We start from the raw sequence: 57,286 nt of genomic DNA on the forward strand, positions 1-57,286 counted from the left end.
TTCCGTCGCCGGCGCTGCATATTCAAACGACGTAGGTGATCGGCGGATCATTCATCATAAGACACTGTGGAGGCTGGAAGAAAAATGAATTGTGGCGAAGAAAAGAGCAGTTGCGACGCGGCCGGTGGGCAGGCAGACGATGAGAAACTCAAGATGTTTACGGAGGACGAGGCGCTTGTCCGTCGCCTCTCCAGGATTAAACACAAGATCCTGGTTCTGTCGGGAAAAGGCGGCGTGGGGAAAAGCACCGTTGCGGTGAATCTCGCCGAGGCCCTGGCCATGACAGGCTGGAAGACGGGCCTTCTGGACGTCGATTTTCACGGCCCCAGCGTTCCCACACTCCTGCACCTGAGGGGGGAACTTTTCAAAGCGGCGGAAGGAGGCGGGATGCTGCCCGTGGAAAGCAGCTATGGAATTAAAGTGGTTTCCCTCGGCTTTGCCCTCGGCAATTCGGATGAGGCGGTTATCTGGCGAGGCCCGATGAAAATGGGTGTCATTAAGCAACTCCTGACGGATGTGCAGTGGGGTGAACTGGACTATCTGATCGTCGATTTTCCGCCGGGAACGGGGGATGAACCCCTTTCCGTGGCGCAGCTCATTCCTGAAAGCGACGGCGCCGTGATCGTCACGACGCCCCAGGATCTCTCACTTCAGGACGTGCGGAAGTCCATCAATTTCTGCCGTCAGCTCAAGATTCCCGTTCTGGGGGTAATCGAAAACATGAGCGGGCTTCTGTGTCCGCACTGCGGGAAGATGATTGAGGTCTTCAAGAGCGGCGGCGGGGAAGCCATGGCTAAGAAGATGGGCGTGCCCTTCCTCGGCCGAATTCCGATTGATCCGCAGATCGTCGGGGGAGGCGATGAGGGAAAGCCCTTTGTTTATCATCACCGTGAGACCGGCTATGCCCAGGACTTCATCCGGGCGATCCAACCCGTTTTGCAGTTGCAGAAGCAAAGCAAACCCGAGACAGACCGAATTGCTCGGATGCCTCAATCTATCAAGGAGAAAGAAATGAAAACACTGAAAATCGCGATTCCCGTGGCGGCCGGGTCTCTGTGCCAGCATTTCGGCCATTGTGAGCAGTTCGCCCTGCTCGATGTGGATGCGGACAACAAAACCATCGTGAAAACGACTATGGTTGTCCCGCCGCCTCATGAACCGGGGCTTTTGCCCAAATGGCTACAGGAACAGGGGGCCGAGATCATCATCGCCGGCGGTATGGGATCGCAGGCGCAGAAATTGTTTGTCGGCCAGGGTATTAAGGTGGTTACCGGCGCCTTGTCAGAGGTCCCGGAAAAAGTGGTGAACGACTACCTGAACGGTGATCTGACCACCGGAGCCAATGCCTGCGATCACTGACAAGGAAGGCAGTCGGTATCCCATAGGCCTGGTTTCCCGAAGGATGTTTGGGCCGACGGGGCGGCTGCGGCGACAAACAAGCAGGCAGGAGGAAGCGATGGTGGATTATTGGAGCGGGAAGACCCCCTGCTGGGATTTTCTGGGGTGCACGGAGCAGATACATCTGCACTGCGCGGCCTATCGGCACCGGGAGCTGCCCTGCTGGGAGGTTGCCGGTACCCAGTGCCGGAAAATCCTCGATTTCGAGTGGGAATGTCGGGATTGCAAGGTGTTCAAGTTGTACAACCCTGGCGGTAAGAGGCTCTAAGATAATGCATTCAATGCAGAAAGTAGAGGTGTGTTCATGAGTAGAGGGAAAGGCGCCTTGCGCCATCCTGTTGGAAGGTCGTTGTATCTCTTGATGATTCTGCCGCTGGGACTCCTGCTTTTTTCCACGTCGGCCTTTTCCAAAATTGAAGAAAAAAGCCAATGCATCGCCTGCCACACGAATGCACGGAAACTTCTCGAAATTACGAGAATCATACGGCAAACCACTCCGAAGCCCCAAAAATCCCTGCTGACGAAAGGCGAGGGGTGAGGTGGCGCGTTGGCTCCGTTGGAGCCAAATGAAAAGATCTTTGTAGACGTCGATTTCCTGAACGACGATCCCCATGGAGGACTTGCCTGTACTTCATGCCATGGGGGCGATGCCTCTGACTCCGATTGGAAGACAGCGCACAAAGGGGTTGTAAGAGACCCTTCCTCTGCAAAACCCGATCTTGCCTGCGGAAAGTGCCATCAGGAGATTGCCTCGGCGGCCTCCAAGAGCCTTCATGTCACGCTGGCGCCCTACCGGGAGGTCCTGCGCGCCCGGATGGGCGCCCCAAGCCAGACCACCCTGACCAAGGTGAATGAGGCCTTCGACAACCACTGTTCCAGTTGCCATTCCAGTTGCGGGCAATGCCACATTAGCCGTCCCGATTCGGTTGAAGGCGGGTTCGTCAGCGGGCACTTTTTCAAAAAACGGCCGGACATGGAGGCCAACTGTACGGCCTGCCACGGCAGCAGGGTTCAAAATGAATATATGGGCAAAAACGAAGGTTTCCCTGCCGATATCCATTACACGAAGCTGAACATGAACTGCAACAAATGCCACGTTGCAAAGGAGATGCATGCCGCGGAGAGCCATGCAGCGAGTCGTTATCTGACCGATACGCATCAGAAATGCGAGAGCTGCCACAAGGAGACCGTTCTTGAAAAATCTTCCGAGATGCACGGCACGCACCTGAAGAAAGTGGCCTGCCAGGTTTGCCATTCCGTGGCCTACAAGAATTGCTACGGCTGTCATGTCGGAAAGGATCCGCAGGGCGTTCCCTACTATCAGGTCGACAAAACAGAGATGGGTTTCAAGATCGGGAAGAACATGCTGCAATCCAAGGATCGTCCCTATGCGTTCGCGCTCGTGCGGCACGTGCCGGCCAGTCCGAATCTCTTTGATGAGTATGTGAAAAATGCCTTTCCGGATTTTAACCGGGTGCCGACGTACAAGATGGCCACGCCGCACAACATACAGCGGAAGACCCCCCAAACGGTCTCCTGCAACCATTGCCATGGGAACAGAAAGGCCTTTTTGACAAAGGATGATGTCGCTCCCGAGGAACGGGAAGCGAATGCAAAGGTGGTGGTCGGTGATGATGAGATTCCACCGAAACAATAGGCAGCGACTGGTTGGAATCCTGCTTCCTCAGAAGCCGGATGGTCCGTGAATCGTTCAATAAAAAACCGAAGGAGGAAAGTGTTATGAAGAAGAGTTGGCGTATGTGGTCGAGGATGTTCATCGTTGCCGCCCTGGTGGTGTTCACAGGCTGTGCGACAACGCAATCCGTTCCGTTGACCTCCGCACAAATGGTAACGAATGCGAAAGCGGTGGTTCCTGAACTCACCATTGCCCAAACGAAAACGAACATCGACAAGGGTTTGTACAAAGTCATTCTGGATGTTCGCGACGCCAACGAATTTCGCGCCGGACATGTTCCCGGTGCGATCAATATCTCCAGGGGTTTGCTGGAATTTCAGATCACTGGAAAAGTTGCTGACAAATCCACCCCGATTTTGGTCTATTGCAAAACCGGTGGACGCGGGGCGCTCGCCGGTCAGACCCTTCAGGGTATGGGCTATACGAATGTTAGCAATATGGATGGCGGCTGGGTCGGATGGGAAAAGGCGGGCTATCCGGTAGAATGATTTTCTGATCCGTCTGCGATGCAGGCCATGGCTGCGTTGCGCAATTTTTCCGGGGTCAAGGCTGGGGTAAAGGTAACCCCAGCCGCCCCTGTGTCAAAAATCCGAATGTGCCATCGCCGGTGCAATTGCCATCACCCTGCGATTGGGGTATAGTCGCCCGCAGGGACCCGGTCGCACCGGCGATGAGCGGGACCCAATAACCATGCAAAGGGGAACGGTCAGGTATGTCGGAAAAACAGTTGGTATTTAAAGTATCCGATGTCAAAGGAAAAATCGCGCACGGCGCGCCGCCACGGTCAGGATTCTGATCGATGAGATCGGCTGCGGGGCGAAGAACTTCTCGCTTCTGGTCAACACGATGCGGACCGGGCTGCACTGCAACGTCACCGGCACCGGCCACGCCACCAGGAGGAGCATTGCATGTTCGGCCTTTCGGGAAGCGGCGGCATATCGGTGGACATGGTCAAGCACACTGTCGAACCCAACACGGCCGTGTTTATCCCCGCGGGCGCGATGCACTATGTCTGGGCCAACGAAGGGGAGGACTTTACCTATATTATCGTCTATTAGACAGAGGCAATTGCAAAACCATTTGTCATTACCGAAAGCGAAGCTTAATGTTCATAATGTCCCGCTCAGAATCGTTGCGGGAATGACAAGAATGGGGAGTTTTGCAATTACCGCTTAAGTTAGGTAAATTACGGAATCATCCTTCAAACCGAAGTCAATAATCTGATATTGAAGCGGGAACTTACGACTTGTAAATAAAAAATTGATTATTATCAACCGCATGTAAGTGGAGGCCTGAGAAACTGCGGTCGTTACGCTGACGATGGAGATTGCCCGGGGCCAGCCAAAGGGCCTGTCCACAAATAACCTGGGCAAGATTGCGCTCAGATTTGGGTTGGATTTGGTTGCGGCGATTGAACAAAACCGCAGACATAGCAGCGCTACGTTGAGGATTTTGTGATTGAGCCACAGCCAAAGATGGCCCAAAGATGAGATGCAAGATGTTCAGGTTATTTGTGGACAGGCACAAAGACGGGGGCACTGTCACTCGAGCGCCACAACGGCGTCCACCGTCAACTCGTACTCCTCGTTCTCGTTGAGGTCGTGCACACGGACCTTCTCGACCTCAAACTCGCCGAGGACCGCGAGCAACTGGGACTCGTAGAGAACCTTGACATCCGATCGCTTGAGAGGCGCCCGGAAGTCGTCTTTGGCCTCAGGCTTCTTGTAGGGACTCATGAATACTACGCGCCCAGTGTGCTCCGTTAGAGCGAGCGCGAGCTTGACTGACCTCTCGCCGCGATCGAGAACAAGTACACGGCGGTCTTTAAGCTCGTCAGGGTTGGGTTCCTGCCGATAGACGCCCTTGCCCACAAGGGCGTCGAACCCTTCCACGATTGTCGGCGGCAGCTCGCACGACTGCCTGACCGTGCCGGGCGCGGGCGCCTCCGGCTTCTCACCGCGCCGGCCCTCGCGCCATGACTTGATGGCCTCGTGAAGCGCATCGGCAGCCAGGTTGGAGCAATGCATCTTGATAGGGGGGAGTCCGTCGAGCGCGTCCGCCACGTTGCCGCGCGAAACCTGCATCGCCTCATCGAGGGTCATTCCCCGGACGAGTTCCGTGGTCATGCTCGACGTGGCCACAGCCGAGCCGCAGCCGAAAGTCTGAAACTTGATGTCTGCAATGCGGTCATCCTTAACTCGGATGTACATGTACATCAGGTCGCCGCATACGGGATTGCCCACCTTCCCCACCGCAACGTCGGGACCCTCCAGAGTGCCAACATTGCGGGGATTGCGGAAGTGGTCGAGCGTTTTTTCTGAGTACTGTGTTGACTTCATTTTAGTTTCCCCCCTTGAGCTTCTTATCCATATCGTAGAGCGGCGAAAGCGCCCGCAACCTCCCGACGACGCCCGGCAGCGTCTCGAGCACGCGCTCGACATCCTCGGGCTTGCTCCAGCGCCCGAAGGTAAACTCGAGCGAACCGTGCGCCTCCTCGTGCAACAGCCCGCAGGAGAGCAGCGTGTGCGAAGGTTCCAGCGTCTTGGAAGAGCAGGCCGAGCCTGTTGAGACGGAAACGCCCTTGTCCTTGAGGGACAGGAGCAGCGACTCGCCCTCGACCGCCTCGAACCGGAAGTGGGCGTTATTGGGCAACCTCTCCGTCGGGTGCCCGTTTAAGTAAGAATCCGGAATGGCCGCGAGCACTTCCTTGATAAGTCTGTCACGGAGCGGCAGCATCCGCGCCACGTCGTCGGCCATCTCGCGTGTCATGATATCCGCGGCCTCGGCCATCCCCACGATGGCGGGCATGTTCTCGCCGCCCGAGCGAAGGCCGCGCTCCTGGCCGCCGCCGATGATGACGGGCGCAACATTCACACCCTTGCGAATATAGAGCGCGCCCATACCCTTGGGGCCGTAGATGTCGTTGGAGGAAAGCGTCAGCAGATCGACGCCAACCTCGCGCATATCGATCGGCACAAGGCCCTCGGCCGCGACCGCATCCACATGCAGCGCGATGCCTGATCCCTTGAGCATGGCGGCAATTTCCCCGATGGGCTGGATGGTGCCGATCTCGCTGCTTGCCCACCCCACGGAGACCAGCAAAGTCTCATCCTTGAGGCGCGCCCGAAGCTTCGCCGGGCTCACGCGCCCAAACTGGTCAACCGGGACCCGGGTAACCTTGAAACCCTGTTTCTCAAGTGCCTTGGCAAGGTTGTGCACGGAGATGTGTTCTACCTCGGCGATAACTACGTGGTCGCCCTTGCGGCGGTTGCGGGCGGCATAACCCAAAAGCGCGAGGTTATTTGATTCGGTCGCGCCCCCCGTGAAGATAATCTCGTCCTTCTCGGCGCCAATGAACCGGGCAACGCACTCGCGTGAGCGCTCGAGCGCCTCCGTCGCCTCATCTCCATCCAGGTGCAGCGAATTCGGGTTCCCGAACCGCTCGGTGAACCACGGCAGCATGGCCTGGACGACCCGGGGGTCAACAGGCTTCGAGGACTGGTAGTCCAGATAAACGTATGCCGGCATTAAACTTTTCTCCCTATCACTCCGAAGCGGCTTAGAACCACATGACACCCGTAGGGGCGGTTCGAGAACCCCCCTACTTAGAACCACATGGCGGCATCCGCATCCAGCGCCAGATCGTTCAGCGTCCCCGCCCCCACAACCTTTGCGCCCTGGATGAGTTCAACCTTGTCCCAGCCGAGCATCTGCTTGGAGGCCTCGCATACAAGGACTTCGACGCCCATCTGCATCGTCTTGTCGAGCATCTCCTTCACTGTGGGGAACGACCCCATCTTGATGGCCTCGGCAGCGCCTGGCCTCATTATCTTTATCCCCATGCCAAGATAGTAAACCTTGGCCTTCAAGCCCATCGCCACCGCGGTCTGGGCCAGCACCAGGGGCGAGTACTGCCGCTCGGGCGCATCCGTTGTCTGCACATACAGAATAAATTTTTCGTCAGCCATCTCTTTTCGCTCCTTATATTCAATCTGAAAACCGCTCAAAGGTCACTTCAAGCGTTTTATGAGAAAGCGCATATGGTCGTCATACTTTTCGAAACTTACGACCTCGTGGCCCGTGCGCTTGGCAAACCGCTTGAGATCCTCTTCTGCCGCGGGGTCGTCGGTGACGACCTCCAGCACCTGCCCCACATCGATCTGGTCGATGTTGGTCCGTGTCTGCAAGAGCGGCTCCGGGCAATAGAGTCCTATGCAATCCAATGTCTGATCAGGTTTGATATCGTTCGCCACTCCCCTGTCCTCCCCAAATGCTAATTTTATAACGCCTTGCTTTTACTATGGTTAGAATATAGGGACGCTGTTTTTGCTTGTCAAGGTATATTTTAAGCTGAATACTTTCCACTTGCGTTCGAAATAAATGTTCAATATGGGTTCGTCGTGAAGCTGATGAGACCAACCCTGGGGATTTACAGAATCTATCCAGTGGTGGATTTCCTTCTGGCAGTCTTCTGCGTAGGAATGGCGTCCGACAATCCCCAGAGCGAATTCTATGGTGTCCATCTGCCGCGAGTTCTTGCTGTGCAGTCCCAGTCCTATGTAGGTGATCCCGGCATAGGGCCGGTCGTCCGGGATCAGTTCGCTTTGCTCCTTGTCCGCCGGCGTGTAGATGTTCTGTCCCAGGGAGACGGAAACCGAGCGCTGCTCCCCCTCATCGTTCACGAAAGGCAGGCCTTCAATGAAGCGGCGCATCCACAAGGGCAGACCGGCCATCTCCCGGTAATTTGCAAGATCCTGGGAAATCCAGGAGAGCTTCGTCCCATGCGTGTAATAACGGTCGTTGTTGTCGAAACTAAAAAGGTCGTTTTCCAGATAGAGGGTCAGGGTGTCCGATCGCCCGGCCTCTCCTTCTCCGGCAAGCGCCGGCCTTGGCGGAAAACAGATGAGGAAAAGGACAGCCGTCAGAATAAACTTCTGTTTTATTTTCCAAAAATCTTTCATGGCAAATCAGATGAATCCTCGGTGTTTTTTCGGGGTGAACCGGGGATGGCAAGATCGTTATTTTTTCCCTCCCGATCGGTCTTCTTCTTTTTTAACCAGCGAGGCAAAGGTTATTATTGTAGAACCATGCCTGCTTCTTATCTTATCCATAGCCCTGTCTATCAGATCGTTTTTATAGCTCTTTGGCTTTTCTTCAACTTGATCAAAAAGCGACAACTGCACCGAAGGGCATTCTTCATTAAATCCCGAGAGGCTGATTCCGATTAATCTTACCGGGCGGCGACTGCTCCAGTTTTGCTCAAGCAGGCGGCACCCTGCCTGGTATATTTCCCTGGTGGCGTAAGTTGCAGAAACGGCTGTCTGCCTGCTAACGACATTAAAATCAGAATACTTCAACGTAATCTGGATTGTCCGACCCTTTTTGTCATGTTTCCTCGCATCCCGGCCCACATCGTCAGCAAGGTTCATCAGAACAAGTTTTGCCTGTTCAATGTCGGAAATATCTTCCGGCAATGTTGTTGAGCGGCCGATTGACTTCATCTCATCGGCCTGACGAGGGAGAACAGGAGAATTGTCAATCCCCTGGGCGTGCAGATATATATCCTTGCCAACTTTTCCTAAAGCTTTGACGAGGAGGTTCATATCAGCCCCCGCAACCGCGCCTATCGTTCGCATTCCCACCCTGTTCAACTTCTCGGCGGTTTTACTGCCCACGCCGTACATCTCTTTTACCGGAAGCGGCCAGAGCTTTGTGGGGATATCGTTCTCCCATATTTCCGTGATTCCCAAGGGCTTTTTCATTTCGGCCGCCATTTTTGCAAGAAACTTGTTTTCAGCGATGCCGATTGAGCACCACAGCCCGAGTCGGTCCTTGATTTCCGCCATTATCCGGCGAGCGGCCTCCAAAGGTTCGCCAAAAAGTCCCTCGCACCCGGTCATATCAAGCCATCCCTCATCGATGCTGTTCTGCTCCATAACCGGCGTATAATTCAACAGCAGGCTCATGACCTCGTTTGATTTTTCCTCATAGAAATGGTGATCGGGAGGCGTCAGCATGATTTTCGGACAAAGCTTCAGGGCCTCGTGCAGCACCATGGCCGTCTTGACGCCACATGCCCTTGCTTCATAGTTCGCCGCCAGAATGATCCCCCTGCGTTTTTCCGGATCGCCGGCCACAGCAGCGGGGTTGCCAACGAGCGAAGGATTCCTCGTCATTTCGCAACTTATGAAAAATGCATTCATATCGACAAGAAAGATAACTCTGCGCGTGTTACACCTCTTGCAGCAAATTTATGAGTTAGATCATGAACGAGGGACAAGGAAACCAACCACGAAGTTTATGGGAAACTAAAGCAGGAAATCATCTCTGGCAAGAATGAACAGGCGCTGTATATAGGTGCAAAATCAAATGCTGCCCTCGCCAATGGCCCTGTACCTTCAATAATATCGCTGCCAATTTGATATTGGGAAGGATCGCCTTTAGCTGCTTCCTGCGCCCACGGCGGACATTGGGACTACCGCAAAATTATTCAAAAAGCTTAGTGCTTAAGTATTTTTCGCCCCTGTCGGGAAAGAGGGTAACAATATTTATTTTTTTGCCTGGTGAGCGCTTAACTTTTTTAGCCACCTCCAATGTAGCCACCATTGCCGCGCCGCTGGACATGCCGACAAAGATGCCTTCCTGCTTGATTATTTCCCGCGCCATCGCAAAGGCCGCCTCGGTTTCAACCTGGATTATCTGATCGAGTTTTGCTTTGTCGTAGATTGCCGGGACAATCGCCTCCTCCATATTTTTCAAGCCCTGGATATAATGGCCGAGCGTCGGCTCGGCGCTGACAATCTTCACGCCCGGACTGCAGAATTTTCGCAATCCCGCGCCAACGCCCATCAACGTCCCGGATGTGCCGATTGACGCCACAAAATAATCAACCTGCCCGTCTAACTGATCATGAATCTCCTGGGCGGTGGTTTCGTAGTGGGCGGCCTTGTTGTACTCATTGGAAAACTGATCCGGCATGAAATATTTTTTGGGATATTGTTTAACCAATTCCCGTGCTTTTAAAATGGCGCCGTCGGTGCCCTTCTTCCCCGGCGTCAATGTTATTGTCGCCCCGAAGGCCGCAATCATCTTGCGCCGCTCCACCGAAACCGCATCGCTCATCACAATTTCCACCTGATAGCCCTTGATGGCGCCGATCATGGCAATGGCAATTCCCGTGTTGCCGCTGGTTGGTTCAATAATGATTTTCTCCTTTGTCAACTCGCCGCTTTTTTCCGCCTGTTCAATCATCCGTAAGGCGATCCGGTCTTTAACGCTGCCGCCGGGGTTTACTCCTTCTATCTTAGCATAAATATTTACACTTTTAGGATTGGGATTTAATCTGTTGATGGTAACAAGCGGCGTCTTGCCAATGGTTTCCAGAATATTTTTATGCATAATTTATCTAACCCTTTGTAATTTTGAGGGACAGCCCATAAACCTCCGGCAAATGACCGGCACATCCGGATAAATTACCCAATAAATCAGTGCTAAGGGCCACCCCCTCACAAGCTCGCAGCCTCTCGCGTAACTGTTAAACAATATAAAATTAGATAACACCAGTCAATCTTATTTTTTCCCCCAAGCATTAAATCATTACATAGCGGGCCCCGATGATCAAGCTCACCCTCTTCCATAAGGTTGATAATATGGCGAATCCCGGCGTTGATAAGCCCCTCCATTTTGGCGCTCTTTTGAGCAGGATATTTGGATTCGGTGAAGAAACGTGCCAGAAGTTGGCCGGGAATGACCCAGTCGCTGTGATCTAAGGGGATACTGATTAATGCCATCTCCTCATTGAGGGTTCTCTCCTCGTTTCTAATGAATCCATTGAAAGTTAAGGGGTGTTGTTGTCCATTTTGAAAGAGATTTACTGTATTGCAGTAAATGGCCTTCAGGCGTAACTTCAAGATAGACTCTGGCGCCTCCGAATACCTGGCACATCCCGGCGTCCACATCAATAAGCTTCAATCCCTGCGCTGTCTTCACCCCGTTCTTCCTTGTCGGCGTATGGCCGAATATCTGAGTAATTACAGATGCTTCCGTAGAGTGGCTAATAGACGAAAAGTCGCACCAGAATATGCCTCCCGCCGGATCAGGTCCTCCCCGGTCGGCGCCAACATGAAAGATCGGGTGTCGATTGAGATCGTTCTTCTCTACGGCCTCCTTGAAAATTCTGTTGATATGATCCGACAGCAGGAAAAGATTAATTTCCCTGGTCTTTAATTTCGGTCTTGCAGCGTTCATTTCATCCACAAGAAATTCTCTTATGGCCGATCTCAGGCCAGCATGAGTATAAAGTCTCTCGCCATCGGTATATGAGGCCCTAACATCGCCTCTTGCAATTTCCTCCTTCAGTTCACCCGCCAGGGACCCTGGATCGTTGAAATTTGCGTAATAAAAAATGTCTTGAACAAGCATAAGTTCATGATTGCCGCAGAGGCGTATAACCTCACCTTTGGCATCGGTGGCTTCTTTTTGGAGTTTCCTTAACAAATCAACGGCTTCTATAGAGTAAGGCCCTCGGTCTATCACATCGCCCGTTTGTATTAAAATGTCATCGCCGCCGCTCCAATTGGCTTTGCTGTCAATCAGTCCCGCATTTCTAAGAATTCCCCTGAATCCCTCCAGCTCTCCGTGTACATCTCCAATGACAATACGCCTTTTTTGCTTTGCTGATTCCATTCTAAACACCTTATTCCTGATACTACATAGCATTGGCCCTCATGGTGCGGTATCAACCTCCTTCTGAAACCGGGGTCACCCCCGCCCCATGCTAAAGATTTGATAATCTGTAGAAAATGTACCAGAGAATCACAGCGTTGACAACAGCATTCTACTCCCATTTCTGAAAATCATCGACCACTCCGATTTAGCTAAGTGGCAACAATATCCAGCTTTTCGATGCCAACATTCCCTTGACACACAAAGCCCTTCTACGTATACTCAAGACGCCTAAAAGCAAATTCTTATGCGTCAATATTTGCTTAGGAAGGTGTGGGCTTGGCAAGGAACGATAAGGCGTTTTTGATTTACGGAAGCGGTTGCGGCGGTTTTCCCCATTTCCGCCCTAAATTGGGGCGGTAAACGATCTTTGAGAAAGGAGCGCTGTATGCAACAAACTGCGGAGACAAGAATCCAGGACACCACAGCGAACCCGGCACCTCTCGGTCTTATTTCCTTTGGCATGACCACGGTACTCCTAAATTTCCACAACGCCGGCTTTTACGACCTTAACACGATGATTCTGGCAATGGGGGTCTTCTACGGCGGGGTCGCCCAAGTCATCGCCGGGATTATGGAGTGGAAGAAAAATAACACCTTCGGCGCGACGGCTTTTTGTTCATTCGGCCTGTTCTGGCTCACACTGGTTGCCCTGCTGGTCTTCCCCACGATGGGCTGGGGCAAGGCGGCGGAACCGGGTGCGATGGTGGCCTACCTGACGGTATGGGGGATTTTCACGTTCGTGATGTTCTTCGCCACTTTGAAACTCAATCGGGGATTGCAGTTCATTTTCCTATCGCTTACGATCCTATTCTGGCTGCTGGCATTGGGCGATGCCACCGGCATGGTGGGCATTACACGGCTTGCAGGATGGGAAGGATTAATCTGCGGCGCTTCCGCAATCTACACCGGCCTTGCCCAAGTGCTCAATGAGTACTATGGAAAAGTGGTCTGGCCCATCGGTCCCGTGAACAAGTAAGGTCATCCGAAAAATCCGGTTTTAAATCGGTGCAGATCGCGGGGATTATTGTTTCCCACTTTTCCCCAAGAGGGGTGCTGATATTGAGCGCCCGGTTCTGTTTGGGGCCGGAAAGTCGTTCGCCATCAAGAAGTAAAACCGGTTTATCCGCAAGGTTTATGACCCTCAATTCCGGCACTTTTCTACCTTCGGTTACTTCCGTAACGGTGGGAAGTTGGAATTATATCGTCTCCAATGTTTTTACCGGGAATGGGAAGAGGGATTTTAAAAAAACGGGAGTCCGAGATGGATTACATCAAGATCAGATTTGTCGATAACCAGGAGGGCGCCGAGCATAACCTCTTCAGAACAGTCGAAGAGATGCTCAACCATGCCCAGCCGAGATTCGCATTTTCCAAGCAAAGGTGGCGGCCCCACGTGGACATCTATGAAACCAGCGAAGAGATAGTTGTCATCGCCGAAATCGCCGGCATTCAAAGCGAGGGTATCGATTTGGAGATATCCCCCCGCTCTCTCAAGATATCGGGAAAGCGAAGCTTAATGTTCACAAAGCGAAGCTTAATGCTTATTAATCGCGAGACTCTCCCGGAAAAGGACAGCGGCTGTTACTGCCTTGCCGAAATACCCTCCGGCCATTTCGACCGGACCGTTGCCCTGCCCGCTCCGATCGACGCGTCAACGACCCAAACAGTTTACAAAGACGGCCTTCTGAAAATCAGCCTGAAAAAAAGATCCCCAGCGGCAGACAGCAAGATAACCGTAACAGTTCAGGGGGAGAGGCCGTAGAACGGCCGTCTGCTGCCTGAACAACCTGAACAGTAAAGAGAGGCGCCAATGTCCCAAAAACAACCGGAGGAGTTAAAGATCGCCGGCATCCCGGAGATACTTCCCATATTGCCCATGTCCGGCGTCTTTGTTTTTCCGAAAATGCTCATCCCGCTGGAGATCGCCGGGGATTCGGCAACCAGTCTGATCGATGAGGCGATGACCGGCAGCCGGATGATCGGCATGATCATGGTTAGAAAAACGGACGAGAATCTCGAACTTCCCAACAAAAAAGAATATTTTTACGATACGGGAACGAGTGTCTCCATACTCAAGATGGCCAAGACCGCCGACAGCAAGACCCAGCTCCTACTGCAGGGAGTCGGCCGGTTCCGTCTGACCGAAATGCTGGAGGGCAAACCGTATCTGCACGGACGCATCGAGGTCCTCGAAGATTCGGGAACCAAAGACCTCGAGGTCGAGGCCCTGATGGTTAATCTCGTCAGCCTCTTTGACCGGATCGTTAAACTGTCGCCCCTGCTGCCCCAGGAGTTCGGAACAATGGCGAAAGCGATTGCCGAGCCGGGCGTTCTTGCCGACGTAATCGCCTCCGTCATCAATGTTTCCATCGAGGAAAAACAAAAGATACTCGACATTCTGGATGTAAAGGGGAGGCTGCGCGAAGTAACGCGGTTAGTCAACCACCAAGTGGAGATCCTTGAGCTGGGCAACAAGATCCAGAACGAGGTAAAGGGCGACATGGACAAAAGCCAGCGGGAGTATTTCCTCCGCCAGCAGTTGGGCGCCATCCGCAAGGAACTCGGAGAAACCGACGACGAGAAGGTCGAGGTTGAAGAATATCGAGCCAAAATAGAAAAAAAGCACCTTCCGGAAGAGGCGAAAAAGGAGGCGGAGCGCGAACTCGCCCGCCTGACCCGGATGCACCCCTCCTCGGCGGAATACACGGTATCGGCTACATATCTGGACTGGATCACCGAGCTTCCCTGGAATGAGCACACCGAAGACAACAGCGACATCAAGGCCTCCCGACGGATTCTCGACGAGGACCATTACGGGCTGGAAAAGGCGAAAAAGAGAATAATCGAGTACCTTGCCGTCCGCAAGCTGAAGCCGGATACGAAAGGGCCGATTCTTTGCTTCGCCGGTCCCCCCGGAACAGGAAAGACGTCTCTTGGTCATTCCATAGGCCGCGCCCTGGGCCGCAAATTCATCCGCATCTCCCTCGGCGGCATGCATGACGAGGCGGAGATACGCGGCCACCGGCGCACCTATGTGGGGGCGCTTCCCGGTCGGGTCATTCAGGGAATCAGGCAGGCGCAGTCCAATAACCCCGTCTTCATGCTCGACGAGATCGACAAGGTCGGAAATGACTTCCGAGGCGATCCCTCCTCCGCGCTGCTGGAGGTTCTTGACCCGGAGCAGAACTTTTCCTTCACCGATCACTACCTGAACGTCCCTTTCGATTTGTCGCATGTGATGTTCATCGCAACGGCCAATATGCTGGAGACGATCCCGCCGGCCCTGCGCGACCGCTTGGAGGTTATCGAACTGCCCGGCTATACGATAGACGAAAAAATAAGAATCGCCGAGCGCTACCTGATCCCGCGGCAGAGGGAGGCCAATGGTTTGCAACCGGAACAGATCCGGATCACGAGAGGCGCGGTAACCAACATTATAACCGGCTATACGCGGGAAGCGGGGCTCAGGAATGTGGAAAGGGAGATCGCCGCCATCTGCCGGGGCGTGGCCAGCCGGATTGCCGAGGGCAAAACGGAAAAGACAACCGTTACGGCGGGCGATCTGCACAAATTCCTCGGCCCGGTGCGAATAAACGGAGAGGCCGCACTGCGGACAGCTAAACCGGGGGTCGTCATGGGGCTCGCTTGGACACCCTCCGGCGGGGATGTGCTCTTCGTGGAGGCAACGGCAATGAAGGGCAAGGGCGGACTGACCCTGACCGGACAATTGGGCGACGTGATGAAGGAATCAGCAACCGCGGCGCTGAGTTTTATCCGCTCCAACGCAGAGGCGATCGGGGTCTCGGATAATTACTTTTCCGAGAGGGATATCCATATCCATGTCCCCTCCGGGGCTACCCCAAAAGACGGGCCCTCTGCCGGGGTTACAATGATGACGGCCCTGACCTCACTGGCAACGGATCGCCCCGTCAAAAAAAATCTCGCGATGACCGGAGAAATCACCCTCCGGGGAACCGTTCTGCCGATTGGAGGGATTAAGGAAAAGGTTCTTGCCGCCCACCGGGCCGGCGTAAAGACCATCATCATGCCCAAATGGAACAGGAAGGATTTGGAGGATATTCCCGCCAAGGTGCGCCGGGATATAACCTTTCATTTCGTGGACGACATGCTGGAGGTTCTACGCATCGCCCTGGAAAAGGCGCCTGAAAAATCCGGCAAGTAGGGGCAATTCATGAATTGCCCCTACTTGATGTCCATAACATGGAGGGAAAGCGAATGGGGATTGTAATCCCGTATCACATCATCCTGGCCTCGGCCTCGCCTCGCCGCATAGAGCTGCTGAAGCTTGCGGGGCTCTCTTTTGACGTCATCCCCGCCGATATCGAAGAGGCCCCCCGCCCGGAAGAGGCGCCGGATCAGCATGTATTGCGGCTCGCCGCCGAAAAGGCCCTGTTTGTCGCTGCCGAAAAGCCGGATTGTCTCGTTATCGGCGCCGATACGATCGTCTTTCTCGACGGGGAAATTCTCGGAAAACCTGCCAACCGGGAAGAGGCGCAAAAAACCCTTGCCAAATTAAGCGGCCAAACTCACGAGGTGTTCACCGGCTTTTTCATAGCGCAGATTGATCGGGGGATAAGGATTTTCGAGGCAGTGCGTTCAGCGGTAACCTTCCGGGAAATAACCCCGGACGAGATCTCCTGGTACGCAGGCACGCCGGAGCCGTATGACAAGGCCGGCGCCTACGCCGCCCAGGGAATAAGCGCCTCGTTCATCAGGAAAATAAACGGTTCCTATACAAATGTTATCGGGTTGCCCCTGTGTGAGGTTGTCGAAAAGCTGAAAACGGTCGGGGCAATTGATTTTTCACAGGACAGTTGAACGGATCGTAAGGTTTTCATGGAAAAACAGCGATGAGCGTCAAGGAAAATATCAGGCAGATCAGGGCGGTAATTGCGGATGCGGCGACGAGAAGCGGCCGCTCCCCCTCCTCGGTACGCCTGATGGCGGTAACGAAAATGGTCGATGACGAGGGGATTATCGAAGCAATCAAGGCCGGCGTTGATATAATCGGCGAAAACTACCTTCAGGAGGCAAAACGCAAAATCGCCTCCCTTGGCAAGTCGTTGGAATGGCACATGATCGGGCATCTGCAGACGAACAAGGCCCGTTTCGCGACAGGCCTCTTCGAGATGATTCATTCGGTTGACCGGATAGAGCTGGCCCGTGAGCTCAACCGGCGCACCGCAGTGGCCGGTTTGACCATGAAGATACTGATCGAGGTGAACGTCGCCGGAGAGGCGACAAAAAGCGGGGCGCCCTTCGCGCAGGCGAGCACCCTCGTCCACGCCGTCGCTGCCCTGCCCAATCTTTCGATCCAGGGACTTATGGCAATGCCCCCCTATTGCGACGATCCGGAGGAGGCAAGACCATTTTTCCGCAAACTTCGCGGATTGCGAGAGGAAATAGAAGCAGAGAAAATACCCCGGGTGGAAATGAAGGAGCTCTCCATGGGAATGAGCGGTGATTACGCCGTCGCGATCGAGGAAGGAGCAACGATCGTGCGGCTCGGCCGGGCTATCTTTGGGGAACGTCCCCCACGACAACCAAAATAAGGAGAATGAGAAATGAATAAAAAAGCTTTCTACACAATCAGTTATGGCATTTACATAGTCGCTTCCGGGAAGGACGGGAAATTCAACGGCCAGATCGCCAATACCGTTTTTCAGGTCACCTCGGAGCCCGCCACCATTGCGGTAAGCATCAATAAGCAAAATTACACCCACGAGCTAATCACTGCCAGCGGCAAATTCACCGTTTCGGCGCTTGACGAGGAAGCGCCAATGACAATGATCGGTCGTTTCGGCTTCAAGTCCGGCAAAGAGATAGATAAATTTGAGGGCATCGGGATAAAAACCGGTGCAACCGGCATCCCTATCGTCACCGAACATGCCGTTGCCTTTATTGAGGCCGAGGTAATAGGCTCAATGGACTGCGGCACCCACACTATTTTTCTCGGCAATGTGATCGAGTCAGATGTACTCAATAGCGCGGCGCCGATGACCTACGCCTATTACCAGAAAATCAAGGGTGGCAAGGCCCCCAAAACCGCGCCCACCTATCAGGCGCCCTGACCGTGCAACCGGCAATGCTTAACAGAGATGACTTTCTGGAATTGACTTTCGGGAAAATAGCCGGCGGGAAGATTAATTTCTTGACATGAACGGATTAGACAGATATTTTGCGGGCATGGGTGATTACCCTAACACCTATAATTAGTTGACCACGCTATCGCTACGTTGACCTTCCCCGATTACGGGGGGTAAAGGGGTGTAGCGGTTGGTCTTAATTTTAATGGGCAACAAGAGGAGAATTGCATGTTGATTCGCTGTTGGGGCGCCAGAGGTTCCGTACCTGTTTCGGGAAGTGATTATGTCCGGTATGGAGGAGACACCGCCTGCATTGAGGTGAGGACAAAGCAGGGCAGCATCGTCATCATCGACGCCGGAACGGGCATCAGGAGGCTGGGAAATCTCCTGCTGTCCGAAAAGAAGCATACTTACACGATGATTTTTACCCACGTCCACTGGGATCACATCATTGGTTTTCCTTTTTTCAAACCAATTTTCCAAAGGAAAGTAAAGATCTCCATCTTAGGTTGTCCTTTTCAAATCCCCGCCTTCCGGGAGACTCTTGCCACAATTATGAATGAGCCATATTTCCCAGTAAATATCGAAAATATAAAGGCAAAAGTAGATTTTACCAATTTTTGTCGAGGAAAAATCCAGATAGACGGCATGACTATAACCGCCATCCCGCTGAGCCATCCCAATGGCGGTTTGGGATTCCGTTTCGAGGAAGATGGCCGCTCTTTTGTCTATCTCACGGACAACGAACTCGGCTATCATCATCCGGGAGGTATGAAATACGCTGATTACGCAGCCTTTTCCAAAGATGCGGACATCCTCGTCCACGATGCCGAATACCTCCCCGCGGAATACGCGACAACAAGGAAGTGGGGACATTCCACTTATACGGACGCAGTGAGACTCGCGCTTGATGCCGGGGCGGCCAGTCTGGGTTTGTTCCATCACAACCAGGACAGAAAAGACGACGATGTGGACATGATTGTCGAAGATTGCCAAAAAATGGTTGATGGAAAGAATATTCGCTGCTTCGCGGTGAACCAGTATATGGAGATTAGTCTGGCAAAAGAAGATAAAAGGATCAGCTCTTGAGGGCGGATGGAAACTTTGGAACTTTGCCAGCTCCGATAGTCGATTTCCATACCCATCTTTTCCCGGACCGCCTTTCCGACGCAATTCGCCGTCAGTTTGTTGTGGATTACGGCTGGAGCGTCCTGCATGACCTGTACTGGCGCGAAACCGTTGAGTATCTCTGGGAGCATGGCGTCGGCCCAATCATTTATTCCAACTACGCCCACAAAAAGGGCGTTGCCCGCGGTCTGAACGACTGGAATGTAAATATCCTCGAAAAAGTGGATGATGTTTACTGCTTCGCCGCCTGCCACCCGGAAGATGACGACGGATTGGCAATGGCCGCTGAGCTGCTGTCCCATCCGCGGATAATCGGGTTCAAGCTCCAACTGCTCGTGCAGCGCTTCTTCCCCGATGATGAGCGCCTCTTCCCGCTGTATGAGCTGGTCATGGAAAGGAAAAAACGCCTGCTTTTCCACGTCGGAACCGGCCCGGTCGGCAACGAGTTTGTCGGCATTGCCCCTTTCCGGAGGCTGCTGGCCCGTTATCCGGAGCTGCCGGCGAATATCGCCCACATGGGGGGGCTCGAATACGCTCAATTCGGGGCGCTCTTAGACGACCACCCGGCTCTTTATCTGGATACAGCCTTCTCTTTTCTGGCCGGGGCCGGGTTAATGTTTGATCTCGGCAATGATTTTCTTGAAACCCATAAGGAGCGGATTCTCTACGGCTCGGATTTCCCGAATGTGATTCTGCCGCGGGAGGAAGAGATCAACACGCTTTTGGGCCGGGGCCTTTCCCAGAAATTCTACAACGCTGTTTTCCGGGACAACGGCCTCGCCCTTCTCCAACAAACAGGTTCATGATGCTGGGATTCTGGAGGATTTAACGGTTGAGCGAATACTAATATTCTCTTCTATTTCTGGCAGTTCGGGCAAAACCACGTTCCCCGCCCGCCCAGCTTTATCCGCTCGATTTTGCCGTCGCAACGGTTGCAGGCAGCGCCTTCACGCGAATAAACTTCGAGATTTTCCTGGTTTTTGCCGCTTTTCCCGAAAAGGTCGCGCCAATCGGAAACAGTTGTCCCCCGACACTCGACGGCCCGGCTGAGAATCACCTTGGCCTCCCTTTTCACCTTTCCCCATTCCCGGAGCGTCACACCGCTTGCCGGCCGACGAGGGTCAATCCCCGCGGCGAACAGAATCTCGCAGGCGTAGATGTTGCCGATTCCCGCGATTGCGCGTTGATCCATCAAGAATGATTTTACCGGCATCTGCCGTTTTCTGGATATTTCCCACAAGGTGCGTGCCGGGATTCCCTTGAGAGGGTCATTGGCAAGCGCTGGCGCCTTCTCCTCCGGCCGCACACAAAAGGTCCCAAAACGGCGTGGATCAATCAAAAGTAACGTCCCTTTGGTAAAATAAATGGCCAGGCGGGAGTGCGCTGGGAAAGGGGGAGAAACCTGTTCCGGCAGATAGAGGAGCCGGCCTGTCATCCGCAGGTGCAGTGTCGCCGTCAGGCCTCCGTCCAGGTTCAGATCAATAAACTTCCCCCGTCTTTTGACTGAAAGAAACTTCCGCCCCGACAGCTCCGGCTCTTTTCCCAGCAGTGAATCAAGAATCTCGATCCGGAGGATTTTTTCCCCCGTTACAACCTGGTCAAGCTGACGGCAGAGGGTCTCCACCTCGGGCAGTTCCGGCATTTTCAATCCTTATAAAAGCGGGGCGGTTCCGGACGCGACAAAGCGCGTCCCTGCAATAAGGGCGGTTCGCGAACCGCCCCAACTTCGTTTTCATCCTTCTTTTTGACGACTAACCGTCATAAGGGTTTAATAATTATAACTGCTAATTAAAAGTGCTGACGCAATTTGCTCGGCAGAAAGGGCATACAGGGCATCAAGGAAATTGAGCTGGAGGCTGCCCGGTCCCTGCGAGCGGGAAGCAGCAAGCTCGCCGGCGATCCCCATTACCGACATTGCCTCAGCGGCGGCAAGAAAGGGGTCGGAAGATACCGCGGCAAAGGCCCCGCAGAGGGCGCTTGCCGTACAGCCGAGGCCCGTTACCCGCGCCATCAGCAGCGGATGGCCATTTTTAGTCATGATCACGCCGGCTGGACCAATGGTGTAATCCGTCGCCCCGCTGATGCAGACGACGGAACCGGACTGCTGATGCAGCTCGCGGCCGATCGCCACGGCTTCTTCGGAGGAGGCGCTGCTGTCCACGCCCTTCGTCTTGCTATCGGCATCCAAAAGCGCCATGATTTCCGATGCGTTTCCGCGGATGATCGTCGGGGGAACGGTTTTGATAAGTTCACGCGCCGTCTTGGTACGGTATGAGGTCGCCCCGGCGCCAGCTGGGTCAAGAACGATCGGAATTCCTTTTTTGCGCGCCGCCTCGGCCGCCTTGAACATCGAGGCTACCCATCCTTCACTCAAGGTGCCGATGTTGACGACCAAGGCAGAGGCAATCCCGACCATCTCCTCCATTTCTTGCCCGGCATGGGCCATGATCGGCGAGGCGCCGATGGCAAGCAGGGCGTTGGCCGTATTGTTCATCACTACGTAGTTCGTTATGTTGTGAACCACCGGCCCTTTTTCCCTGATTGCCTGCACCGCTGCCCATATTGAAGAAGGCGTCATAATTCAAGATACTCCTGAACGATATGGGGAACACACCATAAATCAACTCTCAAAATATGCTCCGAAATTTCCCATATAAAAAGGGCTTCCCGAGGGAAGCCCTTACTTTTGGTGAGCCCTGTCGGGATCGAACCGACAACCTACTGATTAAGAGTTATCCCATCTAAGCCCAATAAGGGCTAAATAGCTGAATTTTCACTGTAGTATCATTGGCTCTCTAGTGCCTAATAGGGTCTGGAGAGCCTATTTTTTTGTCTTTTCACCCACTAAAATCACCCACAGGAGTTTGGGTAGGTAATGTTTTCCACACAGTTTACCGTATCCGCTGGTTTCATTGGCCCAACATTTGAAACACCTGGGATAAAAGGAATTTTTGGTTTTTCTTTTATTGTTCCTATTATCTCGCTTATATCTGTTTTAGTTTTATTCCATCCTATTAAAAAGAAAACTCCCATAATAATCCCAAGAATACCAGAAATTAAATTTAAATTAATCGATAAAGTTGTTTGATAACTAGTTTGTTTTGATATTTCTGAAATTGCATTGATTAAGCATGGTATACCTACAGCGAACGAACCAATAAAAAAATCCTTCCAATTACTTTGACAGGCGGTTTGTAAGTTTTCCAATTCACTGGGTGTTAGGGAATAATCAACTCTTTCAGGGTCATAGTGAATATAGTTACTATTCTGCATGTCCATTTTCTCCTTATTCCTTGGGTAATAAACCCAGGACACCAAGAGCAAAAATTCTAACATTCCCACAATTATTACATATTAATGCCGCAACGGGTATCTGAGGCGTGGGTATTCTTAAAGAGCCGGATAAATCGGTAATGGGCAATGATACAGGCTGGTCTGCCACGGCCCAATTGTTTTTACTGCATAACTCGCAAACAACATTAATTTTTTTATTTCCAAGTGCTTCAATTACTTTTTGCTGGTAGTCGCCTGGTAATCCCATTTTATCACCCTCCCCAAAAGCTATCCACACCCAACACTTGACAAGTTTTATACACCTGTTATTATTAAGATACAATAAATTTTAATTATAAAAATATGTGTTCTCACAACAAAATCAAAAAAGTAGGAGAAAGGCTAAGACCCTTCATGGGAGGTTGGAGAATTTTTGAAGTTTGGAAATGCCCCGCCTGCGGATTTGAAGAAATAAGGCAAACCAATTTTATGCAGTACAGCAGAAACAAATATGATAGTCAAGCGAGATTTGAAATTAAGTAAGTATAATCAGCCGTCCTTTGACAACTAATCAGTAGCTCTTCCCCGAAAAACTCACCCACAATATTCACCCACAAACCAAAAAGGGGCTAGCTTTAGATAAGCTAACCCCCTGAAATTTGGTGAGCCCTGTCGGGATCGAACCGACAACCTACTGATTAAGAGTCAGTTGCTCTACCAGCTGAGCTAAGGGCCCTGATTCTATACTGTTCTGGTGCGCCCGGTAGGATTCGAACCTACGACCAACAGATTCGAAGTCTGCGACTCTATCCAGCTGAGCTACGGGCGCATGATTTTGCTGTTTCTATCTCTGCCCGGCGCCATAACTGGGGTGAGTGAAGGGATTTGAACCCTCGGCCTCCGGGGCCACAACCCGGCACTCTAACCAGCTGAGCTACACCCACCATCCATATATGGTGCGCCTGGAGGGATTCGAACTCTCGACCCACGGATTAGAAGTCCGTTGCTCTATCCAGCTGAGCTACAGGCGCATTCCTTTTCCAAGCCTGCGTTCAGTATCTCTTCACAGAACGTGGACTTCTAAACTCTTTAACTTTTTTTGTCAAGCTCAAAATAAAATTTTATGGAATAAAAATATTGACGGGCAGCGCTATAAGCGGCTATTATACCGGCAAATCTGAAGAGTTTGTTATTGGTCTCCATGAATTTGAAAACATTGATTAATTCATTATAATTAAGCGGCAGGAGGGAAAAGTGGCTCGCACGGTAATCGCTGGGAACTGGAAGATGAACAAAACCATTGGCGAAGCGGTTGCCTTTGCCGCTGATTTATGCAAAGCGCTCGCAGATAAACCTGATTTGCCCGAAATAATCATCGCCCCGCCCTTCACCGCCCTTCAAGCCGTTTCCGCCGTAATCAGCGGATCATCTATATCCCTGGCCGCGCAGAATATCCACGAGGCGGATAAGGGCGCGTTCACAGGCGAGATATCCGGCGGGATGCTTCGGGAAGCCGGCTGCCGCTTCGTAATCATCGGCCACTCGGAAAGGCGAATCCTCTTCGGCGAGGAAAATGAGCGCCTCAACAAAAAGCTCGTTGCCGCCCTCGGGGCCGGTCTAAACCCAATATTCTGCATAGGGGAATCCCTCCAGAATCGAGAAGAAAACCGCATGGAAGAGGTTATCGGAGAGCAACTGAAAGAAGGGTTGAATAATCTTGACGACAATGATATAAGGCGCATCCTTATCGCCTATGAACCGGTCTGGGCGATTGGAACGGGGAAAACGGCTGCCCCGTCGCAGGCCCAGGAAATGCACCGGTTTATCAGGAATTGGATAGCCGGAAGGCACTCAAAAGAACTTTCGGAAGAGACCGTCATCCTGTACGGAGGCAGCGTCACACCCCAGAACGTCGCCCTGCTCATGTCCCAGCCAGACATTAACGGGGCGCTTGTCGGCGGGGCGAGTCTGGATGTAGAATCTTTTGTGCGGATTGTAGAATATAAATCAAATCAAGGGGTATAAAAAAGTGCATACACTGATCACCATTTTACACATCATCATTTGCCTAATTCTGATTCTCGTCGTTCTTCTTCAGGCAGGAAAAGGCGCCAGCATGGGCGCTGTTTTCGGAGGTTCAAGCCAGACAGTCTTCGGAAGCAGCGGACCGGGGGGCTTCCTCAGCCGGATGACGACAGTCGTCGCGGTTGTCTTTATGCTGACCTCTTTTGGCCTCTCCTACATGGCCTCGCACAAGGGCTCGTCGCTGATGGAAGGCGCGGTAAAGCCGGCCACCCAACAAGCCGCGCCAGCGCCCAAAACGGCTGCTCAGTTTCCAACAGCCGCCCCGACTGCGCCGGGACAACCAGCCGCTCCGCTGAGCTCCAAATAGTGAAAACGCGGAGGGCCATCTCCTGATCATAAGGATATGAAACAAGGACATGGTCAGGAAAAGCCTCCCCGGACGGTTCTTTTTATATTGACAAACTTTTTTGAAACAGGTAATGACACGCTCCGCCGCGATGCGTTGGTAACAGCCCTTGCATGGCGCTTCACGGTTCGCTGCCGAAGTGGTGGAATCTGGTAGACACGCTATCTTGAGGGGGTAGTGGACACAATCCGTCCGGGTTCAAGTCCCGGCTTCGGCACCATAAAAAGAAAACAGCGACAAAGGGTGGTTAGAGATGCGATCTGACCACCCTTTGTCTATTGGAGCAGTTTTGAATTGCTTTTCAGCAAAGCTCCCGCCCCGGTCTGTCAGGAATGATTTATTCGGGAATGACAAATGGTTTTGCAATTGCCTCATGTGAAATTAATCACACCTTGCTGTTTTTTCACTTGACAGAACATCCCTGTACGCTAATAGTGATCATCAAAGTTTTGAGAGAAGCGAGTGTTGCTTATTTTGTCTTCAGCACGCAGGTGAGAAGAAGATAAACTAAGGAGATGCTTATGAAATGGTATAAAATGGCTGCGCTGATCTTGGGCATGCTGATTACAGCAACGACTACGGCCGTAGCCGGAGATTTTGACTGGCTCAGGGATCTTAATATTCAGGCGCAGGCTGATTCATCAGGATTCAGGGCAAGGCTTGCCACCCGCTTCCAGATCGGCGATGCCCAGATCAGCGCAGTGCTGGGGAATATCACGGATCCGGCAGACGCATACATGGTGTTCAGGCTGGGAGAGTTGTCCCATAATTCGCCGGAAAGAGTAGTAGATGTGTACAAGGCCAACAAGAAAAAAGACTGGGGCGTCATCGCCCAGCAGTTGGGGATCAAGCCCGGCTCCTCTGAATTTCACGCCTTGAAGCAGGGTCATGATCTCGACCGTGGCTCAGACAAGGGCAAGAAAGACTCGCAGGGTAAGAATAAAGTTAACGACAGGGATAAGGGAAAGGGAAAAAACAAATGATCGCGACAGTGATCGATTGGAGGATAATATGAACAAATTTTTTATTGCCATTGTTTTGGGCGCTTTATTGTCTGTTTCCTGCGCTGCAACCATCGGACCTCATGGCGCCAGCGTCTCGATCGCCCCGGCTCTTCCCGTAACGGTGGAGTTGGTGGAGCCATACTACGTTTATGGCGGCTATCACTATTATTACAATAATGCCCGGTGGTACTACTCCCGTTCGCAGAGTGGTCCCTGGATTGATCTACCCAGGGACCGTTATCCAAAAGAGGTGAGAAGAAGGGGTAACGATCGCGATCGCGGAGATCAGGGCAGAGGGCGGAAGACCGGACATGATCGCGATTAGTCTTCAACGGTTGAAATAAGCGAAGTTTGCAAAAAAATCAGAGAATTTCTTACCGGACTGGCCGTTGAGTGGCTGGTCCGGATTGTTGAAATATTCCCTTGACTTCTCAACTCATTTTAGTTCAAAGTCGTTCCCGCAATGATCCCTTGACTTTAATCGTATTGCAGCGTCTGTATTATCGATGGCCAAATACACGGTAAATTGAAAGCCCCACGATCTTAATTTTCCGGGAAAAAGGAGCGCGTAAAAACATGGCCGATGACAGCATTGATTCCAAAGTATATCGGAAACTGCAGCAAAAACTGGATAAACTGCCGATTGCTTTCCCTGCCACTGAATCCGGCGTGGAAATTCGGATATTAAAGCATCTGTTCACCCCCGAACAGGCGCAAATCGCCCTATCAATGAGTTTTATTCCCGAACCGACAGCCGTTATTCAAAAGCGCCTCAAGAAAAAATACCCCGTTTTTCCCGAGCTGGAAAAAATTTTAGATCAAATGTCCGATCAGGGCAGTATTAGCCGCAGCATCACCAAAAACGGGCTGAAAATATTCAGCATTACGATGCTGGCGATCGGCATGTTTGAATTTCAGGTGGCCCATCTGAAAAAAGAATTCTATGAGGATTTCAAGCAATACATAGATGAAAAATTCCGCGATGCCCTCTTGAATCCCAAATTTACCCAACTGCGTCCTGTTCCAACCAAAGGCTCTATTACGCCCGATCTTAACATCATGCCTTACGACGACATTCGCCAGGTGCTCTCCAAGCATCATGGCCCGTTTTTAGTCGTTGATTGCATCTGCAAAGAAGGGCAGGATTTGCTGGGTCATCCCTGTAAAGTAACCAAAGAGCGGGAGATTTGCCTGCTCTTTGGCAATGCTGCCCGCAATTATAAGGATCATGGATGGGGAAGGGAAATTACCAGGGAGGAAGTTTTTAAAATTTTAGATAAAGGCGAGGAAGACGGCTTGGTGGTGCAGCCCTCCAATTCTCAATATCCGTTTTGTGTTTGCCTGTGTTGCGGCTGCTGCTGTGAAGTGCTGTCGAATGCAAGGCCTCTGCCTAACCCTGCCCAGTATTTTTATTCCAACTATTATGCTGTTACAGATGATGATCTCTGTATCGGGTGCGGTTTATGCGTCGATCGCTGTCAGATGGATGCAATTACCTTAGAAGATGGTAAAAGCAAAGTTGATTCAGGCAGGTGTATTGGCTGCGGACTATGTACAACAGTTTGTGACACACAAGCCATTCACCTGCAGAAAAAGGAGCCAATAACCATCCCGGCGAAGGACACCACGCAATTTTATCTGAATCTGATGCGGGCCCGGGCGGGAAATGCCAAAATGATCCTGATGATGACCCGTCGCGCCTTGGGAATGGCCATCCCCTGAAATTCCAATCTGTCATCAACATGACGTAAGAGAAATGGCCGAGGATATTGGGGTAAAAATCTCTGAAGCGCAATTATTGACCCCATCCCCGGGACAAGCACAAAGAGCAATGAAAACGTAGTTTAATGTTCACAAAACGAAGTTTAATGTTCACAAAATTGGAGGGACGCGCTTTGTCGCGTCCGGGGGGGGCGAGCGCATGAAGCCCCAAAAACACTACAACGTAAGACATTGATATTGTTTATATAAATTTTATTCTCATACAAACCAGCAGGTTTTACGAGTGGACAAAAAAAAAGAAGCCGCCGCCGTTTTTCTCCCCGAAGACCGAAAGATCTGCGAGACGATGCTGGGCGCGGCGGCAGAGCGCAAAGACAAAGAGAAAACCCTGCCAGAGCTTGCCGTATCGTTGGGCAAACAGTTTCTCGGCGCCCCCTACCAGCCGCAGACACTCGAGCGCGAAGGCGTAGAAATCCTTGTTGCCAATCTGCGCGCCTTTGACTGCATGACCTTCGTCGAAAGCGTCATCGCACTGGCGCTTGCGATTAAGTCCGGGGAAACCGACTACCAATATTATCTGGAGAAACTGAAGAAAATGCGCTACCGGAGGGGCCTGATAGACGGCTACCCGTCACGTCTTCATTACTTTACCGATTGGCTTCGAGACAACGAACATAAGGGGTTGGTCGTTGACATGACAGCACGCTTCGGGGGCATTCCCGTTAACAAAAGCATCGATGAACTGACCCGCCACCGAGACGACCATCCGCCCCTTCAGGATGACGCCATTTTTCGAAAAATGCAAAAGGTGGAAGCGGCCTGTTCACGGCGCGCCTTTCATTTCATCCCGAAGGAGCGCTGGGGGGAGACGGAAGGGGGAATTGCCGACGGAGACCTTATCGCGATAACAACTAACCGGGAAGGGATCGACGTTCTCCACGTCGGATTTGCCGTGCTGGTCAAAAAAAAGACCCACCTTCTGCATGCATCCAGCAAAGCCGGCGCGGTAGTTTTATCAGACGTTACGCTGAATGGCTACCTGCGGGAAAAGCGCTCCCGCACCGGGATAATTGTCGCCCGCCTGACATCAATTGGGCGAATAAAGTAGACTGTCCCCTTTATTCGGAAAGAATTTTCCCGACCATCGCGTCATTGAACGCAACCTCCCGGTAAATGCTGGCCACCGTTTCGGCCGTCAAGGCATGAAAATCCCTCTCCCGGGGGGCAATAATCACCCCTCCCATATCGGCAGCCCCGGGACTGACGACAAGCTGATCGTCCCCTTCGCGAAAAAATGCGTCCGGACGATGCTTCAATCGGGGGAAAAGAAGCAGCTGCCAGCCTTCTTCCGTACGGGTGCAGAAAATGTTCAGCGGCGGCTCGCCTGCGGAAACGGTCATCCGGCTTCCGAGAATCCTTAAAATCCTTGTAACCGCGCCGCTGACGGCCGAATCGCTGCTTCCGCGGATCACCAGAACGCCCCGCGCCAGTCCCTCTGTTCTGAATATCTCCACCCCGTCGACCTTTGCTTCACTCCGATTTTCTGGCGCAAGCGCCTCCTTTTCGATCGGCATAAACCCGCAGGGCGCCGCCTGAAAGTGCAGGTGATCGGGCGCCGAGGCGCCGGCCCGGGGGCCATTGTAAAAAACGGTCATCCCGGGGCCAAGATCATCGGCAAGGAGCAGCAGTAATTCAACGTTTTCCGAGAGTGACTGCGGCGCATGCCGGATGGCGGCGATCGTCAAATGGCCCGGGAAGATCGGCGCCGGATTGCAGAGTACATTATAATTATTGCGGTACAGGATTGCTTCCTGCTCGGCGGGAAGATTTTGCGGACACAAAAAACAGGGCCGTTTTTTTATCGATTCCGGATCGAGCTTCGCCCCACTGCTGACCATCCGCCGCGGATTGCACTGTATCTGCACCCGCCAGTTGCCGCCGTCGATCTCCCTGGTCAGGGACTTCTCCAGGGCGGCATAGCCCTTCGCGAGGGCGGGCCAGTTTTTTTTCTGTTTCTTAAGCAACTGCGTAGCTGATTCGGCAAGCGCGCCTGGCCCTTTTCCACCTGCAAAAACTGAAAAATATTCTTTTTCTGACATATGTACGGCTCGATCACTTGCCATCAAAAGCGGCTTCCTTTCTATTCATGGTCTGGCGCGCCTTAATCTCTATCGTTCGGAGCCGATCCTTATAAGCATTGTAACGATTCACCTGCTCTACCGTCAAGACAGAGTCGGTATTGCCTTCCCAGCGGCGGCACAGGTAGAGGCTTTCGTATATCCTGCCGACGCGGTATTCCCGGGAGAGGCGCAGGGCAACCGCGTAATCCTCTCCATAGCCGACGTTCGGAAACCCGATCTGCCTCAGCAGGGCTGTGTCAAAGGCCCTCGGCGCGCCGATGCCGTTGACGCGCAGGAGGTTGTTCCTGCCGTTTTCTTCGCTCCACTCGGTATGAGCGATCAGCCCCGGCGGAATCTCCCGCAGGTCGGCATCGACTATCGTGTAGGAACCGACGGCAAGCGCGCATCTTTCCATGCGCAGCAGCTCGACAAGCCGCTGGAGGACATCTTCGCCCCCGTAGAGGTCGTCGGAATCGAGCTGAACGGCATATCGCCCGCAGAATTCAGAGAAAACAGCTTCGTTCCAACAGCCACCAATCGAGAGATCAAACCGTCCGGGAATAACAAGTTTTAACTGCGGCGCTTGCTCGGCAAGCCCGGAGAGGATATCCGTTGTCCCGTCTGTTGAATGGTTGTCAACAACGATGACATTGAAAGGAAAATCTGTTTTCTGGGCAAGGGCGCTTTTGACTGCATCGGAGACGGTCTTCGCCCGATTGCGCACGGGAATCACAACGCTTGCCTCCACGGGAAACGCCTGCGTGGAAGCGGGAATATCTTTGCATATGGGCGACAGCCATGTCCCTGTCCGCTTGAGATGCGCCGTCGCCGCCTCCTCGCACTCTCTTTGAAAATCACTATTTCGAGGGTCAACGTAGGAAAACCCTCCCTTCGCCTCACCGGCCTTCTCGCCGCCGCTTTTTATAATTATGCTGAGGCATTCCGGCAGATGAAACAACTCGCACTCTTCGGCAATTTTCAGGCGCAGGTCATAAAAGCCCGCCCAGCGGCAGGGAGAAATTGCCCCGTACTTTTTCAGGGCGTGACGGGCGGCCTCAACATCCATCATAATTAACGGGCCAAAATCGAAATCGTCGCGGATGCTCCCCACCTGGTAGTCGTTAACCGGATGGTCGCTGATGACGTCATTCTCCAACTCGGCGTAATCCGCATAGATCATTCCGGCGCCGGTTGCGAGGGCAATAGACAAAAGACGCTCCGGGGCGCGCAGATCCGGCCGCACATCCCCGCAAGCGACATACAGCAGATAGCGGGTGGCAACACGGTAAATGATTTCATTCCAAACCTGCCCGGAATAAATATCCGCGGCCGGAATGGTTTCACAACGCGCGAAGGGGGTTGTCTGATCACCGGCAGAGAGCGGCAAAATCCGGCTGACCAGGGGATTCTCTATGATTTCGTTCGGAATCTCGTTCCGGAAACCCCTGCCCCGGGAAATGACGATGGTGATCATATCCTTCATAATGGTGTTTCCGTGCACCGCGGCAAAGAAAAACAGGAAAACGGCGATTTCTCCTGTGCCGAGAAACCGCCGTTTGTGACTTCATGGACTTGGCTGACAGATAAGCAACGCCTCATTCTTGCGGACGGAGCCGCTCCGGAAGCACAGCCTGCGGCGCCCAATCCGCGGGGATAAGCTGCCCGGGTTTCTCGCCGAGCTTTTCGGTGAGTTTCTTCAGACCGGGACGGGCGAATTCCCTGTGGCCATTTTTCTCCGTCCGCCCGTTGTAAATTGCCTCGGAACGCAGCCGCCGGCCGATGGTCTTTTCCATCTGCCTGCCCAGTACCAAAACCCGATCAACGTCATATCCGTGTTCGATCCCCATTTCGTCAATCATCACCAGCAGATCCTCCATCGTGATGAGACCGACATAGCGCGGATCCTTGTAATAATATTCCCCGGTGCCTTTTACCGGGCAATCGTTGAGGAAATTCGCCGGCTGACCGCCCAGGCCGCCGAGCGTCGCCTCAAAACGGCAGATGCCGGCCTGCATCGCGGCCAGAACGGACGCGGACGCGATCCGCTTCGTCTCGTGAAAATGGGCTAAATGCACCTCGGGTTTGGGGATCGCATCCAGAATCATCGAGTAGTACCGGTAAACATCAGCCGGCGATGCGGAACCGTCGTGGTCGGCGTGCTCTATGTCATACGCTCCCAACTCTAGAAAACGTTTGGTGAATTCGACGGCATCCGCCATATTGGTCGCCCCGGTGATCGGGCTGCCCCAGATCGTGCTGACCGTTCCGTTCATCTTGATTCCGACGTCGGAGGCCTTCTTTATGCACCTCTCCACCTCTTTCCAGTACTGGGAAAGCGTCGTGCCGGAATTGGCAAAGTGGTGCTCCGGATCAGTAGAAACCATCATCAGAATCCGGTCCGGGCCAATCCCCTGCTTGCTGAGCTCAATCGCCTTGTCCACCGCCACTTCCCTGATGGTAACGGCCGTAAAGGTAAGTTCTGCCGGATTGATGCCCCGGCGTTCGCAGTTTTTCCGGAAACGCTCCCCGCGGAAATGCGTCAGTACCGCTTCCGCATCCTTGAACTGGGGGATGCCGGCGGGATTGCCGAGGTTGGTGAGCTCTATCTCCCGGCACCCCGCCATTATCATCTCTTCGGCGTAGAAAATCTTCGCCTCAGTGGAGATGGTTTTCTCCTCATGCTGAAACCCGTCACGGATCGTAATGTCGCCGATCGTCACCTTCCTGGGCATCCGGGGGAAAATCTTCCAGTAATCATACTCGGTCATAAAACACGTTCTCCCTTATTTTTCGATTTTATTGGTGGAGGCCACTGTAAAACTTATTACTCCTTTGGAACGCAAGGGTAAAAGACCATTTTTACGTGCACAATTTAAATTTACATAACTTTTTTGTCAAGGGAAAAGACACCTTCGGGGGAACTGCTCGTCAACTCCGATCTAATGGTGAGCAGCTACCTGAATAAGCCGGAACGAAGCCTGATCCCGGCAGTTTTTAAAGGGCCGACACATCGGGGATGTTAATCTCGAGCATCTTGATGCTGGCCATAATGCGGCTGGCGTTGCGGTAAAGGGCGGGGAAGTCTTCGCCCATTGTTTTGAGCTCCTCCGCCGTTTCCCGCAGCGATTTGATCTTTTCTTGAATTTCCTGCAGGTCTTTTTCTCCCGTCATGGTTTCTCCGTTCAATGCTTTTCTCGCAAATCCTTGAATCTTTTTGCCTTTACGTCATATCTGGGCAGAGTGCCGTAGTCGTGAAACTCGAGATTATAGCCGAGGTTGGTATTAAGCCGCAACTGATCCTTCAGATTGGTTTCGATGCGCTTACGTTCGTCCTCCCGTCCTTTAACTATCTCGATTTTGAGGGTGATGCGGTCAATGTCGCCTACCTTGTCAACGATTACCTCGAACTCATCGGCCAGGCCATCCATCCCTCTGACAACCTCCTCAATCGCCGAAGGAGACAGCAGCACCCCCTTTACCTTGGTAATGTCGTCCGACCTGCCGACAACCCCGCCCTTGATCATCCGGAAGGTTCTTCCGCATGAGCAGGGGTCAGGCGCCCATTCGATGAGGTCTTTGGAGTCGAAGCGGACGCAGGGCTGGGCCTGCCGGTCGAGGGCGGTGATGATCATTTTGCCTCGGCGCCCCGGCTCTTCGATATACTCCCCTGTATCCACATCCTGAATCTCCACAAGGAAAAGGGCCTCGTTCACATGCAGACCGCCGGTTTGCTCCTGGCATTCATAGCTCCATGCGCCGATCTCGGTAGCGCCGGCGTGGTCAAAAACCTTGGCGTTCCAGGCATCTTCCATCCGTTTTTTGGTCGCGGGAATGCTGGCGCCTGGTTCTCCGGCGCAGGTGATCCGGCGGATGGAAAGCGAGCGCGGATCTATGCCCATTTTCCTTGCCGTATCGGCCATCCCGAGGACATAGGTGGGCGTCGCCATCATGGCGGTACACTCAAGTTCCTGAATCTTCAGGATTCTTGCCTGGGTGTCCAGAACCCCGCCGGGGACTATCTCGGCGCCGATTTTTTCCACCGCGTAATGGCCTGCCCAGAAGGCGACAAAGACATTGTATCCGAAAGGCAGGAAAACCCGGTCGCGGGGACGATAGCCCTGCGCCCAGAGGATGTATGCCCAGCTTTCGGCCCACCACTCCCAGTCCTGCCAGGTGTCGGGTTGATAAACGGGCTGGCCGGTGGTGCCGCTGGTTTGCCGGAATTCCGCCACGTCTTCAAGGGGCACGCACAGCGCATCGCCATAGGGGAAGGGGGGCTTGCGCTGAATGCCCCGCATCAGCGATTTTTCCACAGTCGGGATCCGCCGGATATCTTCGAAGGAGCGGATGTCTTCAGGTTTGATTCCCGCCTTTTCGTAGAGTCCGCGGTGAAATTTTGAGCGCTCATATGCCCAGCTGAAAATCTTTTTGAATTTTTCGAGCTGGAGTTTGCGAATCTTTTCACGGGACAGCGTTTCGAGAAAGGGATTCCAGTATTTTTGTTCAGAAATCAAGCTAATACTCCTTTTTTAAAGCTATTTCATCAAAACTGAAGGAAGATAAGTGGCAATCTGCGGGAATATAAACAACAGTAACGCCGCGCCTACCAGACTTATGAGAAAGGGATAGACCCCTCTGTAAATAACGCTGAATGGCTGTTTCGTGACTGCCCTGACCACGAAGACGTTGATCGCCACGGGGGGAATGACTACCCCGATCATGACGGTAATCGCTATGATCATGCCGAACCAGAGGGGATCGTAGCCCAATTTGATTATGGCTGGATAGAAGATAGGGGTCGCCAGGATCATGAAGGCCAGATCATCAATGAAAGAGCCGCCGATCAGGTAAACGATGGCGATGATGACCATGATCACATCGGGCGTTAGGGGAAGGGAGATAATCCAGTCCGCCGCCAGCATCGGGATCTTGGTTCTCGTGAGAAAATGGCCCAGCACCGCGGAGCCGGCAATCAGCATGAGCACCATGCTGGCCGTGCGCAGGGATTCCACAACCGATTTGATGTATCCTTTGAAATTGATATCCCTTTTGATAACGGATAAAAGCAGGACGGCAAAGGTGCCGATGCTTCCCGCTTCGGTGGGGGTGAAGAAGCCGTACATCAAGCCGCCGATGATTAGAATAAATACGCCAACAACCCACAGCACCTCGGGCAGCGAGGCAATCCGGACCTTCCATGTCGATCGCTCGCCTTTAGGCCCAAGTTTTGGATTGATCCTGCACCAGAAATAGATGGTAAGGATGAAGAAAAAAGCGATCATCAATCCCGGGACAAGGCCGGCGAGAAAAAGTTTGCCGATGGACTGCTCCGTGATGATGCCGAAGACGATCAAGGTCACGCTGGGCGGCAGGAGAATACCGAGCGTGCCGACGGTTGCCACGGTTCCGGTGGAGAGGCTCTTGTCGTAGTTGTAGCGATCCATCTCGGGAACGGCTACGCTGGCAAAGGTCGCTGCGGTGGCCGGTGAAGACCCGCAGATGGCTTTAAATACAGTAGCTCCGGCAACGGTCGCCATGGCCAGACCGCCAGGGATGTGCCCGATAAATTTGTAGGCGGCGTCAAAGAGTCTTTTGGCGATGCCGGCATTGAAGGCGATCTGCCCCATCAGCACAAAGAGTGGAATGACGGTGAAGCCATAGGAGGTGAAGGCGTCAAAAAAGTCCTTGGCCAGGAGGTTCATACCGGCGCTAAACGAAACAAGATAGCTGAACCCTATAAATCCGACCAACGCCATCGCAAAGGCCAGTTCGATGCCGGTCAAAAAAAGGACAAGGACGATAGAAAGTCCCATGATTCCAATCGTAACGTCACTCATAGGCGCCTCCTGTTACCTGAAAGATTTGGGCTATGAGGACGAGGCATTGAACGAAGGCGCAGAAACCTAATCCAAAAGCCACTGGGTAGAAGGGCAACTGCAGCGTGAGCGATACCTCCCCTGACCTGTAAAAGTCCATCCCCATTTTGATGAGATTCCAGCCGAGTATTGAAAAAAGCCAGATTCCGAGCAGCCTGGTGATGATGTTTACTGTATTCCGCACGGCTTTGGGAAACTTTATGACAAAAAAGTCCACAAGCACATGCCCCTTGAGCAGGGTGGTAAGAGGAACGGCAAACCCGATCACGATGGCCCCGGCAAACGCGACCAGCTCATAAGTGCCGACAATCGGCTTGCGAAATGACCTCAGAATGACATCTAATACTGTCAGAAACATGATAAAGGTAATGGCAATGCCGGCAAAGATATCAAGGAACTTTCCCAGCCCTTGCACTTTGTTGATTATTGACTGCATGAAGCACCCCTTATTGATGTTTTTCTGTTTGGAGGACAAATTTGGATAGACAAAAAGGAGGGAAGGGATGCGACTCATCCCTTCCCTGAGTAACCTTTACTTCTGAAGTTTTTTGAGTTCAGTCTGGCAGAATTTGAGCGCTTCGTCGCCGGGGAGGTTTTTCGCCTTCGCGGCCTTTACGTAGTCATCCAGAACGGGTTGCACCAGTTTGTGCCATCGATCGTCCTCTGCCTTGGAGAGCTTTATGATCTTGATTCCTTTGGCAGCCGCCAGCTCATAACCAATCTTGTCGATTTCATCCCAAGCCATTCCCGTTTTGATGATCCATTCTTCATTTACGGCTTCAATGATTTTCTGGAGATCAGCCGGGATGGATGCCCATTTATCCTTGTTCATGACAACGAAAAAACCGGTCGTGTAAGCAGAACCGAAATTCTGCGTTGTATAACCGACCACTTCCGCCAGTTTCCAGCCTTTGAGGGCCTCCGCAGGGAACACGCCGCCTTCTGCGACGCCCTTCTGAAGCGCATCGTATCTATCCGGCATGGGCATGGCGACCGGAACCGCGCCGAGCGCGGCTACGATTTTAGCGCTCAGACCATGGCACGCAATCTTCATGCCTTTGAGTTCTTCCAGAGTCGAAACGGGCTTCTTGGTGTTGAGGATGCCGGGGCCATGGGCGTGCAGGTACATCACTTTTACATCATCGAATTCCTTCGGCTTGAACTTCTTGTAGTAAAGATTGATCAGCTTCGTGGCTTCGAGACCGTTTCGGTAGCCAAGGGGAAGGTCGATAACCTCGGTCAGGGTGAATCTGCCGCGCGTGTATCCGAGAACGGACAATCCCACATCAGAGAGGCCCTTCACGACACCGTCGTAGCACTGGGCTGCCGGGGTCAGGGTTCCTCCCGGGAAAACCGTTACCTTTACCCGGCCGTTCGTTCTTTTTTCGATCTCCTTCCCCCACTCTACGGAAAGGACGGCGTTCTTGTGAGGGGCTGGGAAAAAGTTGGAGTACGTCAGTTCGATGGGTTTTGTCTGCGCCGAGACAGGAGAAACGATCAAAGACAGCCCTACGATTGATAAACCAAAAAACAGAGAAACTACTTTCCAATGCTTCATTTTGCTCCTCCTTCAATATTGTTGAATGCGAAATGATGGACGCTCCTGATGCGCCATTTCCCGTTTGCTTGCCTTTCCTGGGACGTGAAGACGGAGAAAGGCTGGTTCAATAAAAAATCAGAAAATCACTTTTTGTCCTAGTTGTTGAGGATTCCGGGTTTTTCTAATCACAAATCGATTTATTGTCAAGCAAAATATCTTTGAAGCTCCGATTCTTTGCTTGACTTCCCTTTTGCTTTTTTCTTCTGTCTCTGATATTTTTGCGACTATGGACAAAAAATAAGGCCGATAAATGCCTGCATTTGCTGAAATAATTCAGGAAGCAGCAAGAGGACCGGGTTGCAGAAGTTACTGTAAAAATTGTCCCGGACGTCAGGAATTGGATGGATAAAAATTTGCCGTTGCCAAAGGAGAGGTTAGTTGATTATCGAGTCCGCGTTTCCGAGCGGGCGCGGCACGTTCGTTTGCAGATCTCGCCACAGGACGGCCTTATTGTAGTTGCTCCCCGGTATTTTGATCTGGCCCGGATCCCCGCGCTGATCGAGCAAAAGCGAGAATGGATAGAGGGTCATCTGCGCCGGTTTGCCGATATGCCCGGCGGTCGGGAAACCATGCCCGCCTTAATCCTACCGGATGTCATTGACCTTCCCGCGCTGGGCGAGGCATGGCAGGTGCGCTACAACCCGATGAACACCGCTGTGGTCGGGATTGTCAGCGAGGCGCCGGGGGAGCTGATTGTTTACGGCGCCGTCCATCATCAACCTGCCTGCCGCGAGGTTCTGATCAACTGGCTGCGGCGGCGCACCCGCGAGGAACTCTGCGCCTGGCTTTCCACCCTGGCCGCTGAACACGGATTTGCGTTTGGAGAATCAGTGGTACGGGGGCAGAAAACCCGCTGGGGGAGCTGTTCAGCAAAAGGGACTATATCTTTAAGCTATAAGCTGCTTTTTTTAGAGCGCGACTGGGTGCGCTGTGTACTTTTGCATGAGCTGTGCCACACGGTTATCATGAATCATTCTGCCGATTTCCGGAGGCTTTTGAATCGTCTTGAACCAAAAAGCAGGCAGATTGACAGGGAAATGCGCGAAGCGGCAAGGCGGGTCCCCGTCTGGGTGGAAAAGGGCTGACGGCGCTTTCGGATCGTCTGCCGGTCTTAGTGCCTGTCCACAAATAACCTGAACATCTTGCATCTCATCTTTGGGCCATCTTTGGCTGTGGCTCAATCACAAAATCCTCAACGTAGCGCTGCTATGTCTGCGGTTTTGTTCAATCGCCGCAACCAAATCCAACCCAAATCTGAGCGCAATCTTGCCCAGGTTACTTGTGGACAGGCCCTTAGTCTGAATGGTAACTTTAGCGGTTGAGAAGGGCGAGGATGTAATGCTTCATTCCAGTTTGAAGCGTATCGGTAGAACCGCCCGGGAAAAGACTTTTTGCCCATTGACAGAGGCCGGCGCAAAGGTCGATTTCTTGACCGCTTCGATTGCCGCCTCCGTCAACCCGTAACCAGCCGGTTCGGTCACGTCAATCCTCTGAACTTTACCCATCTGATCGATAAGGAGCGTCAAAACGACCCTCCCTTCTTTCCCCTGTCTTCGGGCGAATGAGGGATAAACCGGAGTTGCCCGGCGAATGAAAGTCGGGGCGTTTGTTTCGCCGAATTTCGTCTCGAGGGGGATGCCGCTTCCCGTTCCAAGCGAGGCATGGCCGCCGGAACCGCTTCCGAAACCAGTTTCTGAACCAGTTTTGGAGATTCCCCAGGGATTGCTTCCTGCCGCACCGGTGGTTGCTGCGCCCGCAGACGCGCCGCTGTTTTGCGAAACGCTTTGCGTTGTTCCCCTGCCGTATTCAATGCCGTCTGACACAGCCGCGAGCAATCCATCACCCTTTGCGATCTCGGAAGGGGTCGGCAGGATTGTCTCTGCAGATTTTGCCGTACCGGATTTTTCACTGGTCTGGGGGATCTCTTCAGTTGCAATCTTTGTTGCCACGGCAGGCGCCGCTGTTATTGCATTATTTTGCACCTTTGCCCGTTCCTTTTGCGGCGGGGGAGCGGTCTCTCTTTGCCCTTCTGCCCGGGAAGCAGACGATTCTTTTTGTAAAAAATACGAACCATCTTCCTCAAAACTTATATGGAAGGTTTGTACGGCAACCGTGTCGGCGGCTGGTTGGAGCGCCAAAAAAAGCAGAAAGAAGGCATGAAGCGCCACAGAGGCGACTATCGCGGCGTGGATTGCGCTCAGATGGAATCCGCATGCATTTCCCTGGGTCTCTTCGCTTTCAAAATACAGCGGTAATGTTTTTTCCTGAACTGCCATTTCGTTTCCCAAAAAAGTAGTTGCATAAACCAAAAAATCCCCGACCACAAAACTATGGTCGGGGATTACACGTTTTTATAATCCTCAGATAATAAAATTCCGTCTTCTTTACCTTCGAAGATAATAACGGGTCTGATCCTGGCCGGTCTCCTGGCTTGCAGGTCATCCTTCCCCCCGTGCCTTCCCATCATAACGACAGTGGCCGGCAACCCGGAACCAGGCTTAAGCAAAGCCGGCAAAACTGTTCCAAGTCCGTAACGGGGGTCGTCGCTGCTTACAGTGGCGGGTCCGCTCCCGATTTTAACGGGATTCCCTATTATGCCCCCAAGAGGGCGTTACCAAGACAGATTCTCTTGCAAAAGAACGTAATTTTTCCAAACTAAAAGCTTGCTGGATGGCTAACACAGCTACCTTTCCCTGTCAAGATTTATCTGGAGTGCAAAAGGCGCCTCCGGCGCGAGTGTTTTTGCAAGGGTAGAGGCAGGGAGGCCCGCAAAGGCAATCTTTGCGACAGCGGCAGCAAGCAAAATCCCGGGCTGCCGGCAAAACCTTTCTCTCTTGTGAATGAAAACGCCGCTTGACAATGTTGTTTAGATATGTTAATGTTTAAGAAAATATAAACTCTTAAACTTTGCGAAGGGAGGATGCAATGGAAAAGATATACGAACTTCAGGCAAATATATGCAAGGCGTTATCAAACCCGAACCGCTTGGAGATCATTAACAAGCTGAAGGAAAAAGAGCTATCTGCCGCGGAGTTGATGGAGAAGACGGGACTCAGCAAGTCCAGATTTTCCCAGTATATGGGGGGGCTCAAGGCCACTGGGCTGGTCCTGAGCCGACGCGAAGGGGTAACCGTTTATTATCGGATTTCCAATATCAAGATTATCGAAGCCTGCACTCTGATGAGGGAAGTGCTGCTGGCCGAGATTAAGGGGAAAAGTGACCTCGCTGCCAATCTGAAGAACGACAAGTGAGGGTTTTTACGTCATGAGAAAAGAGCGGAGGTGCAGCGCAATGAAGAAATGGCGGGCTATCCGGCACGCTCTTCTTCGCGATTACCGATTCTATCCGGGATTGATGTCATTGAAAATTGGCATCCTCCCGGTTTTTTTTGCCGTATGTTGTCCTTGCCGGTTGTACGCGCAGGCTGTTTCCAGATTTTTTTCCATGAAGGAGCGTGCGTTTTTTTGGCAGGGGAGGTCGCCTCCCCGCAAGTCGGGTTGTTTGGGAACAACCGGCTGAAATATAAATTGATTTTGAGAAAACTTATAAAGCAAGGAGAAACAATGAAAAAGTTCATGAGAGTATTTATCACCGCCGCAGTATTGATTGCCTTCGCTCTTCCCATCCCCGCAATGGCGGCCGATCAGAATGAGCTGCAAAATAAGATCGAGCAGCTTTCACGGGAACTGGAAGCGCTGAAATTGCAGGTCAAAGAAAGCGTCGCGAAAACAAAAGAAATAGATACCGTCAAACAGCAGGTCAAGAAGAACGAAGAAAAATCGTTAAGTCACTGGTTGAACGTCAGCGGCGATTACCGCTTCCGCTACGACAATCTCCGTGGGCAGGTGGCGCCCTATGCCGACGGCATGACCGTATTCGGCAATGCCGGGGCGCTGATCGCCGCGATGAACGCGGGTACGATCGCGCCTATGGCCCAGCCGGCGCTGTTCGGCGCGGCAATCAACGGCGGGGCAGTTGGCCCTCTTACTCTGCCGACGGCGATGCGGAATGCCTATGACGTCAAGAATGACTCCCTCTATACAAATCGTTTCGGTCTCAACCTGAAGGCTAAGGCAACGGAGGATGTCTCCGTCACCGCCCGTCTGCTCATGTATAAAACGGCGGGGGGGCAGGATGACGATGCGCTCCGTTCCGGGAACACTGCCTATTCGTTTGATCGGGCCGGCCTTTTTGACGGCACTATCGGCCATGTCCCCAGTGACAACAAGCTTGCCGTGGATCGTGTCTATGCCACCTGGAACAACATCGCCGATCAGCCCATTTGGTTTTCCATTGGCAGACGTCCCTCTACCGGCGGAGTTCCCAGCCACCTGAAGGAAAACAAGCCGGCGCCGGGCAATTCAGGTGTTCCGGCATTGCTTGTGGACTATGCCTTTGACGGCGTAACCCTTGGATATGCCCCTGATATCGATTCGCTTCCCGGCGCCTACCTGAAATTATGCTATGGTCGAGGATTCCAGAACGATATCGAAAATGCGGATACCGGCAACGGCCTGAAAAATACCGACATGATTGGACTTAATATCGTTCCCTACGAAACCGATCGTCTCCGCGCGGAATTGCAGTATAATAAGGGGATGAATATCTTCGATGCCCCGCAGATGTTGTCCGGTCCCTACAACATGCTGGCGCCCGCCACCAATCTGGGCGACATTGACTGGTACGGAATGGACTTCCTCGGGATGGTTAAAAAAGTGGGAATCGGCAATCTGAACTGGTTTGCCAACGGCGCCATCAGCCGGACAAGTCCCAATGGCAATACCCTTAAGTTCAACGGTCTGGATACCGGTTACGGGCTCCTCTACAGCGGCTTGCCGGAAAACAAAACCGGCTGGGCTGTCTATGCGGGCATCAGATATGACATTCCCACCACCGGCACCAAGATCGGCCTTGAGTATAACCACGGCTCCGAGGACTGGATCACCTTTACCCCGGCCGCCGACGACATGTGGACAAGCAAGCTGGGAGTCCGCGGCAGCGTGTACGAAGTCTATGTCATCCAGGAGTTGAAACTGAAGCCTATTTCTTCGTGGCTGAGCAAGACGTTCTTCCGCATTGGCTATCAGTACTATAATTTCGATTACACCGGAAGCAACAGTTGGCTTGGCGCGCCGATAAAGATAGGCGATCTGAACAACATGACGCCGCAACTGACCGCTCCGCTGAAGAATGCCCAGGATCTCTACTTAACGTTTGAAGTTCATTTTTAGTTAGCATCTTTGCCTGATCAGGACGGGGGCGGCGCCACCGTCCTGATCAAAATGTAAAAAGGGGCACGCAGGCGCCATACAAACGTTTTCTATAAATAAGTCTGCGATTTATGAACATTAAACTTTGTTTTCTGAAAGATAAAAAAGGAGAAATGATATGAAACAAAAAGGATTTATTGTTTTATTAGCGGTCGCTTTAACGCTCTTGGCAGTTTCGCTGGCCGGGATCGCCGCTGCCGCCGAGCTGAAAATGGTCGGGGTGATAACCAAAATCGAGCTGGCCGACAAGGACGCAAAAACGGCAACGGCGACGCTCAAGGACAACAAGACGGAGCAGAGTGTTGTTATTGTTATCAATGACGAGCTTACCCTCGACAAGCTCAAGGATCATCGCATCGTTGAGGGCGATGAAATCCGGTGCAAGTATGAAGTTATCGATGGCAAGAATGTAACCACGTATTTCCGGAAAACGGCTGGATGCTGATTGGGAGGCTGCTGCCGGTAAAGCGGCGTCCCCCGTTTGAACAGATTGAAAGAGAGATGATCCGATGAAAAGCAATAAAGTTATGGCTGCCCTCTTGCTGGGGGCGTTGGTGGCTTCGCCGGCTTTTGCCAAGGAGCACCCCGGCAAGGAGTTTATCGAGCAAAACGGATACAAGGGGCCGGTTACCTGTGAGGAGTGCCATCCCGGCAAGGCAAAGGAATTCCTCTCCACCGTGCACTGGAAACACGCTTCACGTGTCACCAATGTCGAGGGGATCGATCCGAAGAAGGAATACGGAATGAAGAACCGTATTTACACGATGTGCAACGGCAATGACATCGTCAACAATCTGAAGGAAATACCGGTAAGTCCGCAAACCGGCAAGACAAAAATCACCGGCTGCAACGCCTGTCATCCCGGCAATCACTTAAGCGATGTGGGAAGCGTCGGCAGCGAAGCGGAAAGCGCAGTTGACTGTCTGATCTGCCACTCCAGCAGCTACGATTTTACCAAGCGCAAACCTTTTAAGGATGCGCAGGGCCTGGTGGTGATGGGACAGGACCGGAGCGTCAAGGCCGCGGCATCCGTCGGCAAGCCGGCAGTCAAAAACTGCATGGTCTGTCATGAATCGGCCGGCGGCGGAGTATTGGTGAAACGAGGGTTTTCTTATACAAAAGAAAACGACGTGCATGCGGCCAAGGGAATGGTTTGCGTCGATTGCCACAAGGCGGCCAACCACAAGATTCCCACCGGTTTTGATCCGAACAACTGGGCGAGCGACGGAGTGAGGGTCGCCTGCAGTGATTGTCATGGAGAGAACCCCCATAAGGAGCAGGCCTATAACCGCCATACCGCGAAGATAGCCTGTCAAACCTGCCATATCCCCAGAAACGGCGGCGCCATTGCGAAGGATTTTACCAAATGGGAGCAGCTTGCGGACAAATTTTACGAACCGGCCACCATCCAGGGCGACGTCAGGGCCACCATCCCGGTGTATGCCTGGTATAACCTGCAGGTGAAAAACAGCCCGGAGTTTATCGGCCCGAAGGGGAGCCGGAAGGACAAAAAGAGCAAAATCTATCCGTTCAAGGTCTTCCAGGGAAAGGCCTTCTTCGATAAAAAAACGAAACAGCTGATGTCGATGGATTTTGCCCCGCCGATGGCAACGGGCGACGCCCTGGCTGGCGTAGCTTCGGCGGCAAAGACTCTGGGAATTAAAAACTACGAGCCGACTCCCGGCTGGCAGACGCTCTATTTCGGGAGCAACCACCTTGTCACCAAAACCGGGGCGCTGACATGCACCAGTTGTCACGGAATCAGCGGGGTCCTTAATTTCAAGGCCCTCGGATACTCCGATAAGGAAATCTCCCGGCTGACCAGTCCCGAGATCTACCTCAAAAAGGTGCTCGAGAAACAGAAAGAGGACTGGTAGCTGAGAGGAGATATAATTAGTTGAATCTTCTCCGGAACGTCTTTCGGGGAAAGCCCTTTCTTTTCCAACTAAGGCTGGTTTTGTCATAGGCAAGGCCGGCCTTAGTCATCCTGAAGAACAGACGAATCAAAAGCTATTCCGAGCGAAAAATGTTTGGTTTTCGGATTTCATTGCCGATTTCTCAGTATTCATCTTTTGACATCCCAAAGGCAAGGCGATTGCAACGGATAGATTGACAACAGCGGATGTTGAATGTTATGAGGCGCCCAATGCAGTTAAGAAGGCTGTGTTTTTAAGAACAGACATAGGGAAGGGCTGGGAATCGTAAACGGCTTTGGCTTATTGCCAAGGGCCGGTACGCGAAGGCTTTTTCGACACTGCAGAGTTTCCTCCTTGCCTTAACGGCGTTGCTCGCCGTTGCCGGCGCAAAAGAGAATCCTTTGTCTTGTCCTCATCCCGATAATAGCAAGTAAGACGTCAGGCTTTGCGGATACGAACCGTCGGTTGCGGATAAACAGCCAGTTGTCGCTTTTTTCAGACTGCAGCGAGCGGCAGATTGGAAAAATTGCCGAATTTCAAGGGATAAAGCCTTGGGCGAGGAATGACAGGAGAAATGACAGAATGAAATATTGTTTCAGGATATCAGCTTTTATTACAATAGCCGCGTTGATAATGCTTGCCGGCATTCCGGCGCAGGGGGCATCCGGACAGAGGGAGTTGCGGATTGCCGACGGCACGGGAGACTGGGGGTATCCCAATCCGTTTGGACACTATCCGCGCGGCCCGGGATATATCCGAATGAGCTGGGTCTTCGATACGCTCGTCTGGAAGGACCAAAAGGGATACATCCCGGCCCTGGCTGATTCCTGGAAATACGATCCGGCCGCCATGACATTTACTTTTCACCTAAATCCCCGGGCGAAATGGCACGACGGCAAGCAGGTGACGGCGGAGGATGTTGTCTTTACGATCGGATATTACCGGAAGCACCCCTACCGCTTTATCAAAACGACGGGGATCGGCGCTGTTTCGGCAAAGGGCGCTCGCACCGTTCTGATAAAATTAGCGAAGCCCTATGCCCCGTTTTTGTCCGATATCGGCGGAACCATGCCGATACTGCCGAAACATGTCTGGGAGTCGGTGGCCGATCCGGAGAAATACCTCGACCCCAAGGCGTTCATTGGCAGCGGGCCCTACCAGTTTCGCGATTTTGACAAGACTGGGGGGAGCTATCTCTACGAAGCATTCCCAGACTATTATCAAGGACCTCCACAGGTGGAGAGGCTGATTTACGTTCGCTCCGGCAAACCGCTGATTTCGCTGACAACCGGGGAAGCGGATCTCGCCAATATCCAGCCGGAGATGGGTGAGTCTCTGGTTAAAAAAGGGGTGAAGGTTATCAGCGACGAGCGCGGCTGGGTAAAAAAACTCCTGATCAACCACCACAAAAAGCCTTTGAGCGATAAGCGGTTCCGTCAGGCGCTGGCGTATCTGATCGACCAGAAGGAAATCGTTGAACAGGGACACCGGGGATTTGCCACCCTGGCTTCTTACGGGCTGCTTTCGATCGATCACGATATGTACAACCCCGGCACGCCGACGTATCTGTACGATTTGCAAAAGGCGTCCCGGCTGATTGAAGCCCTTGGTTTCAAAAGGGGCAAGGATGGCTTTTTTCAGAAAGACGGGAAAAAGCTGAAGCTTGCCCTGCTTTCCTCGAATATCGCCGCGGGGGGAGAAAGCGTTGCCGACCGGGATGGCGAGATCATTAAACGGCAGCTTGAAAAAGGGGGAATTGCCGTCGAACTGGTGAATATGGAGCAGGCGACGACGGACGGCCGCATCAAAAAATGGGATTTTGAGCTGGCCATTTCCGGGCATGGCGGGATTTCCGGCGATCCGGTGATATTGAACGAGATGATCTCCTCCGTCTATGGAGGCGGTTCCGTCACGAGCGCCCGTTACGATGACAATGCCGCCTTGAACAAACTTCTGGAAAAATCACTGGTCGAGATGGACCAAGTCAAAAGGAAGGAAATAGTATATCAGATTCAGAAGATATATGCGCAGGAGCTGCCGGCGATCCCCCTTTACTACCCACAGACAAAAGCGGCTTACAACCCTCGCAAAGGCGTGGACTGGTTTTACACGAAAGGCGGCATTGCCAAGGGGATTCCGCTTCCGCAAAACAAGTTGTCGTTGATCAAACGTTAGGATTAAGGGCCTGTCCACAAATAACTTGGACAAGATTGCGCTCAGATTTGGGTTAGATTTGGTTGCGGCGATTGAACAAAACCGCAGACGTAGCAGCGCTACGGTGAGGATTTTGTGATTGAGCCACAGCCAAAGATGGCCCAAAGATGAGATGCAAGATGTTCAGGTTATTTGTGGACAGGCACTAAGGTGTCAGGCGCAAGGATGTTAATAAAAAACAATTCCCACAAGTTATTATCGGGGAGGTTCCGGGGCCGGGCAGTGGCGTATCTGCTCGCCGTTTTACTTCTGGTATTGATGAGTTACTATCTTCCCCGACTTCTGCCCGGAGACTTTGTGACGGCGATGTACTCCGGCTCGCCGGTTACTCTGACCGGAGAACAGGAAGCGGAACTGAGGGCGCATTATGCAGCCGGCGACTCTCTGGGACACTATCTTGTCAACCTGTTTTTTCTCGACTGGGGTTTTTCATTTGCATTCTTGACGCCCGTTTCCAGCCTGATCCTGGCCGCGCTTCCCTGGACGTTGTTTCTGGTCGGCGGGGCCCACCTCCTTTCGACGCTACTCGGATTTATTGCCGGCGTGGAGGCGGCCTGGCGACGGGGCGCCGTGGAAAAGGGTTTGGTGGCGGTCATGACTTTTCTGGAGGGAATACCGGAAATGGGAACAGGGGTGCTTCTTCTGCTGCTGTTTTCCCTCTATCTGGGGTGGTTCCCGGCGGCGGGCGGGGAAACCGCATACGCCGGGTATAGCCTGCCGCGCTGGTGCCTCGATGTTCTCCACCATACGGCGCTCCCTTTTATTACGCTCGTCGGGGCCTATCTGCCGGGCAGTTTTTTGCTGGCGCGGGGCGGCATGGTTGTCGTGCTGCATTCCCCGTTTATAAAAACAGCACGAGCCAAGGGGCTTCCACCGCTCCGGGTGCGGTATGGCCACGCGGCCCGCAATGCGCTGCTACCGGTTGTGACGCGCTTCGGACTGCGGTTTGCGTTCATGCTTACCGGGGCGCTTGTCGTCGAGTCCATATATTCCTATCCCGGTTTGGGGACGCTCCTGTTCAAAGCGATCTCGTTGCGCGACCTGCCGACGATCAGGGCGATCGTTTTGTTTTCTTCACTGCTGGTTCTTGTGATCAACATGGCGCTGGAGGTGCTGTACGAAAGGCTTGATCCGCGGGTGCAACATGAATTGTAGCCTTTTGCGGAGATTATTGAAGGATGGCTGGTTCCTGTTCGGAATCGCTTTGTCGCTGCTTTTGATGATGCTGCTCGCTGCGGGCGCCTGGGTTACTCCCTATGATCCTTACGACAACTCATTCCAGCCGCTGCTTTCGCCCTCGGCAGCACACTGGCTTGGCGTCAACGACGGCGGAATGGATATCTTCTCCGAGTTGACGCTGGGCGTCAGAAATACCCTCTTTTTCAGTTTGCTGGCCGGATTGGGAGGCCTGGCGCTGGGGATTGCCGTCGGATTGACCTCCGCGTGGAAGGGCGGTTGGGCGGATCAGGCACTGATGCGGTCGGCCGAGGCGCTGATGGCCATTCCCCCAGTCATGATCATGATTGTGACAGCGGCGTTTTTTCGTCCCTCTCCCGCGCTTCTTGCCTTCGTGCTTTCGCTGATTTCCTGGCCGACAACCGCGAAGGCGATTCGCGCGCAGGCGCTGGTCGTCAAAAGAAGCCTGCATGTGCGGGCTGCACGGGAGATGGGGGGGACAGGACGTTATATAGTGACCAGGCATCTGCTGCCGGAGCTGTTTCCGCTGTATCTGGTCGGCTTTGTCGCCAAAATGCGGATGGCCGTTTTCATGGAGGCGTCGCTGGCGTTTCTGGGGCTCTTTGACCCCGGCCGTAAATCGCTCGGGATGATGATCCGTTACGCCCTGCAGTACTACTACCTCGATATCTGGTGGAACTGGCTTTTGCCGCCGGTTATCTGTTTTACGCTGATTGTCATGAGCGTTACCTTTATAGCCATCGGCCTGGAGAAGCTTTTTGACCCGCGTCTGAAGGAAGTTTGAACAATGGTTAATCTGGAAAATCTGAGTGTAATCTATCGGGAGGGCGATCACGCCCTGCTTGCCATAGACAGGGCGACCTTAAGTCTGAAAGCGGGGCGGGTGACGGCGCTGGTTGGAGAGTCAGGCTCCGGGAAAACGACGATCGGAAACGCGCTCATGGGGCTGCTCCCGCAAAACGCCTCTGTTGAAGGCAGCATTCGCTTCCACGATACGGAATTGACCTCGCTTGACGAGGAGTCTTACCGCCAGATCCGCTGGCAAAAGGCGGCGATGGTTTTTCAAAACGGTGCGGCTGGTCTGAACCCCGTCCAGCGGATCGTCGAGCAGGTGGCGGAGCCGCTGATCTACCACCGGAACATGAAAAGGGAAGAGGCAGTGGAAATTGCCGGGGAGAGGCTGGCTTGCCTTGGTCTCTTTTCCGAAACGATCAACCGCTATCCCCACGAACTGAGCGGCGGGCAGGTGCAGCGGGCGCTGTTCGCGATGGCGCTTGTTCTCGATCCGGAGGTCTTGATTCTTGATGAGCCGACTTCCGCGATGGACGCAGCCTTGAAGGGCTTCATTGGCGGCATGATCAGTGATCTTAAGGAAAAGGGCGCGGCTATTCTGCTGATTTCCCATGATTTGGAGCTGGCGGCGAAGACGGCAGATGAGGCAGCATTGCTCTATCTGGGGCAAATCATGGAAATTCTTCCGGCTCGCGATCTATTGCTGCAACCTTTCCACCCCTACACGCGGGCCCTCGGCCGTTCCTTTCCCGCGATGGACGCAACCCGCGATCTCGGCGGGATGCGCGGCGACGCCTTCTACCGCTACACGCACGTCCATCGGCTGAAGGAAGGGGCCATGCAGCCCCATATCCATATCGCGACCGGCGGTGACAAGGAAGAGGGCGGTCATGCCCCGGCCTCCGGCTGTCTGTTTAGGTCGCGGTGCACCCAGGCGGTGGACGCTTGCCACAATTCCCATGTTCACCTCGCACCGGTCGGCGCTCATCAGGTGCGCTGTCTGCGGGGCGGCATAGTCTATTTAATGAAGTTTGATAAAATAACAAAGAGTTATGGTACGTTAACTGCTCTTGAGTCTGCGGATCTGACGATTCATGCCGGAGAGATACTGTCGATCGTGGGGGAAACCGGCTCCGGGAAAACCACGCTGGCGATGATCGCCGCGGGTGCGCTTGCGCCTGATTCCGGGAAAAGGGAGTTCGCGGGACGCGACATGGACCAATGGATCAGGGAGGATCGCCTCTCCTTTTCTTCCCATATCGGAATTATCTACCAGAGTCCGGCGGAGTCAGTCAGTCACCGTTTCACCGCCTTCGACATCGTCGCCGAGCCGCTGCGAATACAGAAAAATAATCATCATCACACACATGCGCCTGCTCCTGATACCCAGACAGTTGTTCATGCTCATCCGTTTGCTGCTGCACATCCCCCTGCATCTGATGACAGCGGGGATGCGCATGAGCAGGAATTGTGCCGCCGGGTACTCGCGGCGATGGCGGAAGCGCACCTGCCGGTTGAGCCCGATTTTCTGAAGCGCCACCCGCATGAGCTGAATATGGGAACCATCCAGCGCCTCTGCATTGCCCGCGCGCTCGTGCACGAACCGACGCTCGTTATCGCCGACGAGCCGACCAGCGCTCTCGATCCCAGCGTGCAGGCCAAGGTAATGAAAATGCTGCTCAATCTGCAGACGGAAAAGGGGCTGACGATGATTTTCGTCACCCATGACATCGCCCTGGCCCGCAAGATCAGCGACCGGATCTGCGTCATGCTTTCCGGCCGCATTGTCGAGATCGGTCCGGCGGCGAAGGTTGTCGGCAATCCCGGCCATCCCTACACAAGAGGTTTGATCGAGAGCGCCCGCGGCGGCAAACTGATGAAGCAGGCGGGCGCAAGGAATGCAACCGCCGGCGGCTGCCCGTTCGCCGATCGGTGCGACCGTCAGACCGATATTTGCCGCCGGGCTTTTCCGACCTCCGTCGAACTGAGCGGCGGATCGCATTTTGTTTGGTGCTTCAACCCGTGATTATGCCGTCTGCAGCTCGCAGGCCATCAGGGTGTGCTTGCACAGGACCGAAGTGGTAACGGAGCCGACGCCGGCGGGCACCGGGGATATCTTTGCCACGATGGGTTCGGCTTCGGCGAAATCGACATCGCCGCAGTATTTGCCCGGGTTGTCCGGATCGGCGTTAATGCCCACGTCAATCACTATCTGGCCGGCTTTGACGAAGTTGCCCTTGATCATTTTTGCTTTTCCCACGGCGGCAATCAGTATCTCACCGTCCTTGCAGACGTCCGGCAGATTTTCCGTCCGGGAATGACAGATGGTGACCGTGGCGTGTTCGCGCAGAAGCAGCATGGCAACCGGCTTGCCAACGACCAGCGACCGGCCGACCACCGTGCATTTCTTACCCTTAAGCGGAACCTTGTAGTGGTGCAGCATCTCCATGCAGGCCGTCGGGGTGCAGGGCGCAAAGCCCGTGGGATCGTCGGTAAAAACCTTCGCGGCGCCGCCGGTGGTCAGACAGTCCACATCCTTTTCCACGGGGATCAGCTCCCTGATCTTTCTGCCGTCAAGATGCTTCGGCAACGGGAAAAACATCAGGATTCCATGCACATCCTTTTTTGCGCCGACTCCGGTTACGGCCTTTTCCAGCGCGTCCTGCGCGATATCTTCCGGATATTCGAATACCTCGGACTCCATCCCGACGGCAGCGCAGGTCTTCTTCGCGCCGCCTTCATAAAAAAGATCGTCCGGCCTCGCGCCTACCCGGATTATCCCCAGTTTGGGGGATATGCCGCGCGCCTTCAATCCGGCTGCCTTTTGGGCAAGTTCCGCGTTTATCGCATCAGCTACAGGTTTCCCTTTAAGAATCTCCGCCATTTATTCTCTCCTTATTTTTTCAGTTTGGAAATAACCAGATCAAGGGTTTCATCCGCCAGCTTTGATCCGTCGGCCAGAAGCTTGTTCATTTCCGCACGCGTTTTTTCCAGAAAAACCGGATCCTTGATGGTGTTCAAATTGATTATCACATTCAGGCTGCCGGCGATGAGCGCGCTCTTCAGAAAAATCACGCCGCAGCCTACGTCGGAAATGGCGAGCATGCTGCCGATTTGCCCCATGCGGCTGTGGATCTTTATCCCTTCATAGGCGCTCCGCATGATCTCCAGCGGAACCGAGCAGGCAATCTTGCTGCACTCCTCGATGGTCGCCTCTTTCTGCTTAAGTTGCTCCGGCGTGTCTTTTGGCAATCCATAAGCCTTTGAAAGGGGACCGAAAACCTCCGCGTCTTTATCTACAAGGCCTTGAAGCTGTTCGATCACGGCATCGCCGCGTTTAAGGAGTTCCTGCACCTCGCCTTCAACCTCTGCGTACTTCTTTTTGCCGGTGGTAAGATTGCCCACCATGTTGCTGAGGCACATCCCGATGGCCCCTCCCAGCGCGGCTGCTCCTCCGCCGCCGGGCACGGCAGCCTTGGAAGCGAGTTCGGACAAAAAACTTTTACATGAATTATCAAGCATCGCCATGGTCGTTTTCTCCTTCTATTTTTTTGATAAAAACCTATTTCTTCGCGGATGGGTATAGAACGAGGGAAATTTGTATGTCAAGGGATATTTGCCGGGGAATGGGTGTGCCGGCTAATGATTACTGGCCAATTATAGAGATTAAGCGCTGCTTTCACAGATGCGGCAAAACTTAATACACTCAGCTTCTTGTCTTGGATAGTGAGAGAAAATCGCTCCTGCTCATACCAGACTTGCTTTCGGGATTAAGGGATGATAATCCTTGAAAAAAGTATTTTTCATGAAAGGAATTTTGTTTTTATGGCAATGAAGGCAAAAATTGAGAATGTTGCGATTATCGGCGCCGGCGCCCTGGGAGGCGCTTATGCAAGCATTTTTTATGAGATGGACAAGCGGTGCGTATCGTTTATTGCCGCAGGCGAGCGCTATGAGCGGCTGCGGCGGGAGGGGATGGTTGTCAACGGGAGGCCCTGCAACATTCCGGTTTCCCAGCCGGATGATTTTCTGCCTGCCGCAGATCTGATCATCGTTGCGGTAAAACAGCATCAGTTAGACGATGCCATTCGCGACATGAAAATGCGGGTCGGGCCGCAGACTACAATCATCTCCGTCATGAACGGCATTGACAGTGAAAAGGCAATCGGCGCCGCGTACGGAAAGGAAAAAGTCCTGTATGCCGTCGCGGTAGGCATAGATGGCGTGCGGGCCGAAAATAGAGTTGATTTCCGGCAGCAGGGGAAGATCATATTTGGAGAAGCAGTGAATTCCTCTATTTCTGAGCGGGTGAGGCGGGTGCAGGATTTTTTCAACAGGGCGGGGATCGTTTTTGAAACGCCTTTGGACATGATCCGTATCCTCTGGTGGAAATTCATGATCAATGTGGGGATCAATCAGGCATCGGCTGTTTTGCGGGCGCCCTATGGCGTTTTCCAGCCCCCCGGGGAAGCCCGGGAACTGATGGAGTCGGCGATGCGGGAGGTGATCATGCTGGCCGGCAGGGAAAACGTATCCCTTTCCGAGGATGATATCAACGCCTGGGGGGTGGTTCTTGCCGGTCTGAACCCGGCGGGAAAGACCTCGATGCTCCAGGATGTCGAGGCGGGCCGAAAAACGGAGGTGGAAATGTTTGCCGGCAAGGTTATTGAGCTGGGGGTGCGCCACGGCGTTTCCACACCGGTGAACCAAAGACTGTCTGAGATGATTGGGGCGATTGAAGCGGCAACTGGCGACAGTCACTGACTATTTGTATGAAAATCCCCCCATCCCCCCTTTGCCAAAGGGGGGCAAGGGGGGATTTTCATGCTTCGTTGTGCCCCATGGGCATGGGGGTTTATATGAAAATAAAATTTGTGTAAACAATATCAAAACGTTACATTGTGGCGTTTTTGGGGCTTCAGGCGACCGCCTGCGGACGCGACGGAGCGCGTCCCTCCAACTGAAGGCAAAGGGGCAATTCAGACCCTGAGCCTCCAGCCTTCAGCTTCTTCGGAAAACAGGCGCTTATTTGCCTGCCATCATTGCTTCTATGTCATCCTGGACCGAACCAATCGGTTTGATGTTGAACTTCTCGACGAGCACATTGACTACCGCCGGGGAGAGAAAGGCCGGCAGCGTCGGACCAAGGCGGATGCCCTTCACGCCGAGGAAGAGCAAGGCGAGCAGAACGGCTACCGCCTTCTGTTCATACCAGGCGATGTCGTAGGAGATCGGCAGGTCGTTAATGTCGGCCAGTCCGAAGACCTCTTTGAGTTTCAGGGCGATGACGGCCAGTGAATAGGAATCGTTGCACTGACCGGCGTCGAGGACGCGGGGAATCCCGCCGATGTCGCCGAGGTTGAGCTTGTTGTAGCGGTATTTCGCGCAGCCCGCCGTGAGTATAATCGTATCCTTCGGGAGATTTTCCGCGACCTCGGTGAAGTAACCGCGGCTCTTCTGGCGGCCGTCGCAGCCGGCCATCACGACAAAGCGCTTTACCGCCCCCGATTTTACCGCGGCGATGACCTTGTCGGCCAGGGCCAGCACCTGATTGTGGGCAAAGCCGCCGACGATCGCGCCGGTTTCCAGTTCCTTCGGCGAGGCGCACTTTTTGGCAAGGGCGATCAGCTCAGAAAAATCCTTCGCGCCTCCCTGGGTGCGATCGGGAACATGCTTTGCCCCAGGATAGCTGGGAACGCCGGTCGTAAACAGCCGGTTAAGATAGGTATTTTCCTTTCTCACAGGAATGAGGCAGTTGGTGGTAAGCAGGATCGGTCCGTTGAAAGACTCGAATTCCTCGTTCTGATGCCACCAGGAACTCCCGTAGTTGCCGACGAAATGGCCGTACTTCTTGAAGGCCGGGTAGTAGTTGGCTGGGAGCATTTCCCCGTGTGTATAGACATCCACGCCGGTGTTTTCGGTCTGCTTAAGCAGCTCTTCCATGTCCTTCAGGTCGTGGCCGCTGATCAGGATGCCGGGGTTCTGGCGAACGCCGATATTGACGCTGGTGATTTCCGGATTGCCGTAAGCCGTGGTATTGGCCTCGTCCAAAAGCGCCATCGTGGTGACGGCGGTTCCGCCGGCCTTCATGACCAAGCCGACCATCTCATCCACCGACAGATCTTTGGTGGTCGAGGCGAGCGCCTCCATGATGAAGTCGTCGATCTCGTCCTTGTGAAATCCAAGCACCGCGGCATGTTCGGCATAAGCGGCCACGCCTTTGAGCCCGATTGTCAAGAGTTCCCTCAAGGAACGGACGTCCTCGTTTGCGGTCGCCAACGCCCCGACGGTTTTGCCCTTTTCAATAAAGGCGGCTTCATCGTCGGCAGTCCAGGTCGTCGCTTCGGGCAGCGTTCCGTCAAAATCACGGCCGTTTTTGGCCTTCCAGGCGGCAAAGAATTTTTCCCGGAGCTGATTCCGGCGGCGGAGGGCCTCCCGGATCAGGGCGACAAAGCGCTCGTTATCCCAACCGGCGTTGGTGATGGTGGAAAATAGTCCCTGGGAGATAAAAACACTGTTAGTCCGGTCCGGGGCGCCCAACTCCTTGAGCTTTTCCCCATAAACCGCCATCCCCTTCAATACAAATATCAATGAATACTGCAAGTCGGCAGTTTCCTCCGGTTTTCCGCAAACCCCCTTGATCGTGCAGCCGCTGTTTTTGGCTGTCTCCTGACATTGAAAACAAAACATGGTTATTCTCCTTTCGTTAAAAAGCGTTATTGTTGATGATATGCCGCTTGCCGGAAACTTGTCCGACTGATCACCTATGCGCCCGAGCAGACGTGGAAAAATCGGCTTCGTCTGCTACGGTTCCTGTGTGTCCCGGATGGCTCCGTTAATCTCGCGCGCGAGGTCGTCCAACTTATATCCGTATAGTTTCGCAGCGTCTTCCAAGGTGTGAAATCCCGCCGCCGGGCAGCCGACGCAGAGCATCATCCGTCTTATAAAGACATTTGTTGCCTGCGGATTTTGTTTAAGTAGATCGTTGATCGTCATTTTATAAACATTAAGCTCCTTTTTTGTTCTAAGCTTCATTTTGATCGAACAATAATGCATTCCATGAAAGTTGTCTTTGCGCTGGCGCAAAGAGTTGAAAAAAACTGGTTCATTATTTCATAAATATTTTGCGAACAGCCGGGTGAAAATATTCCACTCCTTGTAAGTCAATAGAAAAATTGTTTGTTTTTCTTGACACAACGATGGCTTTACCTTAGAGTCCACCGATAAAAAGAATAGCCGGGGGCAGACTTGGTGAGGCCTGTCAGCCAGCTATTTACCTCCGCAAATACTCAAAAAGGGATTTTAAGTCATGGCGAAAAACAAGGATTTCTACGAAATCATCAGAGGTATTATATCACGCTGCCAAGCAGTTCCCTATGACAAGGAGCTGATAAAGGCTGAGATAATGAAGGAACTTCAGGTAAGCGATTATCCTTCCGCAATTGTCTCCTACCTGTGGGGAGCCTATTACAACCTCGACGGCGATGCCCAAAAAGTATTTCTGGCAGGCGTTTTCTTTGAAATGAAAGAGCAGTATCCCAGTCTGTACGATTTTTTTTCCTTTTACTTCCAAAACAATACCCGTCGCCGGGGCTTTGACCGTAGGCTCGGTGAAAACCGCAGAAAAAGCTATTCCCTCGATTACTATAGTGGAAAATTTATTGAGAGGCGCTCGAAAAGGGAAAGAAGGAAAAGTCCCGAGACGAGGGAGGGCTGGACAAGGCTGGATCAATGGATAAGCGTTCCTTTCGAACCTGACGAGGCCTTTGCGGGGCAGGGGATGGGGATGCGGCCACCCGCGCAGGAGGGAGCGTTTTCAGAAAATGATTTCTTCCGCAAGGAGTATATAAGTCTTTATAGTATTGAAATAATTCTCACCGCCTTGACGGCGTACTTTGAAAGCTATATGCAGCCCGGACAAACGGCTTGGAAAGACGTTGTCAGCCCCGAAACGCTCAGGAGCGCCGAGACGGTTATGAAAAGGTTCATTGCGATGCTGGCAAAGGGTCAGAATGTAAACGCGAAGTAAACAGGGTCTATAGCGTGGATAAACAGACTTCTATAACATCGACAGAAAAACTTCTCGAAGTCATTCGCGGGAAGGCTGATAAAAGCCCGGTGCCTCCTGCTGTCCGCCAGGACCAGGTAATATTTCCCAAAAAGGAGCGCTTCCGGTTTCCGAGTCTTTCCGGCATGAGCCTGCAAAAAACGCACGTCACGGGGGTGTATATCTCGGTTGGCTTTCTTTACCTTGTAAAAACCAGAAAAACAATAACCGGACAGAGGGAAATATCCGAATTGAGACGTTTCGCGCTGCCTCCGGAAACATCGAGAAATACGCCTGAATTTTCAGCATTTCTGAGATCGTCGCTAAAAGCGGTTTGTGGTTCGCCGAAACAATCTGACCTGTGGGCAGGCATGTCCGCGGTTCATATTGATTTTCACCACCTGCGCATTCCGAATGTTCCGAAAAAGGATATAGCGAATGCCGTATATTGGTCGGTGAGAAAACAGGCCCCCTTTGACGAAAAGGAAGTTGCTCTCGATTTCGAGGTTCATGGCGAAGTTATCGATCAGGAAATACAGAAACTATCCGTTATGGCCTATACCGCGCCTCGTGGAGAGATTGAAGAACTCAAAAACCTCTTTGCCGAAGCAGGATGGCCGCTGAAGGGGATTGCAGTTTTGCCCTTCGCCACGCAAAATCTCTTTCGTGCCGGGTTGCTGATTGCCGGCGCAGGAGCGACTGCCGGCCTCTTTATCGGAAACAATTTTTCCCGAATCGATATTTATGCTGGAAACAATCTTGTAATG

Annotated in this window: 57 protein-coding genes, 5 tRNA genes, 1 pseudogene and 1 riboswitch (1 of these 64 only partly in view); of the genes and pseudogenes, 33 read left to right on the top strand and 30 right to left on the bottom strand. The window is 53.0% G+C overall.

The window, feature by feature from the left end:
• Nucleotides 1-84 precede the first annotated feature (84 nt).
• From M0P74_02340 to M0P74_02365, 6 genes are all read left to right on the top strand, one after another.
• Nucleotides 85-1,359, top strand: a complete 1,275-nt coding sequence (locus M0P74_02340) for a P-loop NTPase (GenBank protein ID MCK9362432.1) — start codon at nt 85-87, stop codon at nt 1,357-1,359.
• Nucleotides 1,343-1,666 carry a hypothetical protein gene (locus M0P74_02345; protein ID MCK9362433.1) on the top strand — a complete coding sequence of 108 codons (324 nt, stop codon included), beginning with the start codon at nt 1,343-1,345 and terminating at the stop codon, nt 1,664-1,666. The genes M0P74_02340 and M0P74_02345 overlap by 17 nt, the downstream gene beginning before the upstream one ends.
• A gap of 36 nt (nt 1,667-1,702) precedes the next feature.
• Complete coding sequence (locus tag M0P74_02350) at nt 1,703-1,936, top strand: hypothetical protein (GenBank protein ID MCK9362434.1); 234 nt, start codon at nt 1,703-1,705, stop codon at nt 1,934-1,936.
• An 18-nt stretch (nt 1,937-1,954) separates the two neighbouring features.
• Nucleotides 1,955-3,055 (top strand): hypothetical protein, encoded by a 1,101-nt coding sequence (locus M0P74_02355; protein MCK9362435.1) that lies wholly within the window; start codon nt 1,955-1,957, stop codon nt 3,053-3,055.
• Nucleotides 3,056-3,138: 83 nt separating this feature from the next.
• A complete protein-coding gene (locus M0P74_02360) occupies nt 3,139-3,582 on the top strand; it encodes a rhodanese-like domain-containing protein (protein ID MCK9362436.1) in 444 nt (147 codons plus the stop codon).
• Between the two features lie 420 nt (nt 3,583-4,002).
• Nucleotides 4,003-4,152 (top strand): hypothetical protein, encoded by a 150-nt coding sequence (locus M0P74_02365; GenBank protein MCK9362437.1) that lies wholly within the window; start codon nt 4,003-4,005, stop codon nt 4,150-4,152.
• Between the two features lie 912 nt (nt 4,153-5,064).
• Here the strand turns inward: M0P74_02365 and M0P74_02370 are convergent.
• The 9 genes and pseudogenes from M0P74_02370 to M0P74_02410 form a co-directional block, all read right to left on the bottom strand.
• Nucleotides 5,065-5,433, bottom strand: a pseudogene (locus M0P74_02370) (iron-sulfur cluster assembly scaffold protein).
• A 1-nt stretch (nt 5,434) separates the two neighbouring features.
• The gene (locus tag M0P74_02375) at nt 5,435-6,622 is read right to left on the bottom strand and encodes a cysteine desulfurase (protein MCK9362438.1); all 1,188 of its coding nucleotides are present in this window, start codon (nt 6,620-6,622) and stop codon (nt 5,435-5,437) included.
• 77 nt (nt 6,623-6,699) lie between these two features.
• Nucleotides 6,700-7,062: a DsrE family protein gene (locus M0P74_02380; protein ID MCK9362439.1), complete on the bottom strand. Its 363-nt coding sequence runs from the start codon at nt 7,060-7,062 to the stop codon at nt 6,700-6,702.
• Between the two features lie 42 nt (nt 7,063-7,104).
• Nucleotides 7,105-7,347 carry a sulfurtransferase TusA family protein gene (locus M0P74_02385; GenBank protein ID MCK9362440.1) on the bottom strand — a complete coding sequence of 81 codons (243 nt, stop codon included), beginning with the start codon at nt 7,345-7,347 and terminating at the stop codon, nt 7,105-7,107.
• A 51-nt stretch (nt 7,348-7,398) separates the two neighbouring features.
• Nucleotides 7,399-8,055, bottom strand: coding sequence for a lipid A deacylase LpxR family protein (locus M0P74_02390; protein MCK9362441.1), 657 nt, complete (start codon nt 8,053-8,055; stop codon nt 7,399-7,401).
• A gap of 57 nt (nt 8,056-8,112) precedes the next feature.
• Entirely contained in the window at nt 8,113-9,270 is a 1,158-nt protein-coding gene (gene dinB / locus M0P74_02395) for a DNA polymerase IV (protein MCK9362442.1), read from the bottom strand.
• A 310-nt stretch (nt 9,271-9,580) separates the two neighbouring features.
• Nucleotides 9,581-10,492 (bottom strand): cysteine synthase family protein, encoded by a 912-nt coding sequence (locus M0P74_02400; GenBank protein ID MCK9362443.1) that lies wholly within the window; start codon nt 10,490-10,492, stop codon nt 9,581-9,583.
• Nucleotides 10,493-10,599: 107 nt separating this feature from the next.
• Entirely contained in the window at nt 10,600-10,884 is a 285-nt protein-coding gene (locus tag M0P74_02405; GenBank protein ID MCK9362444.1) for a hypothetical protein, read from the bottom strand.
• Between the two features lie 28 nt (nt 10,885-10,912).
• Nucleotides 10,913-11,779 carry a metallophosphoesterase gene (locus M0P74_02410; protein ID MCK9362445.1) on the bottom strand — a complete coding sequence of 289 codons (867 nt, stop codon included), beginning with the start codon at nt 11,777-11,779 and terminating at the stop codon, nt 10,913-10,915.
• Nucleotides 11,780-12,206: 427 nt separating this feature from the next.
• Between M0P74_02410 and M0P74_02415 the strand changes: the two genes are divergently transcribed.
• The 8 genes from M0P74_02415 to M0P74_02450 all read left to right on the top strand — a co-directional run bounded on the left by M0P74_02415 (nt 12,207) and on the right by M0P74_02450 (nt 19,862).
• Entirely contained in the window at nt 12,207-12,797 is a 591-nt protein-coding gene (locus M0P74_02415; GenBank protein MCK9362446.1) for an acetate uptake transporter, read from the top strand.
• 285 nt (nt 12,798-13,082) lie between these two features.
• Nucleotides 13,083-13,583 carry an Hsp20/alpha crystallin family protein gene (locus M0P74_02420; GenBank protein ID MCK9362447.1) on the top strand — a complete coding sequence of 167 codons (501 nt, stop codon included), beginning with the start codon at nt 13,083-13,085 and terminating at the stop codon, nt 13,581-13,583.
• Between the two features lie 48 nt (nt 13,584-13,631).
• Nucleotides 13,632-16,004, top strand: coding sequence for an endopeptidase La (gene lon, locus M0P74_02425; protein ID MCK9362448.1), 2,373 nt, complete (start codon nt 13,632-13,634; stop codon nt 16,002-16,004).
• Nucleotides 16,005-16,057: 53 nt separating this feature from the next.
• On the top strand, nt 16,058-16,660 hold the full coding sequence (locus M0P74_02430; protein ID MCK9362449.1) for a Maf family protein: 603 nt from the start codon (nt 16,058-16,060) through the stop codon (nt 16,658-16,660).
• Between the two features lie 32 nt (nt 16,661-16,692).
• On the top strand, nt 16,693-17,394 hold the full coding sequence (locus M0P74_02435) for a YggS family pyridoxal phosphate-dependent enzyme (GenBank protein ID MCK9362450.1): 702 nt from the start codon (nt 16,693-16,695) through the stop codon (nt 17,392-17,394).
• Nucleotides 17,395-17,406: 12 nt separating this feature from the next.
• Nucleotides 17,407-17,913: a flavin reductase family protein gene (locus M0P74_02440; protein ID MCK9362451.1), complete on the top strand. Its 507-nt coding sequence runs from the start codon at nt 17,407-17,409 to the stop codon at nt 17,911-17,913.
• Between the two features lie 243 nt (nt 17,914-18,156).
• The gene (locus tag M0P74_02445) at nt 18,157-19,017 is read left to right on the top strand and encodes an MBL fold metallo-hydrolase (GenBank protein ID MCK9362452.1); all 861 of its coding nucleotides are present in this window, start codon (nt 18,157-18,159) and stop codon (nt 19,015-19,017) included.
• A gap of 23 nt (nt 19,018-19,040) precedes the next feature.
• A complete protein-coding gene (locus M0P74_02450) occupies nt 19,041-19,862 on the top strand; it encodes an amidohydrolase family protein (protein ID MCK9362453.1) in 822 nt (273 codons plus the stop codon).
• Nucleotides 19,863-19,912: 50 nt separating this feature from the next.
• Here M0P74_02450 and mutM read toward each other — a convergent pair whose 3' ends face one another.
• The 8 genes from mutM to M0P74_02490 all read right to left on the bottom strand — a co-directional run bounded on the left by mutM (nt 19,913) and on the right by M0P74_02490 (nt 23,360).
• On the bottom strand, nt 19,913-20,698 hold the full coding sequence (gene mutM, locus M0P74_02455; protein MCK9362454.1) for a bifunctional DNA-formamidopyrimidine glycosylase/DNA-(apurinic or apyrimidinic site) lyase: 786 nt from the start codon (nt 20,696-20,698) through the stop codon (nt 19,913-19,915).
• A gap of 126 nt (nt 20,699-20,824) precedes the next feature.
• Nucleotides 20,825-21,634 (bottom strand): hydroxyethylthiazole kinase, encoded by an 810-nt coding sequence (gene thiM, locus M0P74_02460; GenBank protein MCK9362455.1) that lies wholly within the window; start codon nt 21,632-21,634, stop codon nt 20,825-20,827.
• Between the two features lie 272 nt (nt 21,635-21,906).
• A complete protein-coding gene (locus tag M0P74_02465) occupies nt 21,907-22,329 on the bottom strand; it encodes a hypothetical protein (protein MCK9362456.1) in 423 nt (140 codons plus the stop codon).
• 13 nt (nt 22,330-22,342) lie between these two features.
• Nucleotides 22,343-22,597 carry a hypothetical protein gene (locus tag M0P74_02470; protein ID MCK9362457.1) on the bottom strand — a complete coding sequence of 85 codons (255 nt, stop codon included), beginning with the start codon at nt 22,595-22,597 and terminating at the stop codon, nt 22,343-22,345.
• Between the two features lie 392 nt (nt 22,598-22,989).
• Nucleotides 22,990-23,065, bottom strand: a tRNA-Lys gene (locus M0P74_02475).
• 16 nt (nt 23,066-23,081) lie between these two features.
• Nucleotides 23,082-23,158 (bottom strand) — tRNA-Arg (locus M0P74_02480).
• 38 nt (nt 23,159-23,196) lie between these two features.
• A tRNA-His gene (locus M0P74_02485) sits at nt 23,197-23,273 on the bottom strand.
• Nucleotides 23,274-23,283: 10 nt separating this feature from the next.
• Nucleotides 23,284-23,360, bottom strand: a tRNA-Arg gene (locus tag M0P74_02490).
• Nucleotides 23,361-23,583: 223 nt separating this feature from the next.
• Between M0P74_02490 and tpiA the strand changes: the two genes are divergently transcribed.
• From tpiA to M0P74_02525, 7 genes are all read left to right on the top strand, one after another.
• Nucleotides 23,584-24,354, top strand: coding sequence for a triose-phosphate isomerase (gene tpiA, locus M0P74_02495; protein ID MCK9362458.1), 771 nt, complete (start codon nt 23,584-23,586; stop codon nt 24,352-24,354).
• 4 nt (nt 24,355-24,358) lie between these two features.
• Nucleotides 24,359-24,721 (top strand): preprotein translocase subunit SecG, encoded by a 363-nt coding sequence (secG, locus tag M0P74_02500; GenBank protein MCK9362459.1) that lies wholly within the window; start codon nt 24,359-24,361, stop codon nt 24,719-24,721.
• A gap of 172 nt (nt 24,722-24,893) precedes the next feature.
• Nucleotides 24,894-24,980 (top strand) — tRNA-Leu (locus tag M0P74_02505).
• Nucleotides 24,981-25,281: 301 nt separating this feature from the next.
• On the top strand, nt 25,282-25,743 hold the full coding sequence (locus M0P74_02510) for a hypothetical protein (protein ID MCK9362460.1): 462 nt from the start codon (nt 25,282-25,284) through the stop codon (nt 25,741-25,743).
• A gap of 28 nt (nt 25,744-25,771) precedes the next feature.
• On the top strand, nt 25,772-26,089 hold the full coding sequence (locus M0P74_02515) for a hypothetical protein (GenBank protein ID MCK9362461.1): 318 nt from the start codon (nt 25,772-25,774) through the stop codon (nt 26,087-26,089).
• Nucleotides 26,090-26,340: 251 nt separating this feature from the next.
• Nucleotides 26,341-27,486: a 4Fe-4S binding protein gene (locus M0P74_02520; protein ID MCK9362462.1), complete on the top strand. Its 1,146-nt coding sequence runs from the start codon at nt 26,341-26,343 to the stop codon at nt 27,484-27,486.
• Between the two features lie 283 nt (nt 27,487-27,769).
• Nucleotides 27,770-28,594, top strand: coding sequence for a DUF1460 domain-containing protein (locus tag M0P74_02525; GenBank protein ID MCK9362463.1), 825 nt, complete (start codon nt 27,770-27,772; stop codon nt 28,592-28,594).
• A gap of 10 nt (nt 28,595-28,604) precedes the next feature.
• Here M0P74_02525 and M0P74_02530 read toward each other — a convergent pair whose 3' ends face one another.
• From M0P74_02530 to M0P74_02565, 8 genes are all read right to left on the bottom strand, one after another.
• Nucleotides 28,605-29,609 carry a DUF4922 domain-containing protein gene (locus M0P74_02530; protein ID MCK9362464.1) on the bottom strand — a complete coding sequence of 335 codons (1,005 nt, stop codon included), beginning with the start codon at nt 29,607-29,609 and terminating at the stop codon, nt 28,605-28,607.
• Nucleotides 29,599-31,089, bottom strand: coding sequence for a glycosyltransferase family 2 protein (locus M0P74_02535; protein MCK9362465.1), 1,491 nt, complete (start codon nt 31,087-31,089; stop codon nt 29,599-29,601). The genes M0P74_02530 and M0P74_02535 overlap by 11 nt, the downstream gene beginning before the upstream one ends.
• Nucleotides 31,090-31,201: 112 nt before the next feature.
• Nucleotides 31,202-32,374 (bottom strand): pyruvate carboxyltransferase, encoded by a 1,173-nt coding sequence (locus M0P74_02540; protein MCK9362466.1) that lies wholly within the window; start codon nt 32,372-32,374, stop codon nt 31,202-31,204.
• A 226-nt stretch (nt 32,375-32,600) separates the two neighbouring features.
• The gene (locus tag M0P74_02545) at nt 32,601-32,777 is read right to left on the bottom strand and encodes a hypothetical protein (GenBank protein ID MCK9362467.1); all 177 of its coding nucleotides are present in this window, start codon (nt 32,775-32,777) and stop codon (nt 32,601-32,603) included.
• A gap of 11 nt (nt 32,778-32,788) precedes the next feature.
• Nucleotides 32,789-34,120, bottom strand: coding sequence for a phenylacetate--CoA ligase family protein (locus M0P74_02550; GenBank protein MCK9362468.1), 1,332 nt, complete (start codon nt 34,118-34,120; stop codon nt 32,789-32,791).
• Between the two features lie 21 nt (nt 34,121-34,141).
• The gene (locus M0P74_02555; protein ID MCK9362469.1) at nt 34,142-35,443 is read right to left on the bottom strand and encodes a TRAP transporter large permease; all 1,302 of its coding nucleotides are present in this window, start codon (nt 35,441-35,443) and stop codon (nt 34,142-34,144) included.
• Nucleotides 35,436-35,918 (bottom strand): TRAP transporter small permease, encoded by a 483-nt coding sequence (locus tag M0P74_02560; GenBank protein MCK9362470.1) that lies wholly within the window; start codon nt 35,916-35,918, stop codon nt 35,436-35,438. Before M0P74_02560 ends, M0P74_02555 begins: the two co-directional genes overlap by 8 nt.
• A gap of 96 nt (nt 35,919-36,014) precedes the next feature.
• A complete protein-coding gene (locus M0P74_02565) occupies nt 36,015-37,040 on the bottom strand; it encodes a TRAP transporter substrate-binding protein (protein ID MCK9362471.1) in 1,026 nt (341 codons plus the stop codon).
• A 383-nt stretch (nt 37,041-37,423) separates the two neighbouring features.
• Here M0P74_02565 and M0P74_02570 point away from each other — a divergent pair, with 383 nt between their 5' ends.
• Nucleotides 37,424-38,167, top strand: a complete 744-nt coding sequence (locus M0P74_02570; protein MCK9362472.1) for a M48 family metallopeptidase — start codon at nt 37,424-37,426, stop codon at nt 38,165-38,167.
• Nucleotides 38,168-38,425: 258 nt separating this feature from the next.
• Here M0P74_02570 and M0P74_02575 read toward each other — a convergent pair whose 3' ends face one another.
• Nucleotides 38,426-39,358, bottom strand: coding sequence for an energy transducer TonB (locus tag M0P74_02575; protein MCK9362473.1), 933 nt, complete (start codon nt 39,356-39,358; stop codon nt 38,426-38,428).
• Nucleotides 39,359-39,480: 122 nt separating this feature from the next.
• A riboswitch (cobalamin riboswitch) is annotated at nt 39,481-39,716 on the bottom strand.
• A gap of 291 nt (nt 39,717-40,007) precedes the next feature.
• Between M0P74_02575 and M0P74_02580 the strand changes: the two genes are divergently transcribed.
• From M0P74_02580 to M0P74_02615, 8 genes are all read left to right on the top strand, one after another.
• Complete coding sequence (locus M0P74_02580; protein MCK9362474.1) at nt 40,008-40,334, top strand: metalloregulator ArsR/SmtB family transcription factor; 327 nt, start codon at nt 40,008-40,010, stop codon at nt 40,332-40,334.
• Nucleotides 40,335-40,646: 312 nt separating this feature from the next.
• Nucleotides 40,647-42,314: a DUF3373 domain-containing protein gene (locus M0P74_02585; protein ID MCK9362475.1), complete on the top strand. Its 1,668-nt coding sequence runs from the start codon at nt 40,647-40,649 to the stop codon at nt 42,312-42,314.
• 157 nt (nt 42,315-42,471) lie between these two features.
• On the top strand, nt 42,472-42,798 hold the full coding sequence (locus tag M0P74_02590; protein MCK9362476.1) for a hypothetical protein: 327 nt from the start codon (nt 42,472-42,474) through the stop codon (nt 42,796-42,798).
• 64 nt (nt 42,799-42,862) lie between these two features.
• On the top strand, nt 42,863-44,230 hold the full coding sequence (locus tag M0P74_02595) for a hypothetical protein (protein MCK9362477.1): 1,368 nt from the start codon (nt 42,863-42,865) through the stop codon (nt 44,228-44,230).
• Nucleotides 44,231-44,851: 621 nt separating this feature from the next.
• Nucleotides 44,852-46,444: an ABC transporter substrate-binding protein gene (locus M0P74_02600; GenBank protein ID MCK9362478.1), complete on the top strand. Its 1,593-nt coding sequence runs from the start codon at nt 44,852-44,854 to the stop codon at nt 46,442-46,444.
• A gap of 204 nt (nt 46,445-46,648) precedes the next feature.
• The gene (locus M0P74_02605) at nt 46,649-47,638 is read left to right on the top strand and encodes an ABC transporter permease (protein MCK9362479.1); all 990 of its coding nucleotides are present in this window, start codon (nt 46,649-46,651) and stop codon (nt 47,636-47,638) included.
• Nucleotides 47,639-47,654: 16 nt separating this feature from the next.
• Nucleotides 47,655-48,464, top strand: coding sequence for an ABC transporter permease (locus tag M0P74_02610; GenBank protein ID MCK9362480.1), 810 nt, complete (start codon nt 47,655-47,657; stop codon nt 48,462-48,464).
• Nucleotides 48,465-48,467: 3 nt separating this feature from the next.
• Complete coding sequence (locus M0P74_02615) at nt 48,468-50,498, top strand: ABC transporter ATP-binding protein (protein MCK9362481.1); 2,031 nt, start codon at nt 48,468-48,470, stop codon at nt 50,496-50,498.
• On the opposite strand, the gene M0P74_02620 is transcribed toward M0P74_02615, so the two are convergent.
• Together M0P74_02620 and M0P74_02625 are read right to left on the bottom strand one after the other, a co-directional pair.
• Nucleotides 50,499-51,356 carry a bifunctional 5,10-methylenetetrahydrofolate dehydrogenase/5,10-methenyltetrahydrofolate cyclohydrolase gene (locus M0P74_02620; protein ID MCK9362482.1) on the bottom strand — a complete coding sequence of 286 codons (858 nt, stop codon included), beginning with the start codon at nt 51,354-51,356 and terminating at the stop codon, nt 50,499-50,501. It lies immediately after the preceding gene.
• A gap of 11 nt (nt 51,357-51,367) precedes the next feature.
• On the bottom strand, nt 51,368-52,000 hold the full coding sequence (locus tag M0P74_02625; protein MCK9362483.1) for a cyclodeaminase/cyclohydrolase family protein: 633 nt from the start codon (nt 51,998-52,000) through the stop codon (nt 51,368-51,370).
• Between the two features lie 297 nt (nt 52,001-52,297).
• On the opposite strand from M0P74_02625, the gene M0P74_02630 reads away from it, so the two are divergent.
• Nucleotides 52,298-53,236, top strand: coding sequence for a 2-dehydropantoate 2-reductase (locus M0P74_02630; GenBank protein MCK9362484.1), 939 nt, complete (start codon nt 52,298-52,300; stop codon nt 53,234-53,236).
• A gap of 261 nt (nt 53,237-53,497) precedes the next feature.
• Here the strand turns inward: M0P74_02630 and hcp are convergent, their stop codons facing one another.
• Nucleotides 53,498-55,162, bottom strand: a complete 1,665-nt coding sequence (gene hcp / locus M0P74_02635) for a hydroxylamine reductase (GenBank protein MCK9362485.1) — start codon at nt 55,160-55,162, stop codon at nt 53,498-53,500.
• Between the two features lie 114 nt (nt 55,163-55,276).
• Entirely contained in the window at nt 55,277-55,468 is a 192-nt protein-coding gene (locus M0P74_02640) for a DUF1858 domain-containing protein (protein MCK9362486.1), read from the bottom strand.
• 313 nt (nt 55,469-55,781) lie between these two features.
• Here M0P74_02640 and M0P74_02645 point away from each other — a divergent pair, with 313 nt between their 5' ends.
• Both M0P74_02645 and M0P74_02650 read left to right on the top strand, forming a co-directional pair.
• Entirely contained in the window at nt 55,782-56,501 is a 720-nt protein-coding gene (locus M0P74_02645; GenBank protein MCK9362487.1) for a hypothetical protein, read from the top strand.
• A 14-nt stretch (nt 56,502-56,515) separates the two neighbouring features.
• Nucleotides 56,516-57,286, top strand: the 5' portion of a protein-coding gene (locus tag M0P74_02650) for a hypothetical protein (protein MCK9362488.1). It continues 1,134 nt past the right edge of the window; the window shows 771 of its 1,905 coding nt (coding positions 1-771); the start codon lies at nt 56,516-56,518; its stop codon lies beyond the right edge, outside the window.

This window comes from Syntrophales bacterium (assembly GCA_023229765.1).
GTDB lineage: Bacteria > Desulfobacterota > Syntrophia > Syntrophales > UBA5619 > DYTH01.

Bases quoted from the DNA above. Each gene is read 5' to 3' on its own strand.
- M0P74_02540 (MCK9362466.1), bottom strand. From the start codon at position 32,374: ATGACCGAGTATGATTACTGGAAGATTTTCCCCCGGATGCCCAGGAAG.
- M0P74_02380 (MCK9362439.1), bottom strand. From the start codon at position 7,062: ATGGCTGACGAAAAATTTATTCTGTATGTGCAGACAACGGATGCGCCC.
- M0P74_02585 (MCK9362475.1), top strand. From the start codon at position 40,647: ATGAAAAAGTTCATGAGAGTATTTATCACCGCCGCAGTATTGATTGCC.
- M0P74_02360 (MCK9362436.1), top strand. From the start codon at position 3,139: ATGAAGAAGAGTTGGCGTATGTGGTCGAGGATGTTCATCGTTGCCGCC.
- hcp (MCK9362485.1), bottom strand. From the start codon at position 55,162: ATGTTTTGTTTTCAATGTCAGGAGACAGCCAAAAACAGCGGCTGCACG.
- M0P74_02340 (MCK9362432.1), top strand. From the start codon at position 85: ATGAATTGTGGCGAAGAAAAGAGCAGTTGCGACGCGGCCGGTGGGCAG.
- M0P74_02375 (MCK9362438.1), bottom strand. From the start codon at position 6,622: ATGCCGGCATACGTTTATCTGGACTACCAGTCCTCGAAGCCTGTTGAC.
- M0P74_02545 (MCK9362467.1), bottom strand. From the start codon at position 32,777: ATGACGGGAGAAAAAGACCTGCAGGAAATTCAAGAAAAGATCAAATCG.
- M0P74_02620 (MCK9362482.1), bottom strand. From the start codon at position 51,356: ATGGCGGAGATTCTTAAAGGGAAACCTGTAGCTGATGCGATAAACGCG.
- M0P74_02445 (MCK9362452.1), top strand. From the start codon at position 18,157: ATGTTGATTCGCTGTTGGGGCGCCAGAGGTTCCGTACCTGTTTCGGGA.
- M0P74_02615 (MCK9362481.1), top strand. From the start codon at position 48,468: ATGGTTAATCTGGAAAATCTGAGTGTAATCTATCGGGAGGGCGATCAC.
- M0P74_02350 (MCK9362434.1), top strand. From the start codon at position 1,703: ATGAGTAGAGGGAAAGGCGCCTTGCGCCATCCTGTTGGAAGGTCGTTG.
- M0P74_02630 (MCK9362484.1), top strand. From the start codon at position 52,298: ATGGCAATGAAGGCAAAAATTGAGAATGTTGCGATTATCGGCGCCGGC.
- M0P74_02530 (MCK9362464.1), bottom strand. From the start codon at position 29,609: ATGGCAAGTGATCGAGCCGTACATATGTCAGAAAAAGAATATTTTTCA.
- M0P74_02640 (MCK9362486.1), bottom strand. From the start codon at position 55,468: ATGACGATCAACGATCTACTTAAACAAAATCCGCAGGCAACAAATGTC.
- M0P74_02420 (MCK9362447.1), top strand. From the start codon at position 13,083: ATGGATTACATCAAGATCAGATTTGTCGATAACCAGGAGGGCGCCGAG.
- M0P74_02405 (MCK9362444.1), bottom strand. From the start codon at position 10,884: ATGGCATTAATCAGTATCCCCTTAGATCACAGCGACTGGGTCATTCCC.
- M0P74_02535 (MCK9362465.1), bottom strand. From the start codon at position 31,089: ATGAAGGATATGATCACCATCGTCATTTCCCGGGGCAGGGGTTTCCGG.
- M0P74_02415 (MCK9362446.1), top strand. From the start codon at position 12,207: ATGCAACAAACTGCGGAGACAAGAATCCAGGACACCACAGCGAACCCG.
- M0P74_02600 (MCK9362478.1), top strand. From the start codon at position 44,852: ATGAAATATTGTTTCAGGATATCAGCTTTTATTACAATAGCCGCGTTG.
- M0P74_02580 (MCK9362474.1), top strand. From the start codon at position 40,008: ATGGAAAAGATATACGAACTTCAGGCAAATATATGCAAGGCGTTATCA.
- M0P74_02560 (MCK9362470.1), bottom strand. From the start codon at position 35,918: ATGCAGTCAATAATCAACAAAGTGCAAGGGCTGGGAAAGTTCCTTGAT.
- M0P74_02410 (MCK9362445.1), bottom strand. From the start codon at position 11,779: ATGGAATCAGCAAAGCAAAAAAGGCGTATTGTCATTGGAGATGTACAC.
- M0P74_02515 (MCK9362461.1), top strand. From the start codon at position 25,772: ATGAACAAATTTTTTATTGCCATTGTTTTGGGCGCTTTATTGTCTGTT.
- M0P74_02400 (MCK9362443.1), bottom strand. From the start codon at position 10,492: ATGCATAAAAATATTCTGGAAACCATTGGCAAGACGCCGCTTGTTACC.
- M0P74_02430 (MCK9362449.1), top strand. From the start codon at position 16,058: ATGGGGATTGTAATCCCGTATCACATCATCCTGGCCTCGGCCTCGCCT.
- M0P74_02570 (MCK9362472.1), top strand. From the start codon at position 37,424: ATGGATAAAAATTTGCCGTTGCCAAAGGAGAGGTTAGTTGATTATCGA.
- M0P74_02390 (MCK9362441.1), bottom strand. From the start codon at position 8,055: ATGAAAGATTTTTGGAAAATAAAACAGAAGTTTATTCTGACGGCTGTC.
- M0P74_02510 (MCK9362460.1), top strand. From the start codon at position 25,282: ATGAAATGGTATAAAATGGCTGCGCTGATCTTGGGCATGCTGATTACA.
- M0P74_02575 (MCK9362473.1), bottom strand. From the start codon at position 39,358: ATGGCAGTTCAGGAAAAAACATTACCGCTGTATTTTGAAAGCGAAGAG.
- thiM (MCK9362455.1), bottom strand. From the start codon at position 21,634: ATGACGCCTTCTTCAATATGGGCAGCGGTGCAGGCAATCAGGGAAAAA.
- M0P74_02470 (MCK9362457.1), bottom strand. From the start codon at position 22,597: ATGGGATTACCAGGCGACTACCAGCAAAAAGTAATTGAAGCACTTGGA.
- M0P74_02645 (MCK9362487.1), top strand. From the start codon at position 55,782: ATGGCGAAAAACAAGGATTTCTACGAAATCATCAGAGGTATTATATCA.
- M0P74_02595 (MCK9362477.1), top strand. From the start codon at position 42,863: ATGAAAAGCAATAAAGTTATGGCTGCCCTCTTGCTGGGGGCGTTGGTG.
- mutM (MCK9362454.1), bottom strand. From the start codon at position 20,698: ATGCCGGAACTGCCCGAGGTGGAGACCCTCTGCCGTCAGCTTGACCAG.
- M0P74_02345 (MCK9362433.1), top strand. From the start codon at position 1,343: ATGCCTGCGATCACTGACAAGGAAGGCAGTCGGTATCCCATAGGCCTG.
- M0P74_02590 (MCK9362476.1), top strand. From the start codon at position 42,472: ATGAAACAAAAAGGATTTATTGTTTTATTAGCGGTCGCTTTAACGCTC.
- lon (MCK9362448.1), top strand. From the start codon at position 13,632: ATGTCCCAAAAACAACCGGAGGAGTTAAAGATCGCCGGCATCCCGGAG.
- M0P74_02465 (MCK9362456.1), bottom strand. From the start codon at position 22,329: ATGCAGAATAGTAACTATATTCACTATGACCCTGAAAGAGTTGATTAT.
- M0P74_02365 (MCK9362437.1), top strand. From the start codon at position 4,003: ATGTTCGGCCTTTCGGGAAGCGGCGGCATATCGGTGGACATGGTCAAG.
- M0P74_02520 (MCK9362462.1), top strand. From the start codon at position 26,341: ATGGCCGATGACAGCATTGATTCCAAAGTATATCGGAAACTGCAGCAA.
- M0P74_02440 (MCK9362451.1), top strand. From the start codon at position 17,407: ATGAATAAAAAAGCTTTCTACACAATCAGTTATGGCATTTACATAGTC.
- M0P74_02435 (MCK9362450.1), top strand. From the start codon at position 16,693: ATGAGCGTCAAGGAAAATATCAGGCAGATCAGGGCGGTAATTGCGGAT.
- M0P74_02625 (MCK9362483.1), bottom strand. From the start codon at position 52,000: ATGGCGATGCTTGATAATTCATGTAAAAGTTTTTTGTCCGAACTCGCT.
- M0P74_02565 (MCK9362471.1), bottom strand. From the start codon at position 37,040: ATGAAGCATTGGAAAGTAGTTTCTCTGTTTTTTGGTTTATCAATCGTA.
- M0P74_02605 (MCK9362479.1), top strand. From the start codon at position 46,649: ATGTTAATAAAAAACAATTCCCACAAGTTATTATCGGGGAGGTTCCGG.
- M0P74_02555 (MCK9362469.1), bottom strand. From the start codon at position 35,443: ATGAGTGACGTTACGATTGGAATCATGGGACTTTCTATCGTCCTTGTC.
- dinB (MCK9362442.1), bottom strand. From the start codon at position 9,270: ATGACGAGGAATCCTTCGCTCGTTGGCAACCCCGCTGCTGTGGCCGGC.